Below are 57671 nucleotides of genomic sequence, written 5' to 3' on the forward strand. Positions count from 1 at the left end.
CTCCAGATCTCGTGCCCAGCGGATATTGGCCGCCTCGTCGAAACGCGCTTTGAGTTCCACCAGCGCGGTAACCGATTTACCGGCTTCCGCCGCCTCGATCAGCGCCTTCACGATGGGGCTGTCATCGCTGGTCCGGTACAATGTCTGCTTGATCGCCACCACATTGGGATCGCGTGCTGCCTGCAGGATGAACTGCACGACCACGTCGAAACTCTCATAGGGGTGATGAACGACGATGTCCTTGGTGCGAATGGCCGCGAAACAGTCGCCCCCCATCTCCCGGATGCGTTCGGGAAAGCGCGGGTTGAAGGGCTGGAATTTGAGATCAGGCCGGTCGCCGATGATCAGCTGCGATACCGCCGCCAGACCGATGAGGCCATCCAGCACGAACACATCCTCGCGGTCGACATCGAGTTCGTCGATGACGAAGGACAGCAGGTCCTCCGGCATTTCGGCATTGACCTTGAGGCGGATCACCAGGCCACGCCGCCGGCGTTTCAGCGCCGATTCATAGTGGCGGACAAGATCTTCCGCTTCTTCCAACACCTCGATTTCGCTGTCGCGGATGAGGCGGAAATAGCCCTTGCTGATGACTTCAAAGCCCGGGAACAGCCTGTCGAGATAGAGCCCAACGACTGATTCCAGCGTCAGGAAGCGGACATTGTAGGGGTCGCGACCCGGCAGGCGGACGAAGCGGGGCAGCAGATTGGGCAGCATGATCAGCGCCCGCATCGGCTTGCCGTCACTGATCTGGCGCAGTTCGAGCACAACGGAAAAGCCCAGATTGGGAATGAACGGAAATGGATGGGCCGGGTCGACCGCCATGGGCGTCAGCACCGGAAAAATCTGGTCCATGAAATGGTTGTCCAACCACTCCATTTCAGCGCCCGTCACCTCCGACGGCTCGACGACGGCAATGCCGTTCTCGCGGAGTTCTTCGCGCAGTTTGCGCCAATGCAGCTGCTGGGTCCGCATCAATTCGCCAGAGCGCTGGTTAATCGCTGCCAGCTGCTGGATCGGGGTCAGTCCGTCGGCGGAAATGACATTGACATGCGCCCGCTCCTGCCCGCGCAAGCCGGCAACGCGCACCATGTAGAATTCGTCGAGGTTGTTGGCCGAAATGGAAACGAAACGAACGCGCTCGAGCAGCGGGTGGGCCTTGTTGCCCGCCTCCTGCAGCACGCGCTCATTGAAGGCCAGCCAGGAGAGTTCTCGGTTGATGAAGCGATTCAACGCATCCGGTTGATATTTCGGCTCGACCAATTGTGCATCGTCCACGGGAGGGCTTCCTGTACTTGTCCGGTCCTGTTCCATACCGCCACCCGCCCCAACGGCCCTGAAAAACCGCCGCTGGCGTCGGATGGCCACCTCGCCTACAGTATAGAACACTCGTTTGGTGGTTGGTATTCCTTATAAATCAATTACTTCAATTTGATGACAGAATGAAGACATTGATCCTCATGCGGCACGCAAAATCCGCCTGGGACGCCGGTGACATCGCCGATCATGACCGCCCCTTGTCGGATCGCGGCCGTGCGACAGCACCCCTCATGGGCCGGTGGCTGCACGAGCAGAAGATCGCCCCCGATCTGGTCATGAGCTCCACCGCCTTGCGCGCCACGGAGACGCTGGACCTGCTGCGCCCCTATCTTCCGGCCACGGTGCCGATCGAGAAGGCTGATTGCCTCTATATGGCCCTGCCGCGAGAGATGCTCGCCGCCCTGGCGAAAGTCAACGATGCAAAGGTTTCAACTATCCTGCTCATTGGCCACAATCCTGGAATCGGCAGTCTTGCACACTGGCTGTCCACGCGAGGTGAGCTGAAATACCTCGACCGCATGCAAGACAAGTTTCCGACCGGCGCCGTTGCCGTGATCGATTTTGACATCAGCAGCTGGCGTGAGCTGGATGACCAGCAAGGGCGCCTTCGCACCTTCAAAACCCCGAAAGACCTGGCGAAGGATTAGTCCCCGCGCCAGAACTTCTTCTGGGCGCGGAAGGTCTCCCAGGTCTCCTGAAAGCCGCCGAGATCTTGTGCGATCCTGTGCGAATGCCAGCCAAGCACGATGCCCTCCAATTGCCCCGTCTCCTGCAATGACAGGGCCCGCTGCTGACCCAGCTTGCCAATCAAATCGACCAGCAGATGCCGCCCGACAACGGCATCATTGAGCGAACCCAGGTGATCCTGGATGGCACCCAGATGCAGCAGATATTTCTCGGTTCGCTTGCTCCGATAGAGCGAGGCAAAGACCTGCGCGCCATAGCGCATTTTCTTGCCCAGCAGGCGCAGGCGATGCAGATCGACTTCCGATAGCGTCGCATGCGCCGCGCCGAGACGAACCAGGCGCTTATGCGCGCGGCCAAGCCAGGCATCGGCGAAATCACGCACCGGAATATCGAGGCCTGACGCGCCTTCGGCATTCTGCGTCCGCCAGCCGCCGGTCAGTAGCTGCCGATAGATCTGCAGCAGCATCACCGCATAACGCGGATTTTCCAGTGCCAGATGAGCCTGATGCCGCGCCTCTGCCCGCGCCGCCTCCGCCGTCTCGAGCAAGGCACCGATCAGGCCATGGCCGCGCAGGCGCTGCTGCATCGGCACAAGCGTGTCGGCGATCAGAACGTCGAGATCGCGCGCCGGACCGAACTGCCGCTGCAACCAACGCAGATCGATCGACATCGTGGCATGGGCGCCATCGTCAATCAGCTCGCGGAAAGCGCCGATGCCGGCACGGAAACGGCGAATGGCGACGCGAAACTGGTGGATCGCCTCATCGTCCTCGGATTGGTCGATGGCGGCTTCATTGGCGCGCAGCTGCTCCAGGCAATTGCGGGCCAGTGCGGCAAAGGCATCGGCCGCCGTGGCCTTGTGCGGCAGCGCCATCGGCGCCCCACGGACGGGCACGGCTTGCGTTCCCGCGACAAGCGCATAACCGCGTGCTGCCTTGGTGCTGAGGCCGAGGCGCGCCGGCAGATCCTCGACCAGCCTCTCGGCACAGGTGAACAGCTCGGCCGGATCACCCGCCTTCAGTTCAAGCTCGATCTCACCGATCGGCACGCGCGCGGCGCGGGCGTTGATCGACCCCCGGTCGAAGGCCACTTCGATCTCGCTGTCGCCCCGCTTGATCAGCCAGGCCGACCGTTCGAAGCGCGTCGTGAACAGGGGCCGGATATTGTCGAAGATCCGTTCCTTCTCGAAGCGGCGGCGCAGTTTCTGATCAGCGATCGCCTCGATCTGCGGTCGCGCTGCCTTTATCTCGGCATCGAACTCGATATAGGATTGGAGACCATCGACGGTGTCGCCCGGGACTTTCAAAGTCTGGATGCGTCGCTTGCCGATCCGCCGGATGCGCAATGCCATGCCGTGGCGCTTCAGCCAGCCGTCCGGCGTGTCAAAATAAGTCGTCTCAAGTTCCTGCGACTGCGCGGCCTTTGCGGCACCGATCAGGCGCCGCAGGGCGGTAGGCCGCAGCCCATCACCACCGTCCGGCAAAGACAGCTTCAGTTCTAGTTCCCGGTTCTTCATGGTCCCCAACCGTGTCCGGCGCGATCCTAATCAGGGTCTAAGCGGATAAAAAATGACGGTTTGATGACAATTTACCCATTTCAAGTCAAAAAAGACCCATGCCTTCACAACTTCGTGAGAAGCGGGCATTCCCCTTCTGGCCGTGCTGCAATCGGCCTAGGTTTTGTCTTCCACACAGCCATCACTCTGGAATCGGAGGGAAAAGCCACATGATGCGTAAGAAGCTGATGATCGGGGCCGCGGCAGTCGCCGTCGTCTTGGGAGGGATCGTCGCCCAAGTCGCCGCTGAATCGCCCCGTGAGGACGCGATGAAGGCATTGGGCAAGAACATGAAGGTGATCAAGGAGCTGATCAGCGCCAACGGCAATGCGGCCGACGCGGCCGCTCCAGCTCAGAAGATCGCCGAGATCGCCGCAAAAATCCCCGACCTGTTCCCGCAGGGTTCCGACACGCCCGATGACGCTGCCAAGGCCGAGATCTGGCAGAACTGGGACGATTTCGTCGCCAAGGCAAAATCGCTGCAGGACGAAGCCACGATGCTGGCATCGGCTGCCGGCGGCGGCGACCTTGCAACCGTCGGGGCCCAGTTTGAAAAAGTAGGCGGCACCTGCGGCGCGTGCCACAAGCAATACCGCGAAAAGACCAACTGATTTCGATCGGCTTGGCCTGAACGAAAAACGGCGGCCCGCTCAGCGTGGCCGCCGTTCTCTATTTCAAACTGCCGAGATATTCGGCGATGGCGTGAATATCGGCATCCGGCAGCTTGGCGACATTCTGCTGGACCGCCCCCATGCCGCCTTTGGCGAGCCCCTCATAGAAGCCTTCTTCGCCTTCCTTGAGTGCGCTCGCCAGCTCATCCACGTCCTTGTATTTCTTGCGCCCCAGCAGATCGCGCAGATTGGGCACCTGTCCCTTTCCTTCCGGGTGCGGGCCGCCGGCGAAGGCATGGGTCTGGTCCATGACCATCATCGCGTTGCGCGGCGTATGGCATTCGGCACAATGGCCCGGCCCGTTGACCAGATAGGCACCGCGATTCCAGCTGGGCGATTGTGCGGCATCCGTTTCGATCGCCGGCAATACGGCAAGCTTCTTCCACAGGCCGATGCCGCGGCGCAGGAACCAGGGGAACGGGATGTCATCTTCCTTCCGCACCGCGCTGACGGGTGCCAGAGTCATCAGATAGGCCCGAATATCCAGCACATCCTCGGCCTTCATGCGGCCATAGGAAATATAGGGAAAGGCCGGAATGTAATGCGTGTTTGCAGGCGAGACACCGTGCTGAACGGCATCGATGAAGTTTGCCTCCGTCCAGTTGCCGATGCCCGTTTCCTTGTCCGGCGTGATGTTGGGCGGATAGAGCGTGCCGATCGGCGTCACCAGGGGCGCGCCGCCCGACGGCAGAGACATGTCGGCGCCACTGCCTTCCGCCGGCCGGTGGCAGGAAATGCAACCGCCGATATGATAGAGCAACTCGCCATTGGCGAGGTTGACGGTATGTGTCGGCAAGGTGGCGCCATCGACATGCTCCGTCGATGAAGCGAAAAACAGGCCGATGGCGACAATGGCGATGACCGGGAGGACGACGCCGGCAAGCAGCTTCTTCATCTGGTGCCTATGAAACCTGGGTGTTCAGCAAGACTTGCAGCTTTATTAGGACCCGTCCAGGACGGACCCGATGCCGACTTCCTAACAGTATCAGCTGTCAGCTTTCTGTCTTTCCAATATTCCTATCCGTCGACCTCTACCCAGGGCTGACGCTCGGCAAAATGCTCGGCCATCAGATCCACAAAGACGCGCACCTTGGGCGACAGATGCCGGTTCTGCGGATAGACCACGTGCAGCGACACCGCGTCGGTGGGATAGTCCTTCAGCAACCGCTTCACCCTGCCCTTGGCCAGCGGCTCGCCGATCGAAAAGATCGGCAGCAGGGCAATGCCGTGGCCGGCCAGCAACGGCTCCATCAGCATCATGCCATGATTGCTCTGGATTGACCCCGCGACACGGATCAGCTTGCGCCCCAGGGGTGTCTTGAAGGCCCAGTCATAGGGCGCCGGCGACTGGGTGTAGATCAGGCAATTGTGCTCCTTCAGATCTTCGGGCCGTTTCGGCTCGCCGAATTTCTTGATGTATTTGGGCGATGCACAGACATAGCGCGGGATCGTGCACAGGCGCCGGGCAATGAGGCTCGAATCCGGCAGTTCCGTGCGAATGCGGATCGCGGCGTCGAAGCCTTCTTCGATGAGGTCGACGAAGCGGTCACTCGCTTCGATCGAGAGCCGCAGCTTGGGGTAGCGTGCGGCCAAATCGTTGATGGTCGCCGCCAGCTGCGGCACGCTGATCGCATTGGGGACGCTGAGGCGCAAGGAGCCCGTGGGCTCCGCCTGCAGGTGCCTCACTTCCGCTTCGGCCGCCTCGAACTCGTCGAGCAGCCGTATGGCGCGCTCGAAATAGGCATGACCGACTTCCGTTACCGACAGGCGCCTTGTCGTGCGATGGATGAGTGTGGCACCGAGATGCGCCTCCAATTCACCGACCTGTTTGGAAACCGCCGCCTTGCTGAGATTGAGGCCGCGCGCCGCCGCCGTGAAGCTGCCCAATTCCACGACCCGGCGAAAGGTCCGCATCGCCGCCAATTGATCCATCGTCCCACCGATTGTCAGCTAAAAGTGAACGATCTTATCACAGGCGTGGGAATTGTCGCGGGCGTCTGACGCGCCCAACATGCCGACGTGCCGACTCTCCCGTGCTCAAATCCCCCTTTAATGTGAGGCTTTCATGACCAAGGTTCTCGTTCTCTATTATTCAACCTACGGCCATATCGAGAAGATGGCGGAAGCCGTCGCCGAAGGTGCCCGCAAGGGCGGCGCCGACGTTGCGGTGAAGCGTGTGCCGGAACTCGTGCCGGATGACGTTGCCAAGGCCAGCCACTTCAAGCTCGACCAGAAAGCGCCGATCGCCACGGTCGACGAACTGCCGGAATATGACGCGATCATCATCGGCGCCCCGACCCGCTTCGGCGCCGCGGCCTCGCAGATGCGCAACTTCCTCGACCAGACGGGCGGCCTCTGGGCCAAGGGTGCCCTGATTGGCAAGGTCGGCAGCGTCTTCACCTCGTCGGCCACACAGCATGGCGGCCAGGAATCGACCATTCTTTCGGTTCACACCACACTGCTCCACCACGGCCTGGTCGTGGTCGGCCTGCCCTATTCCTGCGCTGCGCAGATGGGCCTCGATGAAATCAAAGGCGGCTCGCCCTATGGCGCCAGCACGATCGCTGGTGGCGATGGCAGCCGCCAGCCGTCCGAGCAGGAACTCGGCATGGCGCGCTTCCAGGGCGAACACGTCGCCAAGATCGCTGCTAAGCTGAAGTAAGACGCCACCAATACGGCTAAGAAACGGCGCCGGATAATCCGGCGCCGTTTTTGTTTCCGCTCAGTTGATTGCCGCGCGCCGACGGGCTTTCACCAGTTGCGCCAGCCGCTCGCGCGGGTATTGCGCGACCGTTTCCACCAGCTTCATCAGCGGCGCCGAAACGCGCATGCTGTGGTCGGCCACTTGCTGCTTCATCACGATGCGCGCGGCGATCGCCGGGTCGAGCCCGCTCGGCAGGCCCATCACCCAGGCCAGCAGCTTCAGTTGTACAGGTTCGTGCGTCACCGCATCGAGCGCCAGCAACGACGCGTTGAGTTGGGTGTCATCAAAAGAAAAGTCGGTAGCGAGAGTCATCGACCACCTCTGCCAGGCCCGCCGCCCGGTCGCATGAGTTTCAACAGGTGATGGCAGGTCTCCTGGCTTGCGGTTCGCTGCTTCTCGGCCGGCCTTCCCGGAATGTCGAGGCATTCCAGTGGCATTGTTGGCAGGAAGCTCACCGCTCACAGTTGCGGGGGCAGCCGCGGTATCGCACCGCGTTCCCTATTAATCACCGGCTCGGCATCAAGGATGCTGAACACGATGAACCATCGCTGCCGAAGCTAGTGCAGGATGCCTTGAAAGGCAAAGGGCACGAAGGTCGCAGCGCCGGTTCCTATCCATTCGTTCAGGAAGCGACGCATTTTATCCTCTGCTTGACATGCCCTGGCATATCGGCGATATCGGCGGTGGGCCACGCTCCCCCAACGGAGTGCTTCGTTCTGGAAGGAACGCATGATGACAAGACCGCTCCAGCGGCCGATTCGGCCGCAATTCTCGTCCGGACCCTGCGCCAAGCGCCCCGGCTGGACCCCCGCTCTCCTCGACAATCAGAATATCAAGACGGCGACGCACGGTCGTTCGCATCGCTCGAAGGCCGGCAAGGACAAGCTCGTCGCCGTGATCGAGCAGTCAAAGCGCATCCTCGGCATTCCCGCAGACTATCGGCTCGGCATTGTGCCGGCCTCGGATACCGGCGCCGTCGAGATGGCGCTGTGGTCGCTTCTCGGTCCCAATCCCATCACGGTTCTCGCCTTCGAAAGCTTCAGCGAGGAATGGGCCGGCGACATCATCAACGAGCTTCATTTGCCGACCAAGCTCCGGCGCGCCGATTACGGCGCCCTGCCGGATCTTGCGGCGATTGACCCGGCCGATGACATCGTCTTTGCCTGGAACGGCACGACGTCCGGCGTGCGCATGCCGCATGCCGATTGGATCGCCGACAATCGGACCGGTCTTACCATCTGCGATGCGACATCGGCCGTCTTCGCCATGGACCTGCCCTGGCACAAGCTCGATGTCGTCACCTGGTCCTGGCAGAAAGTGCTGGGCGGTGAAGGCGGGCACGGCATGTTGGCCCTGTCACCCAGGGCCGTCGCACGCCTGCAATCGCACAAGCCCGCCTGGCCCCTGCCAAAGATCTTCCGCCTCACCAAGGGCGGCAAGCTGATCGAAGGCATCTTCAAAGGCGAGACCATCAATACGCCATCGATGCTATGCGTCGACGATCAATTGGATGCCCTGGCCTGGGCGGAGGATATCGGCGGATTGCCGGGCCTGATCGCGCGCAGCGAAGCCAATGCCAAGGCGATCGCGGACTGGGTCGCAAAGTCTGATTGGGCAGGCTTCCTGGCGCAGCATGCAGCGACGCGGTCCTGCACCAGCGTCTGCCTCAAGATCACAGACAGCTGGTTCACGGCCCATGACAAGGACGGCCAGCAGGCCATTGCCAAGGACGTTGTCGGCCTGCTGGAAAAGGAAGGAGTCGCCCTCGACATCGGCGCCTATCGCGACGCGCCGCCGGGCCTGCGCATCTGGTGCGGCGCCACCGTCGACCGCAGCGACGTCGAAGCCCTGCTGCCCTGGCTCGACTGGGCTTACGCGACCGTCAAACAGAATGCGACCCCGCTCGCCAAGGAAGCTTGATCATGCCCAAAGTTTTGATCTCCGATGAACTGTCACCCGCCGCCGTCCAGATCTTCAAGGAACGCGGCATCGAAGTGGTCGAAAAGACCGGCATGAAGCCGAAGGAACTGGCCGAGATGATCGGCGCGTTCGACGGCTTGGCTCTGCGGTCAGCCAGCAAGGTGACGGCCGATGTGCTGGCCGCCGCCAAGAATCTCAAAGTCGTCGGGCGTGCCGGCATCGGTGTCGACAATATCGACGTCAAGGCGGCGACCGCGCGCGGCATCTGTGTCATGAACACGCCGTTCGGCAATAACATCACCACCGCCGAGCACTCGGTGGCAATGATGATGGCGCTCGCCCGCCACATCCCGGAAGCTAATAGCTCGACCCATGCCGGGAAATGGGAAAAGTCCCGTTTCGTCGGCGTCGAGCTTTACGCCAAGACACTGGGGCTCGTCGGCTGCGGCAATATCGGCTCCATCGTCGCCGACCGGGCGCAGGGGTTGAAGATGAAGGTGATCGCCTATGATCCCTTCCTGTCGCCCGAGCGCGCCATCGATCTCGGTGTCGAGAAGGTCGATCTCGACACGTTGCTGGCGCGCGCCGATTTCATCTCGCTGCATACGCCCTTGACCGATCAGACCCGTAATCTGATCGACAAGGCAGCGCTCGCGAAGTGCAAGGCGGGTGTCCGTATCGTCAATTGCGCGCGTGGCGGGCTGGTGGTCGAGGAGGATCTGAAAGCCGCCCTCGACAGCGGTCATGTCGCTGGTGCGGCCCTTGACGTGTTCCCGACGGAACCCGCCACGCAGAACATTCTCTTTGGCCATCCCAATGTGGTTTGCACGCCGCATCTTGGGGCGTCCTCGACCGAGGCACAGCTCAATGTCGCCATCCAGGTGGCCGAGCAGATGTCCGACTTCCTGCTGCATGGCGCCGTCACCAACGCCCTCAACATGCCCTCGGTGACGGTCGAGGAAGCGCCCAAGCTCAGGCCCTATATGAAGCTCGCCGACCAGCTGGGTGCCTTTGCCGGCCAGGCGACGGAAACCGGCATCTTGAAAGTGATCGTCGAATATGAGGGCCAGGTTGCGGCGCTCAATACGCGTCCCCTCACAGCGCTGATGTTGCAAGGGCTGCTGAAGCCGCAGCTTTCCGACAGCGTCAACATGGTCAACGCGCCCCTTGTCGCCAAGGAGCGCAACATTGACCTTACCGAGGTCAAGCATGATCGCGAAGGCGATTACCACACCCTCATCCGCCTCACGGTTCAATCCGAGCGCTGGTCGCGCTCGATCGCTGGCACGCTCTTTGCCGATCAACGCCCCCGTGTGGTCGAGATCAAGGGCATCAAGATCGATGCCGAGCTTGGGCCCCACATGCTTTATGTCACCAATGACGACAAACCGGGCTTCATCGGCAAGCTTGGGACGCTCCTCGGTGACAACGGCATCAACATCGCGACCTTTGCTCTGGGCCGCTCCGCCCCCGGCAAGGACGCGATCGCTTTGGTTGAAATCGATGGCCCCATTCCCGGCCCGTTGCTGAAGCAGGTCCAGGATCTGGCGCAGGTGCAGCAGGCCAAACACCTCGTCTTCTGAGACGAAAGCCGTTTTTTAACAAGTGGTTGGCAGGACCGATCGCAGCTCGGTCCTGTCACCTCCACTCTTGCGGTTAACCTATTATTATGATTTGATCCGCGATTGAGAGGTTCTGCCGGAATCGGGGGCTTGCGCCGTGGCGCGCGGGTTGTTGTCCGGCCACAAGCGTCACTTAAAAGGGGTAGTCTTATGAAGATCATTATGTTGCCCGTCGTCCTCGGCGCGCTCGCTCTGACGGCCTGCGCTGTGAAGCCGCAATACGAGCTTAACCAGCAGGTTTCCGGCCTTTGCGGCCATGCCGAAACCGCGATGGGCACGCTGGCTTCCGCCGAATCGTCGATCGCCGGCGAAGCCTACAAGAACAGTGAGACTGTGGCCGTTGATCCGGCCGTCGCCGATCTGCTCGGCGGCGACTATCCGGAAATCGCCGAAGCTGGTGGCAGCGCCCCGACCAGGGATTACTGGCGCCATGTCGAACTGCGCTGGAACGATTATGACGCCGCCTGCATTGGCGCCCGCGCACCGAAGCCGTAATCGACGTCATCCTTCCGAGAAAGCCGCCGCCGGCCTAGCCGCGGCGGCTTTTTTATTGGTCGTCTAACACCACTGATTTATGTCAAATTTTTCCAGTATCCCATTGATATAGCTGTTATATTTCTGTTCGACCCTTCATCTGGACGGGCACTGGTGTTATCTTTATGGGATCGAATCCGTCGCTCCCGACCGACCCCAAGGAGCTGCAGATGCAGGACCGGAAACTTGTTCTGATCGCCGGGCGCAACGCCGTCCTGGCACAGGAACTTCACGAGATGATCTGGCCTGCGGGGTTCGAAACCCGCATGCTGACCGGGCATGAGCTCGGCATTCTGGATATCGAACGGCTGCGCCGGAACCTCGAAAACCTGTCGCCGGTGCTGATCATCAACACGATCGGCTATGCCTCGCCCGATGGCGCCGAGCAGCACCGCACCCTGATCCAGGCCCGCAGCCATTGGTCGGTCGGCGACCTTGCTGAAGTCGCCGGCGCCCTCGACATTCCCCTCCTGCATCTCTCGTCGGATCAGGTCTTCGCCGGCGACAAGTTCGCCGCCTATCTGGAAACCGACACCCCCGACGCGATCAGCGTCTTCGGCCAGGCACAGGCGGCCGGCGAGGCCGAGGTGGCTGCCCATTGCCGCCATTTTGCTATTCTGCGGACCGGCTGGCTGTTCGGTGCCAAGGGGCACAACATGCTGAAGACCATGCTGTCGCTGGGGCGACGCGGCGGTCGGGTCCATGTGCCCAATGACCACATCGCCGGTCCGACCCCCGTGCGCGAGCTGTGCGGCGCGATGCGTCGCATTGGGATCGCCCTCATCAACCGCGAGTTCGAGAACGGCACGACGCTGCATTTCACCGGAGCCCCGGTCGCCACCTGGTTTGAGTTCGCAGCCCACGCGCTGCGCCGGGCGGCACCTTACCAGGCCGCACCCGAATTGATCCCGATAACGCCCAACCGTTTCGGCGTGACCGGGGCTGCTGCCCGCCGCACCGAGTTGGATTGCAGCCGCACCCGGCACCTCCTGCAGTTGGAACAGCCGGACTGGCACAGGGCCCTCGACGATTGCGTCGAGGAAATCTGCCTCGCCGAGCAGCGCAATGTCGATGTTTCCGCGCAGTATCAGCTCGACCCGCTGCCTTACCGGCCCATGGCGCCGGAAGACCGGCGGCGCGGGACGCTGCCCTATGGTGTTCGGATGGACCGCCGCCAGGCCGGCCGCTGAACCAGCAGCCGGCCCGTTGGTAGATCCTACTCCGCGGCCTTCGGGAAGGCCGGCAGCTTCTTGATGTCGCCAGCGTCATGCTGCACGACAAGCGTCGCCTTCAGCGATTTTGCCATGCGCGCCAAGCGATCCATCGACGCCAGGGACTGGGCGCGATCCGTGTTGAAGGGCGGCACGCCCTCATTCTTTAACTGCTCCTCGAAATGAACGATATCGCCGCTCAGCAGCACCGGACCTGTCTTGGCGAGCTTCACCAGCAGGGCATAGCTGCCCGGCGTATGACCGGGCATCGTCAGCATCGTGACCGAACCGTCGCCGAAGACATCCTTGTCGCCGCTGACCGGTTCGACGGCCCCACCATCCTTCAACCAGGGCTTCAGCAGATCCGGCACGGCACCGAAGGGCAGCGGCTCGCTCTTCATCGCCTCAAGATCGAGCTTGCCCATCAGCAGCTTCGCCTTCGGAAAATCGGCTGCCTGTCCGATATGGTCGAAATGGTAGTGGCTGATCCCCACCACCGAGATCGCTTCCAGCTTCACGCCGATCTTCTCCAGTTGCTGCGGCACCGTGGCGGCCAGCGTCGGCTGCATGGGTGCCGCCGCATCGAGCGGCGCATTGAGCAGACCGGCCGGGAGGCCCGTGTCCCAGATCATGTAATCCTTGTCATGCTGGATCACATAACAGCTGTCGGTCAGCGTCCGCTGCTTCCCCGCATATTGATAGGTGTCCGAGAAGGAACTGAGGTCCTTCACCTTGATGGTGCCGCAATCCAGACGCCACAGCTTGACCTCGGCGGCACTGGCGGCTTGCGCCGCCGCCAAGGTACCGGCGAGGGCCAATAGGAACGATATCAGTTTCATAAGTCTCTCCATCTGCTCTGAAGTGACCGTATCTTGACCTGGCCGTTCCCCGCTCATGCGCCGGAACCGCCCTCAACTGCGCCCGAAACGCTCACTTCACATTTGCAGTGGGAACGGTCCCGACCCTAGGATGGCGCCATGAACATCCAGACTCCACAAGACACCTTGCGCCGATCGCTGCTGGACCGGTTGCGCCCGCTCGCCGACGCGCCGGGTCGCGAACGCAAGATTCACGGTCAGACCTTCATCAGCAGCCAGCTCTTCACTTATTGCGCCTTCGCCACCGAGCGCGTGGCGAAATTCAGGGTCGAGCACGCCATCATCGGCATCGTGCTCAGCGGGACCAAGGAATTCTGGATCGGCAATACCGGCCAGCGTTTCACGACCGGCCAGGTCTTCGTCCTGCCCACCGGCGCCGAGTTGGACGTGGTCAACATCCCCGACGATCGGCGCGGCCTCTATGAAGCGCTGGTGGTCGAGGTCAGGCATGTGCCGCCTGCCCTCGCGCTGCCGCCGGAAAGGCCGCGCGGCCCTGCCGCCCATATGGGTCAGGCAGTGACACTGACGGCGGAACTGGTCGATGCCCTGGTGCATGCCGCCGTCACGCTGTCGACGTCCGATCATGCCAAGGCACTCGCCGACCATCGCATGGCCGAAGTGCTGATGCTGCTCCGCAATGATCCGGCCGCCAAGTGCCTGTTCGATCTGCCACTGCGGGACCGGATTGCCTGGTTGGTGGCGACCGAGCCGGCGCATCCCTGGACCGCCGAGGCGCTTGGAACCCGGCTCGGCATGGGTGCCTCGACCCTGCGCCGCCGCCTCACGCATGACGGCACCTCCTTGCGCGCCGTCCTGGCCGAGGCGCGGATGCAGGTTGCCCGCAATCTGCTGGCACGCGGCGAAGCCAATGTGACTGCGGCGGCCGAGGCTGCCGGCTACACGTCGCGCTCACATTTCATCCGGCGCTATCGCAGCGTCTACGGGACAATGCCCAGCGATCACCTGGCACGACGCGCCTGAAAAAAAGGCCGGCTCTTCCGAGCCGGCCTTCTCTCAGACACATCGACCCGTCGCTTAGAAAAGGCCTTCCACTTCCAGCTTGTCGTTGAGGCGGATGTGGTTTGCCGACGGGACGCGCGGCAGGCCCGGCATGGTCATGATCTCGCCGCAGACGACGACGATGAACTCGGCACCGGCCGACAGACGGATCTCGCGCACGGGCACAACGTGGTTCGACGGCGCACCCTTGAGGTTCGGGTCGGTCGAGAAGCTGTACTGGGTCTTGGCCATGCACACCGGATAGTGACCAAAGCCCATCTTCTCGAACTCGGCGAAGCGATCGCGCACGGCCTTGTCGGCGATGATGCCCTGGGCGCCATAAAGCGTCTGGGCGATCGTGCGGGTCTTGTCCCACAGGGACATGTCGTCCGGGTAGAGCGGCTTGAAATTGCTGCCGCCATCGGCAAGCTTCACCACGGCGTGGGCCAGCTTCTCGGTGCCTTCCGAACCAAGCGCCCAGTGGTTGCACTCGATCGCTTCCGAGCCCAGCTCGGCGCAGAGCTGGCGCACGGCGTCGAGCTCGGCATCGGTGTCGGCGATGAAGCGGTTGATCGCCACCACGGCCGGCACGCCGAACTTCTTCACGTTCTCGATGTGACGGGCAAGGTTCTCGCCACCCTTCTTCACGGCAGCGACGTTCTCCTTGCCGAGGTCTTCTTTCGCCACACCGCCATGCATCTTCAAGGCACGAACGGTGGCAACGATGACCGCCGCGGCCGGCTTCAGCCCGGCCTTGCGGCATTTGATGTCGAAGAACTTCTCGGCACCGAGATCGGCACCGAAGCCGGCTTCCGTCACCACATAGTCGGCAAGCTTCAGCGCGGTCGTCGTGGCGATGACCGAGTTGCAGCCATGGGCGATGTTGGCGAACGGGCCGCCATGGATAAAGGCCGGGTTGTTTTCCAGCGTCTGCACCAGGTTCGGCGCAATCGCGTCCTTGAGGAGCACGGTCATGGCGCCATCGGCCTTGAGGTCGCGTGCATAGATCGGCTTCTTGTCGCGGGTATAGCCGACGATGATGTTGCCAAGGCGCTTGGTGAGGTCCGTGAGGTCGGTCGACAGGCAGAAGATCGCCATGACTTCCGAAGCAACCGTGATGTCGAAGCCGTCTTCACGCGGGAAGCCGTTGGAAACGCCACCCAGCGAATTGGTGATCTGGCGCAGGGCGCGGTCGTTCATGTCCATGACGCGGCGCCACGTGACACGGCGCGTGTCGAAGCCCAGCTCGTTGCCCCAGTAAATGTGGTTGTCGATGAGGGCCGAGAGCAGGTTGTGCGCCGAACCGATGGCGTGGAAGTCACCGGTGAAATGCAGGTTGATGTCTTCCATCGGCACGACCTGGGCATAACCGCCACCAGCCGCGCCACCCTTCACGCCGAAGCACGGGCCAAGCGACGGTTCGCGCAGGCAGATGATCGCCTTCTTGCCGATGCGGTTGAGGCCGTCACCGAGGCCCACCGTCGTCGTGGTCTTGCCTTCGCCGGCCGGGGTCGGGTTGATCGCGGTGACCAGGATCAGCTTGCCGTCCTTTTGGCCCTTCAGCGACTTGATGTAATCCATCGAGATCTTGGCCTTGGTATGGCCGAAGGGCAGCAGATGCTCTTCCTTGATCCCCAGCTTGCCCGCGACTTCGCGGATCGGCTTCATTTTAGCTTCGCGGGCGATTTCGATATCGCTGCCGACCTTTTTCGACATGCAGATTCCCCTATGGATCAAGACGTTTACTCGGCGACCACCCGCCCCACCTTGGGCCATCGGCAGTCGTGATGGGCGCCAGACTAGGGCCGATTCCGGGACCCCATCTGCCTAACGGCGACCGATTTTTGTCGATTTCGCGCCGCCGTCAATGTCGCGATGGCGTCATTTTCTCATTCATCCGGGCCCGAATTCTCATTCCGGCCCGGTATTTAGGTCAATGCCGCTCCAGCGGGCGGGTGAGGCAGGTTGGCCCACCCTCGCCCGGGACCGAAATGGCGTCGGCGTCGATGACATGGACCTTGCAGCCCGCCGCCTCCATGCGCGCCTTGGTCTCCGGATTGCCCTTCACCATCACCACCTCGCGCGGGGCGATGGCCAGCACGTTGCAGCCCATCGAGGCGAACTCGCTGTCCGGCACCTCGACCAGCTTCTGCCCGCGCGCCAGCAGCCATTCGCGGAACGGGATCGGCATCAAGGGCGAATAGACCAGTTGCAGATCCTTGTCCAAGGGCGAGATCACCGACATCAAATGGAAGACGTCGCTCTGCCCCTTGTAATGCGGCATGATCGCCACTTCCACATGCACATCCGGCCCCACCAGCGCCTTGAACTGGCGGATGCCTTCGTCATTGGTGCGATAGGTGCGGCCGATGGCGACGGTCTTTTCGTCAAGCCAGATGAGATCGCCGCCTTCCAGCCTTCCCTCACCCTGGATGGCGCCGATCACCGGGATCTGCGTCTCGGCAAAGAACGTGCCATGGATCGCCGGCTCCCCCATGCGCTGCTTCTTGCCCATATTGGCGAGGATGACACCCTTGGGGCACACCGCTGCCGCATCGCGCACATAAAGCGCGTCCATGGTCAGCTCCTTGGCGGGCGGCAGATAGAGGATATCGGCGCCGACGCTTCTGATGATGTCGGCAAAATGCTGATGCTCCGCCACCGCCTTCGCCATCTCCGGACGCGTGTGGTAGTTGAGATCCTTCCACTCCGCATCGATCTTCGCGTCACCCACAAAGGCCTCGGCCGGCCGCCGCATGGCGACCCGCTTCAAGCGCCCAAATTCATTGATACCCGTCAGCATGGCTGCTCATCCTATCGGCAAAAACTGGCAATTGGCAGAACTGGCCGCATAGGACGCAAGCCACGGCGGAACGTCAAGCCCTGAGGGCTCAGACCCGGTCCGTCACCCACAGGCTCCAGATTGCCAACAGCGGCCGGTCATGAGAGCGCATGGCATGCATGATGTCGGACCTGTTGTAGACATAGCCGCCGATGCCGGGCGTCACCCAGTTGTCATCGTCGCCCTGCATCCAATCGCCCGCCGACAAGGCCACATAGATTTCCTGCGGCGGATGATGATGATCGGGATAGCGGATATGCGGCGCCATCAAACTGACCCCGATCCAGATATCGTCCCGCTTCTCCAGCCCATCCGGCCCGATGATCGTTGCATTGGCGTGGCCGTCATAGAACGGCGCGTCGCCCGGCTTCGCCGTCCAGCGGCGTTCCCAGTTCAATTGCGGCTCGATGGCGGCAAAAGCGTCGGCAAGGGCAGCAACGGCGCCACCCTTCGCGCGGGCCGTCTGCACGGCACCGGCGATGTGATCGCAGACCGGCAATCGGTTGGGCTTTCGCGGCGCTTGCTGGGCATCGATCCGCAAGCCTTCGCCGATCTGCCGCGCCACGCGCATGGGCTCGCCCTCCAGCGGCAGGCTGGCCATGATCGCCGCCTGGGACCGGTCAAGAAATACCTGAAGGTCGCCAGGGCGTTGCGCCATATGCACTCTTCCTATCGCTGCAGCAGAACGACGTCGCTTCTGGCTGCATACAACGCGACATCGCGGCCCGGCGTCAAGCAGGCCGAAACGGGCGCGCGCAGGATGAGATCGACGCTGCCGATGCGGCAATGGCACCGGCAATGCGTGCCCTGGAACGACAGCTCTTCAATTCGGCCATGGCCCAGGCTAATGCTGTCCGGCGTCGGTGCCAGCACCAATTGCTCGGGTCGAAGCGCCACATGAACGGCGGCGCCAGTAGCGGCATCCCCTGGAACGACCAGAGCACCCAAGGCCGTCTCGATCTTCAGGTCGCGACCGACGGCCTCGACCACCCGGCCACCCAGCACATTGCTTTCGCCCATGAACTTGGCGGCAAACAGGCTGGCAGGTTTCAGATACACCCGGTCCGGCGGCCCCATATCCTCGATGCGGCCCTTGTTCACCACCACAATCCGGTCGGCGATCGACATCGCCTCCTCCTGGTCGTGCGTCACATGGACGAACGTGGCGCCGGAGCGGCGCTGCAGGCGCACCAGTTCCTCCTGCATCTGCCGCCGAAGCGCGAGATCGAGGGCGCCGAGCGGCTCGTCGAGCAGCAGTACTTTGGGCTCAACGGCCATCGCTCGGGCCAAGGCCACACGCTGCCGCTGACCGCCGGACAATTGATGCACACCGCGATTGCCGAAGCCCTCCAGCCCTACCAGCTTCAGCATCTCGGCCGCTTTCGTCAGCCGCTCGGCCTTCGCCACCTGGCGCATGCGCAGGCCAAAGGCGACATTGTTGGCAAGGCTCATATGCGGAAACAAGGCGTAGTCCTGAAAGACCGTCGCCGTCGGTCGCTTGGCCGGCGGCAGGTCGGTCACTTCCTCGCCATCGATGAAGACATGGCCGGCACTCGGATTGGCAAAACCGCCGATCATGTTGAGCAAGGTTGTCTTGCCACTGCCGGACGGGCCCAGCAGCACCACGAATTCGCCGGCCTTCATGGCCAGATCCAGCGTCTCCACCACGGTGACACCTTCATAGACCTTGCTCACCTGGCGCAGTTCAACGCGGTCAGACATTGGTTCTCCTCGAACGCCACAGCAGGAATTCGACCACGCCGACGGCAAGAATGGAAATGACGAAGACCAGCGTGCCGGTGGCATTGAGCTCCGGCGACAGCCCCGATTTCAGCATGCTCCAGATCACGACCGGCAGGGTCACGTCGAAGCGGCTGAGCAAAAAGGCGATGACAAACTCGTCCCAGGACAGGGTCGCGGCGATGAAAAACGCCGCCAGCAAACCGGGCCACATCATCGGCACCGTGACCAGCAGGATGACCTGCCAATCCTTGGCACCGAGATCATAGGCCGCACGTTCGATATTGGCCTGATGCTCTCCCAGTTGAGCGTAAAGAATGGCGAAGGTCAGCGGCAGGTTGATCACCACATGCCCGATCCCGATCGCCCACAGCGACTTCGCGATACCCAGATAGTTGAAGGTGATCTGCAGCCCCATGCCGATGATGAGGTATGAGACCGTGATCGGCGCCATGAGCAGGAACTGATAAAAGCCGGACAGTTGCCGTTTCTGTCGCGCCAAGGCATAGGCCGCGAGGAAGCCGAGGATCGTTGCCAGCAAGGCCGAGCCGAGGCCGACCAGCAGCGAGTTTGTGAGGCCATCCGTGATCTTGCGGTTGGCCAGCACCTTCGCCCACCATTTGAGGCTGGGGCCGTCGAAGGGCGGCACTGGCGCGAGGCCGCCTTGGAACGAGAACTGGATCAGCACCAGCACCGGCAGAAAGATGAACAGCAGCATCAGGGCGAAATAGGCCCAAGGTGCGATCCGTCCGAGCGCTCTCATCTCAGACCCGCTCCATCTTCAGGCGCTTGGCAAAGAGCAGGAAGGCCGCGGTGATGACCAGCATCAGGATCATGGAGAGGGCCGAGGCGAGCGGGAAATCCGCCTGCCTGCCGATCTGCAGCATCACTGCCTGCGGCAGCAGCATTTCCTTCGAGCCGCCCAGTATCTGCGGGGTGATGTAATCGCCGATGGCGAGGACGAAGGTGAGAAAGGCGCCGACCGAGACGCCGGGCAGGCTCAGCGGCAGCGTGACGTGCCAGAAAACCTGCCATCCATTGGCACCGAGATCGGCTGCGGCCTTCCGGTAGCTGTCCTTGATCTGCACCAGATTGGCGTAGATCGTCAGGGTCAACAGCATGGCGAAGAAATGGACGAAACCCAGCACGGTCGCAAAGCGGCTATTGCCCATGCCGACCGGCGTATCGAGAATACCAGACCACAATAGAAACTGATTGATGATGCCGTTCTCCGACAGCACCAGCAGCCAGCTATAGGACCGCACGACATAGGACGTCCAGAACGGCAGCACCGTCAGCACCAGCGCAAAGCGCTGCCACTGCGTCGGCACCTTGTAGGCAAGGATATAGGCCAGCGGATAGGCCACGATCACCGAGACGAGCGTGGTGATCACTGTCACCTCGATCGAATTCCACAACGCACCGACGAATGTACCGTCCGCCCGCGTCAGGAACGCACGGTAATTGTCGAGCGTCCAGGTCAGTTCGATCTTGCCGTCGATACGCGCCGAAAAGCTCATCACCAGCATGGCGATGAGTGGCAGCACGAAGAACAGAATTGTCCAGGCGAGAGCCGGGGCATGGCCCCAGCTCTTCAGGCCCGGCAGTTTGGTCTTAGGCACCGAGCACTTCCGTCCAGACTTCCTGCATCGCTGCATCCAGTTCGGCGTCGCCGAAGAAATACGGATAGGATTTGGCGATGAATTCCGGCTGCTGGTCCCAGCGCAGGCGCTTCTTCTGCGCGTCGTCCAAATTGGCCTTGGAATTCGACGGCATGGCCCAATAGCAGTCGGCGGTTGCCAGGCGTCCCTGACCTTCCGGCGAGACGATGTATTTGACGAATTCGACCGCGAGATCCTTTTTGGTCGACTCCTTGAAGATGCCGATCGACTGCGACCAGCGCACGCCACCTTCATTGGGCAGCACCCAGTCAAGCTCCGGCTTGTCGGCCATCAACCCAGCCACGGCAAACTCGCCGCCACCGACGATGATGTCGGCCGAACCCGTCACCAAGGCGTTCTGCGTCGTCGGAACATCGCCCACCAGCGAGGACAGCTTCTTCATCTCAACGAGCTTTTCCTTGATGGCCGGCAGATGCATCTTGGTGATTTCCTGCGGCTTGATGCCAAGGGCAATCGCCACCATTTCCATCGTCGGGATGTAGTAATCATAGATGGCGATGCGGCCGGCATATTTCGGGTCCCACATCACCTTGGCCTGGCGGGCCTCTTCCTGGCTGACCTTCGTGTTGTTGAAGGCGATGGTGTTGTAGCCGAACTTCTCCGGCACGGCATAGAGTTTGCCGTCCTTGTAGTGGGAATCCGGCTGTTTCAACTCGGGGAAGATATCGGCCCAGGGCATTTCCGCGTCCGGCAGCTCACCGAGATATCCCTTCGCCACCGCGCTCATGATATCGCCGGTATCGGCAACGAAGACGTCCCAGTCGCCCGGCTGCGATTGCTCAAGGATGCTATAGGCGACACCCGGCAGGTCATATTCCTTGGTGTTGATCTTGATGCCGTGCTTCTCCGCAAAGGGATCGAGCAGGGCCGCACTCGTATGGTCGCACCAGACCAGCAGGTTGAGTTCATCCGCCGCGCGTGCGCCTTTCGGCATGAATGAGAGCGATGCGAGTGCGCCGGCACCGGCCTGCAAGGCGCGGCGCCGCGAAATCATGTGTCGACCCATGGAACTGATCATCATCCGTCTCCCTCAAAAGAACAAAGCCTGCCGTTTTTCTTATTGCGAAAAAAGTGAATGAACTTCAAAATAAAGTCAATTCAGATTCTGGACGGCATGATGACGGGTCTACGCGAAAGACAAAAAGCCGGCCGCCGCCGCGATATCCTCGCCGCCGCCAGCCAGTTGTTCCGCAAGGACGGCTTTGCCGACACCTCGGTCGAAGCCATCGCGGCCCTTGCCGAGGTCGGTACCGGCACGGTCTACAACTACTTCTCGTCGAAGGGCGATCTCCTTATGGCGCTCGTCGCCCTCGATGGCGAACAGGCGCGCGCCAAGGGCCAGCGTTACATCGCCCGCAACCATGACGACACCCTGGAAGCGATCTTCGGCCTCCTGTCGATGTATGTCGACCATGCTCTCATCCACCTCACCCGCGAGCTTTGGCGCAATGCCATGGCGACGGCCCTCACCCAGGCGGATTCCCCCTTCGGCATCAGCTATGCCGAAAACGACCGGTTGATGGCGGCACAAGTCGGCGAACTGGTCACGGCCCTGAAGCAATCCGGCAAGGTGCGTGGCGACATCAATGCCGAGGCTGCAGGCGCCGCCCTCTTCATCATCGTCAACGGCCTCTTCATGCAATTCGTGGCGCAGGATAAGATGGCGAAATCGACCCTGAGCGCTCGCTTGCGCGACCAGGTGACCGTTTTTGTCGGCGGGCTGGCCGCTAGCACGCTGCAGCAAAGAAAGCGGGCCTGACGTGAAGATCGCAACGCCTGAAACCTGGTACCAGACCCAGCACCTCGGCAACGGGATCACCTGGATCTACGAGCCCTTCATCAAGGAATACTACCGCTGCAATATCTGGCATGTCCGCGGCCGCGACCGGGATCTGCTGATCGATTCCGGCATGGGTGTGGTGTCCTTGCGCGAACAAATCGCGCAGCTTGCGGAACGCCCTATTCTTGCGGTGGCTTCGCACACGCATTTCGACCATATCGGCACGCATCACGAATTCGCCGACCGCGCCGTCCATCCGGCCGAAGCCGATATCCTGGCGCAGCCCACGCGCGCGAATACCGCCGCCGACTATTACGTCGCTGACGATTCCATTTTCACCGCTTTGCCACCCGGCGATTGGCACGCATTGAAATATGAAGTCAAAGCCGCACCCGCCCAGACATTGCTGGAGGAAGGCAGCATCGTCGATACCGGCGACCGGTCATTCGAGGTGTTTCACCTGCCCGGCCATTCCGACGGTTCGATTGCGCTTTATGAGCGGGCGACTGAGACGCTCTTCTCAGGCGATGTCATCTATGACGGCGAACTCGCTTATGACGCCGACAACGCGGCCGAGATGCGCCAATACGTGGCCAGCATGAAGCGTCTCCTCGATCTCCCGGTCCGCGTTGTCCATGGCGGCCATTATCCGAGCTTCGGCCAGGAGCGCATGCGGTCTATCGCACAAGACTTTCTGGCGACGTTCGACAGATAGCCCCCTCTCCCCATCCCTCCCCCATGGCCGACGCATGTCGGCATCCGCCGACTGTGGGGGGAGGGAGTTCGAGCGAGCATGCTTCAATGACTGCGTTCAGCCTGGCTGGAGTTCCCTCTCCCCTACGTGGGAGAGGGTTAGGGAGAGGGGGTGGTTCGGTCGGGTGCGGTTTAAGCCACCTTCTCCATCAGCTTGCGCGTGAAGCCGGCGATGCGGTTGCAGGCTTCGGTGAGGCTGATTTCGTCGATGGCGAAGGAAATGCGGACGTGACCTTCAGCACTCGGGCCAAAAGCTGTGGCGTCCAGCGTCGCAACGCCGGTTGCCTTGAACAGCGCCCAGGAAAATTCATGTCCGCTCATGCCGGTTCCGCGCACGTCGGCCATCATGAACATGCCGGCGGCCGGGCTGCGGCAGACGATGCCGGGCAGCTGGCTCAACGCCTTGACCGCCAAGTCGCGGCGATGGCGATAGATCTCGCGCATCTCGGCCACTTCCGGCACGTCCTGCTCCAATGCCATAGCCGACGCGTTCTGAATGAAAGGCGGCAGGCCATAGAGATTGGCAAGGCCCAGATTGCCGCAATGATCGATCAGCGCCTTGGGGCCGACGACCCAGCCGAAACGCCAGCCGGTCATGGCATGGGATTTCGACAGGCTGCTCACCGTGGCCGTCCGCTCCGCCATGCCAGGCAAGCCGCAGATGCTGACATGCTCGCCGTCGAAGATCAGCGTCGAATAGACCTCATCGGCCACGACCCACAGATCGTGTTTCTGCGCCAGCGCCGCAATGCCATCGAGTTCGCCGCGGTTGAGCGTGACACCGGTCGGGTTGCTGGGGCTGGCGAAAAAGATTGCCCGGGTCCGGGGCGTGATCGCCTTGGCAAGATCGTTGATATCGAGGCGGAAATTGTTGGCGGCCTTCAGCGGCACGCGCACCAGCTTGGCGCCACTCGCCTGGATGGTCGCCTCATAGGTGACATACATCGGCTCCAGCACAATGGCCTCGTCGCCCGGATCGAGGATCGTCATGGCGACAGCAAAGAGGCCGCTTTGGCAGCCCGACATGATGGCGACATTGTCGATCGTGACCGGCTGGCCGGTCGTGCGGCTGTGCTGATTGGCGACGGCGGTGCGCGCCCGCGGCAGGCCCAGGATGTCGGCGTAATGCGTATCGCCGGCGCGCAGCAGGCGAATGGCTTCTTCCGTGATCGCCTTGGGCGTATCCAGATCCGGATCGCCGATCGAGAGGATGATCACATCCTTCCCCGCACGCTTCTGGGTCAATGCCTCGACATGAAGGTCCCAGGCGGCAGCACCTTCGCCGGCAACGCGATCGGTCAGTTGGGAATAGCGCATGATCAAACCCCGACAGTGGCGGCACGTTGTGTTTTTTGTGCCCGTTGCTTTCGCACAAGGAGTAGAGTCCGCGCCAAACACGGTCAAGTCGTGTGTTTTCAAGCAGTTGAAAGGCAATCTCGCCGCATGAAAGCGCATGCTAGAGTGAGTTCAACGACGGCGTTTCGCCATGCTCTTCGGCGTTTCGCCATTTGCTACGACAAATGAGGTCAGGGTCATGAACAAGGTTCCGCAGGAGAAAGTCTTCCACCAGCCGCTCGGCGGCAATCAGATGCCGCGCTTCGGCGGCCATGCCAGCATGATGCGCCTGCCGACCAGGACGAGTGCGGCCGGCCTCGACGCGGCCTTTGTCGGCGTGCCGTTCGACATCGGCACATCCAACCGCTCCGGCACGCGTTTTGGGCCGCGCCAGATCCGCGCCGAATCCTGCCTCATTCGCCCCTACAACATGGCGACGCGCGCGGCACCGTTCGATTCACTCAGCGTTGCCGATATCGGCGATGTCGCCATCAACACCTTCAATCTCGAAAAGAGCGTCGCCATCGTCGAGGCGGCCTATGACGAGATCCTCAGCCATAACTGCATCCCGCTCACGATGGGCGGCGACCACACCATCGCCCTCCCCATCCTGCGCGCGTTGAAGAAGAAATATGGACCCGTCGGCATGGTTCATGTCGATGCCCATGCCGACGTCAACGACACCATGTTCGGCGAGAAGATCGCCCATGGCACGCCCTTCCGCCGCGCGGTCGAGGAAGGCTTGCTCGACGGCAAGCGCGTGGCGCAGATCGGCCTCCGCGCCACTGGCTATTCGGCCGAGGATTTCGACTGGCCCCGTTCCCAGGGCTTCCGCGTCGTCCAGGCCGAGGAATGCTGGTACAAGTCGCTGGCGCCCCTGATGGCGGAAATCCGCGAACAGCTGGGCAAGGGCCCGGTCTATTTGAGCTTCGATATCGACGGCCTCGACCCCTCCTCGGCACCCGGCACAGGCACGCCGGAAGTGGGTGGCCTCACCACCATCCAGGGGCTGGAGATCATCCGCGGCTGCCGCGGCCTCGATCTGGTGGGCTGCGACCTCGTCGAAGTTTCGCCGCCATATGATCCCAGCGGTAACACCTCGCTGCTCGCCGCGAACCTGCTCTATGAAATGCTCTGCGTCCTGCCCGGCGTCAAATACCGGGCGTGATCGAAAAAAGGCCGGGCACCAGCCCGGCCTTTTCCCGTTCACGGCATCTTCACCGTCATATAGGGCGCGGTTGCTTTTTCCTGGGCGCCGAAAGGCCCAGGCACCTGATGCTCGACCGGCTTCAGGCTGCGCAGATAGGCGACCAGCGACGCGGCATCCTCCTTGGTGATGTGCCCATAGGACATCCACGGCATGGCCGGCGCCAATTGCCGGCCATCGGGACGCAGGCCGGTGGTGAAGGCAGCGATGATTTCCGCATCGCTCCAGGCACCGAGGCCCGTCTTCTTGTCCGGCGTCAAATTGGCCGGATAGAACACGCCGAGCCCCGGCACTTCAAAGCCGATATCCGAACCCGCGAGCGGCGTCTCCACATTCGGCTTTGGCGTGAAGGCGCCGGTGTTATGGCAGCCGCCGCAATCCATGATGCTGGCGAGATAGGCACCGCGTGCCACTTGGTCATCGGCTGTGGCAGTGTTTGTGAAGGCGGCCAGGATCGACACGGCCGCGACGGCAAAACCGACTTTCATAACGTTCTCCTGAATGACGATGCAGCGGGGGCGCGCGGCCCGGCGCTGAATGGCGCCTTCCTTAGGTCATCGTCCTTCCCCAACATACTTAAGAGTTTGCTAACAAGGCGCCCGCTGCTCTTAGGCTTCTTTAGCATCGGCGGCTGAACATCCGTAAAATTCCCAGCGATTATGGAGCCTTAACCTCCCCTTCATCATTTATATGACTAATGAGCGGCAATGACAGAGGAGGAAAATTCTTCATGCTCGGCCGCTTTCTCGCCAGCTTCAGCATTGCCAGCCGCATCGGTGCCGGCTTCGGAATTCTGCTCCTGCTTCTGGGCGGCATATCGGCCTACAGCGTCATTGCCGCCGATGGCACCGAGGACAGCGTCAACCGCTATGCCGAGATTTCCAATGCCACCTTGGGTGCACAGCAGATCGCGCGCGATGTGGCCCTGCTGCGCAATGCCGTCATGACCTATGCCAGGGATGGATCGACGGCGGCCGCCGACGACACCCACGCCATTCTGACGCGCTTGACCGATGGCCTCACCCAACAGGCCATGACGGCGACTGACGCCAGGAAGGAGCCCCTCGCCCGTATGCAGGAAGTTGTCAGCGCCTATGGCGCCGATTTCGAAAAATCGATCGCTTTGCGAAGCATCCGGGACAAGCTCATTGCCGAGCAACTGACTCCCGTGGGCACCGCTGCTGCCAAGGCCATGACCGATCTGGTTGGCAGCGCCATGGGCGAAAGCAATTTCGAAGGTGCGGCCCTGGCCGGCATCGCCCAGGATGCGCTGATGTCGGCGCGCCTTGCGGCCACACGTTATCTCGCCGAACTCGATCCGAAGCTCATCGCCACGGCCAAGCAATACGTCACTAAATTCACCACCAGCATCGCCAAGATGCAGAAGAAACTGACGACGCCACAGCAGCGCATGGCCGCCCAGGACATCACCATGACGATGTTCAAATACGGCCAGGCATTGCAGTCACTGGTGAAGACGGCAGGTGACACCCATCAACTCATCGACGTTGATATGCCAAAGAAGGATGCCGAGATCGCTGCCCTCGCCGACCAGATCCGCGATGCACAGACAGCCGAACTCCAGGCGATCAAGACGGCGACGGAGCGCACCATGGCCAGGACGCGCAACATCACCATCGCGATCGCCATCGCCGGCCTCGCCTTGGGCGGGATCGGTGCCTGGCTGATCGGCCGCTCGATTTCGACGCCCATCCGCCTCATGACGGCGACGATGAATGAGCTGGCGAGCGGCCGGCTGGAGACGGAGATACCAGCGCAGACCAACCGCGACGAGATCGGCGATATGGCCCGCACCGTGCTTGTCTTCAAAGATGCCCTGCAGGCACAACGCGACGCCGATGCAGCCGCCAGAATCGATGCCGACACCAAGCTGAAACGCGCCCAGGCGCTGGAAAGCCTGATCGCCGGCTTCGAGGGCAAGGTCGGCGAGCTCGCCGACTCATTGTCGACCGCCTCCGGCGCCCTGCAGAGCTCAGCACAATCCATGACCGAAACAGCCGATCGCACCAACCGCCAATCGACCGTGGTGGCGACCGCCGCCGATCAGGCAACGGCCAATGTGCAAACCGTCGCCGCCGCCACGGAAGAACTCAGCGCCTCCATTTCCGAGATTGGCCGCCAGGTCGCGCAATCGACCGGCATCGCTGAAAAGGCGGTTGGCCAAGCACAGCACACCAATCAGCAGGTCCGCAATCTTGCCACCGCGGCCCAGGCGATCGGCGACGTGGTGGGTCTTATCAGCGAGATTGCGGCGCAGACCAATCTGCTGGCACTCAATGCCACCATCGAGGCGGCGCGCGCCGGTGAAGCCGGCCGCGGCTTCGCCGTCGTCGCTTCCGAGGTGAAGAACCTTGCCGGTCAGACAGCCAAGGCGACCGAGGATATCGGCGCCAAGATCACCGAGATCCAGCAGGCCACGGAGAATTCGGTTGGCGCCATCGCTGGTATCGCGTCAGTGATCGAGGAAATGAGCCGCATCGCCACCGCCATCGCCAGCGCGGTCGAGGAGCAGACCGCCGCCACGGCCGAGATCGCCCGCAATGTCCAGCAGGCGAGCCAGGGTACCACCGAAGTCTCGGTCAACATCACCGAGGTCACGGCAGCGGCCGGCGATACCGGTCGCGCCGCTGGCGAAGTGCTGGGAGCGGCCGTCGAACTCGGCGGCAAGTCCAATGTGCTCAATGAAGAAGTGCGCCGCTTCATCGGAGATGTCCGCACGCTCTGAACGCGCACGAAAAAGGGCCGCGATCGCTCGCGGCCCTTCCCCGATCAATTCGTCAAGGACGCCTTAGACGCCCGGGCGCAGCGAGATCTGAGCGACACCGGCGGCAACATTGACGCCGACGCTGCCCGTGACACTCACCGGCTGCAGGGCGATCTGGCTATTGCCGCCACCCACCAGGACATTGGCACCAAGGCCGAGGCCAGCCGCCACATCGGCCGTGGCGCCGCCGTATTCACCGGCCAGCGCACCCGGCGCGACATTGCCCGGGGCAAAGACGACCCAGATCATATGCGCTTCCTTGGTGAAGCCGATATCGACACCATACTTGTTGATCTCGCCATTATAGACTTCGGCCGAACCGTCGGCGCGGGTGAAGACGCAGGACATCGTCTTCGACGAACCGAAGATGAAACCCATCCCGCCTGCCACGTTGCAGCTCAGCGAACCGACATTCACGCCACCGGCGGAAAAGGCCGGGACAGCGGACATCATCAGCGCCGCGGCCGCGGCGATCAGGCTACCAAATTTCATTTTGAAGCTCCCATCTTTTGGAAATGTGCTCCGTCGCCCGTCCGCGGCGGTGGAGGGAATGTAGCACCGCCGGCCGCAAACGCCAGAAGCGATACGCGCATAGGCTGTGATGCCCCTCACAAAGCCCTTATTTCAGCGACTTTATGCCGGCCTGGACAGAAAAGCCTATTCTGTGAACACTTCCACGACCATTCCTTAACGGCCGCCAAGATCTTGCAGAAACGCCACCTTCCACCGCTCAATGCCCTCCGCACGTTCGAGGCGGCAGCGCGCCATCTGCATATGGGCCGCGCCGCGGACGAACTCGGCGTGACCCATGGCGCGGTTTCAAAGCAGATCGTCAATCTCGAAGATCAGCTGGGCTTTGCGCTGTTCCAACGGCAGGGCAATCGCCTGGCCTTGACCGATCAGGGAACGCGGCTTTTGAAGGCGTCGACCACCGCCTTCGATCAACTCGGCTATGCCATTGCCCGGCTGGAAGGCGAAATGATCGCCGGCGAGCTTCGCGTCTCGGTCCCGTCGGCCTTTGCCGAGAAGTGGCTGATCCCGCGCCTCGCCAAATTCACCGAGACGGCGCCCGGCCTCAAGCTCTCTCTCCTGGCCGCCAATGCCAGTTACGACCCGGCCAGCGAAGGACGCCTGGGCGATACCGTCGATCTAGCTGTCCGCTTCGGCGAGCCGGTGTGGCAGGACGGCACCGCCAGCCTCCTCTCCCATGTCGGCTCTTTCCCCGTCTGCGCGCCGCGCCTCCTGGCCGATGGTCCGGGGCTTGGCGCGCCGGCGGACATCCTGCGGCACACGCTGCTGCTGGACGACCCACAGGGCGCCAATTGGCGCCGCTGGCTGGCCCGTGCCGGCCTGCCCCAAGCCGAGCCTGCCCGGACGATCTATTTCCAGGATTTCAACCTGCTATTGGCCGCCGCCAAACAGGGGCTGGGGCTGTGTCTCGCCGACCAGATCACGGCTGGCGAGGATCTGGCCCGCGGCCAGTTGCTGCGGCCTTTCCGCCAGTCCATAGAACATCTCGGCGCCTATTTCATCGTGCTGCCGGCATTGGTCACGCCGGCCGCCCGTGCCTTTGCCGATTGGCTCGAAGCCGAAATGCAGATGGGGCAGGAATGGCCCGCCCAGCAGCCTGACCCAGACTCCTAATTGTCATATAAATAGCTGTTCCTTAACCGAATCCTTACCTGCACCTGTTATGGCCTTTCTCAGTCAGGGGAAACCCCAGGGAGCAGGACAATGAACCTGAAGAACATCACCATCTCGGCCAAAGTGATCATGCTCGTGGTCCTTCTGGCATCGCTTTCTGCCGTCATTGCCTTCACCGGCTGGTACGGCATGACCCGCATGGGCAAGACCCTCCAGGATGTCGGCACCGTCGAATCTGCAGCCCGCGAGGCGATGGATCTTCGCCTCGACATCATCGCCATCAGCCGCATGACCTATCAGCTGGCGCAGGCGCCGGAAAAGGCCGCCGATTTCGCCAAGGAAACGGATCGCCGCACGACGGAGATGCTGGCGCGTTTCGACGTCTTGGCCGCCGCGGCTGACGACCAACAGAAGAGCCAACTCGATGCCATCAAAGGCGTCCTCGCCCCTTATTTCGACAAGATCCGCAATCTGGTCGACGTGGCGTCAAAGGGTGGCGACAAGGCTGCCATTGATGCTGCCTTGGCCGATGGCTTGAAGGCCCAGAAGACCGTTACCGACACGGTCAAGGTCTACAGCACCTATTCTGCCGAACGCATGAAGACCATGCGCGACGGCGCCCTCGCCCTTTCAAGCAATGCGCAGTGGGTGCAGATCGCGGTCGCCTTGGGCGGCATCGTCCTCGGCCTCCTCATCGGCTATGTCGTTGCCAATCGCGGCATCGTCCGCCCGATCCGCAGTGTCACCGATGCGCTTCAGCGCCTCGCCAATGGTGATCTCAACATCCACGTGGTCGGCACCGATCGCCGCGACGAAGTGGGCGACATCGCCCGCACCATGGCGACCTTCAAGGAAAATGCCGAGGCCCGCGCAAGACTGGCGGTCGAGGAAGAGCGTCAGCAGCGCGAGAAAATCGCCCAAGGCGAGCGGGTCGCCCGCCTGATCCAAACGTTCGAGCAACAGGCGACGCAGGTTCTGGGGGTCATCAACGGCTCGGCCTCGACCCTTAACCAGACGGCCGACACGCTCTCGCGCGCTTCGGATGAAACATCGCACCAGACCTCGGCCGTCGCCGCGGCATCCGAAGAGGCGACGCGCAATGTCCAGCTGGTCGCAGCGGCGACCGAGGAAATGACGGCCTCCATCCGCGAAATCGCCCAGCAGATGACCAATGCCCGGTCGGTCGCCAACGACGCCGCGACACGCGCTCAGGAAGCGCGCAACATGGTCCGCCAGCTGGAAGAATCCGGTACCAAGATCGGTGACGTCATCGGCCTCATCAACGATATCGCCAGCCAGACCAACCTCCTGGCGCTCAACGCCACGATCGAGGCGGCGCGGGCCGGCGAAGCCGGCCGCGGTTTTGCTGTCGTGGCGACCGAGGTTAAATCCCTCGCCACCCAGACCGGGACCGCGACCGACGATATCCGCGCCCAGGTTGAAGGCATGCGCGGCAGCATTGCCACGGCGACCGATGTGATCACCGAGATTGCGACGGTCATCGACCGCCTTAATGAAATGGCAACGGCCGTCGCCGGCACCATCGAGCAGCAAACCGCCGCCACGCAGGAAATCGGGCGGAACGCCACGGAAGCAGCCATGGGCACCCAGGAAGTGGCCAAGTCGATCGGCCATGTGTCGGTCGCGGCCGCCACGACGGCCGACGGCGCCGGCAAGGTCCTTGGCGCCGCCAATGGTCTCACCCAGCAGACCGACACCCTCCAACGCAGCATCGTCGACTTCATCAACGGGGTTCGCGCTGCCTAAGGCCCAGCTGATTGTCACACTGTGAGAAATAGTGGACCATGCCCGGAACAGAAGTCCCTGGGGTTCCGGGCATGGCGCTGCTACCCTGCTCCATCTTCTTTCGAAAATGGGGAACATCATGGCCGACCGTCAGACTTCACCGCAGAATTCACCGCTCCGGGGCCGCGTCATCGGTGGCGGCACGCCGCTGATGAAGAAGTGGAACCTCGCCTCCGAATCCGGCGCCCTCAAAGACGTGCTGCTCGGGCCGGCCGAGGGCTTCCGCTGGATGGGGCTGGAGAACGCGGCCTGGTCGTCGCTCGTCCGCGATACGATGCGCAAGGGCTACAAGTTCGACAAGCAGCTCGCCATGCGCCAGCACCGCGAGATGGTCAACGCCTATGAGGATGCCGGGGTCAATTGCCATTTCCTGCCCCTCGACGAGCATAACCCCTACCAGGTCTATGCCCGCGACTCCTCCTTCATGACACCCTATGGCGCGGTCATCTGCCAGATGGCCAATCCGCGCCGCCGCGGCGAATACGCCTCCTGCCTGCGCTTCTACCTCGAAAACGATATCCCGGTTTACGACATGGTGAGCTCGGGCAATTTCGAAGGCGGCGACTTCAACATCATCGCCGACAAGACCGCACTCATCGGCTACACCGATCATCGTTCGGAAGAGATTTCGGCGCGCCAGATTTCGGAATGGATGCGCGATGAAGGCTGGGAAATCAAATTTGCGCCGATCGACCAGTTCTATGTCCATATCGATCTGATGGTCTGCATGCTGAACGAGCATGTGGCCGCGGTCTGCCTCGAAACGACCGAGGACGATATCATCGACTTCCTGAAACAGAAGAAGATCGAGATCATCCCCGCGACCTTCAAAGAAACCATGGCCCTGGGCTGCAATGTCGTGGCGCTGGGCAAGGATCGGATCCTTTCCACGCTAGGCGCCAAAGACCTCAACGCCAAGCTGCGCGCCAATGGCTTCACCGTCTACGACCCGGACATGACCATGTTCACCTGGGCCGGCGGCGGCGTCCATTGCATGTGCCAGCCCTTGAACCGCGAAGCCGCGTAACGATTAGCGCGCCGTTGCGACGATCAGCGCATCGACCGCAACGGCGCCCGTTTCATTGACGATCAACGGATTGACGTCCATCTCGCCGACCAGGCCCTCGAGGTCTGCCACCATCACCGCGAATGCCGCAAAGGCGCGCGCGAGCTTTTCGACATCCGCCGGCTTGGCGCCGCGCTTGCCATCCAGCAGTGGTCGTAAGGCCAACCCTTCAATGTGTCGCGCCGCCTCGATTGGACCGAAAGGCGGCAGCACAAAACGGCGGTCGGACATCATTTCGATCAGCACGCCGCCGGCCCCCACCATCACCACCGGGCCGAATTGCGGGTCCATTGTCATGCCAAAGGAGATCTCGACACCCTTCCCCGCCATCGGCATCAGCAGGACGCGGGGGCCCAGCCGCGCCTTGAGATCGGCATAGGCTGTTTCCAATTCCGCTGCGTTCTTGACGCCCAGCTTCACGCCGCCCACGTCTGATTTATGGAGGATGCCTGGCATTGCCGTCTTCAGCACGATGGGGTAGCCGATGCGATCGGCCGCCTCCTTTGCCGCATCAAGCGTCTCGGCGTGGACGTGGGCCACAACCGGCACGCCGTAATCGGCCAACAGGTCCAGCGCCTCAGCCTCCAAGAGGTCGCCTTGCGCCAGCCGCGGTGCCCATTTCTCCCGCAAGCCGGACGGCGCCACCGCCGCCACGTCCGGCGCCAACAACGCCCGGTCCCGCGCCGCCATCGCCTTCTTTACGACGCCGAGCATAGGTGCCACGCCGGAAAGAACCGGCACACCGTCATGGGCCAGCCGGGTAACGACATCCAGATTGGCATTGCTGCCGACATTGGTCGTGTAGAAGACCGGCTTTGTCGTGCGCGCCGCAACGCGGCGCAGGATATCGGCATAGCCGGCACTCAGATAATATTCATCGCGCGCCTCGACGCAGAGCGAGGCGAGCGCCGTATCCGGATCATCGACCAGCGCCTGCAGGCAATCCTCGAAGATCGCCGCCCAATCATTGCCGGTGCCCCAGGCATCCAGCGGATTAATGGGCTCCAGGCCATAATCCAGCCGGGCCGCCAGTTTGGCTCGCGTCTCGTCGCTGATCTGGGCGAAGGGCACGCCGGCCTCGATGCCGAGATCCAGCACCAATTCGCGAAACCCGCCGGAATCATGCATCGTCGCCAGCCCGCCTGGCGCCAGCCGCCGCTCGCTGGAAAAGAGATGCAGCGCGTTCACCAGTTCATCCATGTTGGCGACCTCGATCACGCCATAGCGATCGAACAGCGCCTGATAGGCCGCATGATTGCCGGCAACCGCCCCGGAATGCGAGACGGCAAGGGCCGCACTCTCGGCCGTGCGCCCGACCTTCAGCGCCACAACCGGGATCTCCATCCGCTGCGCCTTTAAGAGCGCCGCCTTGAACCCCGCCGGGTCACGCACGGTTTCGAGGAACAGCCCCACCACCTTGGTTGCCGGAATGTCGAGCGCGAAGTCGAGATAATCGGCCACATTGGTGGCCAGTTCCTGCCCTGCCGACACGGCTAGGCTGAAGCCGAAGCGCCGGTCGGTGTGGCAGAGCGCCGAGAAGGCCGAGCCCGAATGCGTGATGAAGGCGACATTGCCCTTGCGTATCCAGGCGGGCGGCGGGAAGCCGCAGACGCGCAGGCCGAAATCGAGATGGTAGAAACCCATGCAATTGCCGCCGCAAATGGCAACACCCGCCGCCCGTGCCTTCGCCGCGATGCGCTCGGTCAGCTTCGGCTCGGTATCGTTTTCGAGATACCCGCTGGCAAAGATCGTGACACCGCCGATGCCGCAGCCAATAGCCTCATCGAGTGCCGCTTCGAGCCGCACATTGGCGATGCCGAGCACGGCCATGTCGACCGTCTCCGGCAAGGCGCTCAGCGACGGATAGCAGCGCTGCCCGTCGATCTCCTGATAGGCTGGATTGACGAAATAGATCTTCGGCAGCGTCCCCGCCATGCCGGTCGAAGTGATCATGCCGCGCCCGACCGACCCCTCCTTCGGGCTGGCACCCACAAGGGCCACACTCCGGGGCCGCAGCAAACGGTCTAGTTTATGAGCCATCCCCTGCCCCAACTTGCTTCGTCATCCCCGGGCTTGACCCGGGGATCCACCGGTGCCGCCTGTCGGCGTGGATGCCCGGATCAAGCCCGGGCATGACGTTCAGATTTTTTAGTCGGTCCCCTTTAGCGTCGCCAGCGCCGCCCTGTCGCGCATCGCCTGTTCCTGGGCACTGGCGAGGCGCGCCTCGAACAGGCGCTGCGCCTCGTCATGGATGGGGCCATAGATCTCCATCCACAGCTGCGCGTCGGTGGCGACGATGAGGCGCCCGATCTGCCACGAGCTCGGCTCGGCGCGGCCGTCGAGCCAGCTCTCCAGGATCTTCACCGAAATGCCGGCGGCAGCGGCCAGCACCTCGCGCCGCATGGGACCCACCGGTTCCAGGCGCTTGCGCAAGGCCGCGGCAAGGCGCGCGCGGTGCGCGTTGCGTCCCTGCACTTCCTGGTCGATGGCGAGCACCACGGTATTGTCGTTGTCGCTCTTCCCCTTCTTCACACCGCCCGAGAAATGCGCCGGGAAGACGGAGGCGAGGTATTGCCGGCAGATGCGCTTGGCCTCCGCCCGGTTGAAGGCCTTGGGCTCCATCAGGCAGTCGAACCACATGCCGTCGATCATCGCGTTCAAGCCCGTGGCGACATCACCGGCCGATGCGCCTTCATAGCCGCCCTCCTGGATGATGCGCTGGCACAGGGTCTCGGTCTGGGCGAGGTAATCCTGTTCCAGCCGCGACACCACGTCATGATAGGCGGCATTGCCCCGCGCTTCCGCCCAGAAGGCGTACCAGATCGAGACCTTTTCCACGTTGCAGACGGTGGGATGGAAGTCGGCCTCGATCATCGCTTCGAGCCCGGCGGCCGGTGCCACCTTGCCCTTGTTGATCGCCGCCTGCCAGAAGGCCGAGTATTCCTCGGCGATCTGTTCCAGTGTCGCGATCAGCAGTTGTTCCTTGGACTTGAAATAGAAATTGACGATGCCGGGCGACAAGCCGGCTTCGGAGGCCACATGGGTCAAGGTGGCATTGGCATAGCCGACCCGCCCGATTGCGCGAATTGTCGCGTCTATCAATTGCTTACGGCGAACTTCCTTGACCGCTTCAGCTTTGGCCATGGGGCCCTTTAACCTTTCCGAGATCGGATGGGGGAATCGCGATAACTACATGATATCTTTAACTTTGCTGCACTCGCAACATTAAATAAGCATTCAATGAACTTGCCTCTCACTGAATCGCATGATAGATTTTTTATACAAACATTCAATGACTGGACGGTGACGAGCCGCTGATTCTGGCGTCGTTCGGCACCCAACCGGAGCGCGGGGCAACACCCGCATCACTTTGAGACTACGGAGATTTTCACATGACGACGATAAAAACCGAGCGTCGCAAAATGGATAAGAGCCGGGCCCATTTCCGCGAGGCCATCAAGCATATGCCGCTCGGCGTCAGCTCGAACTTCCGCTATTGGGGCGATGACAACACGGTCTTCGTGAAGAACGGCAAGGGTGCGCGTCTCTGGGATATCGACGGCAACGAATACATCGATTACCGCCTCGGCTACGGCCCCGCCATCCTGGGCCATTGCAATGACATCGTCGACGCTGCCGCGCGTGAGGCGCAGTCGGTCGGCACGGTCTATGCGCTGGGCACCGAAAAGGAAGTGACTGTCGCCAAGCTCATCAAGGAGATGATGCCGGCGGCCGAACTGGTTCGCTTCTCGAACTCCGGCACCGAAGCCGTGATGGCCGCCTTGCGCCTGGCGCGCGGCTATACCGGCAAGGACAATTACGTGACGTTCGAAGGCTCGTATCACGGCCTCTTCGACGCCAGCATGTGGACGGCCGATCCCGAAGACATGAAGGATCAGACCAAGCAGCCCAAGGTCATCCCTTATGGCGAGGGCATTCCGCAGCTGGTCCGCCAGCTCTTCTGGCAGGTGCCGTATAACGACGCGCAGCGCCTGGAAGAGGTGCTGAAGAAGAACCACGACACCATCGCCGCCGTGCTGATCGAGCCGATCCTCGGCAATTGCTGCGGCATCCCCTCGAAGCCGGAATTCATCAAGGCCGTCCGCGAGCTGTGCACCAAATACGGCGTGCTGATGATCGTCGACGAAGTGAAGACCGGTTTCCGCGTCGCCAAGGGCGGTGCCCAGGAACTCTATGGCATCGAGGCCGACATCTTCACGGTGGCCAAGGCCGTGGCGAACGGCTACCCGATCTCGGCGATCGGCGGCAAGGAGGAGATCCTGCGCAAATACGGCAAGGGTGTGGCCCATGGCGGCACCTACACCGCCCAGGCGATGAGCCTGGCCGCTGCCGAGGCGACCTTGACCATCCTCAAGGACACCGACGCCCTGAAGAACATCGCCTCTTATGGCCAGGCGATGCAGGACGGCATGGGGAAGGTCCTGACCAAGCGCGGCATCCCGCACAGCTTCACCGGCCACCAGTCGATGTCGGGCCTCTTCTTCAGCGCCGAGGCACCGACCACCTACCGCAACTGGAAGCTCTCCGACTACACCTTCTACGACACCATGGCCGGTATCCTCATCGACATGGGCATCATGTGCGAGCCGGACAGCCGCGAACCCTGGTTCATCTCCTCGGCGCATGACCAGAAATGCCTGGAAGAAACCCTGGGCAAGTTCGAGGAAGCGGTCGATCTGACCCTCAATGAACTCGCCAAGGGCCGGGAGACGGAAAACAAGCTGATGCCCGGCATCAGCGGCTAGAGATTGACGACCTGAATGCGTGAACGGCGCCGTGGCAACACGGCGCCGTTTTCGTTTGTCACAGTGCCCGCACTTTCTGCCCATACCCACCCGCTACCGCAGCACGGCATGAGGCGCATCAAGGGTTTCGAGACGACTGGCTTTTCAAGTTCCTCGCGCCATCACATCTGCGGTGACACCACGCCCCGACCGCAGCAATTTTCCACAAACACCTGAAATTGACCGCCGCAACCGCGCCCTGAAACGCTGCACCCCGTCACTCATCTGGGGAGGGCATGATGCCGCAATATCAGAACGGAACGCCGCGCGCCGACATCCTGGTGGGCACCTGGTGGAACGACATCATCTATGGCGATGGCGGCCATGACGTCATCTATGGCGACCGTGGCAACGACATCCTGTCCGGCGATACCGGCAACGACATCCTCTGGGGCGGTGTCGGCGCCGACCAGCTCTTCGGCGATAACGGCTTCGACCATGGCTTCGATATCGCGGTCTACAAGACTTCCGCCGAGGCCGTGACCGTCAACCTCTCACAGATCACCCAATCCGGCGCTGGTGGCGAAGCCGAAGGCGATCAGTTGTTCGGCATTGAGGGCCTGGTCGGTTCAGCCCACCATGACAGACTTTTCGGCAATGCCCAGAACAACACCTTCCGTGGCGGTGCCGGCGGCGACTACATCGATGGCAGCGATGGCATCGACAAGGCGAGCTACGCCTATTCCAGCGCGGCCGTTCATGTCGACCTCACCCGCGGCGGCATCCAATTCGGCGGCGACGCCCAGGGCGATATCCTGCGCAACATCGAAAACCTGCAAGGCAGCGATTTCGATGACCGCCTCATCGGCAACGACGCCCGCAATACCATCGCCGGCGGCAAGGGCGCCGATTACATCGATGGCGGCGGCGGCTATGACTTTGTCGATTACCGCGGCTCCAGTGCCGTTAACATCGACCTCAACCGCGCGACGCAGATCGGCGCCCACGCCCAGGGCGACCAGCTCGTCAATATCGAGAACATCCGCGGCACCAGCTTCAACGACGTCCTGGTCGGCACCACTGGCCATAACGAGTTGCTGGGTGACGAAGGCAATGACGTCATCGATGGCGGCGGCGGCAACGACATACTCAAAGGCATGAATGGCGATGACGTGGTCACGACCCGCAGCCAAGGCTTCGCCGATGGCGGCAATGGCGTCGACACACTCATTGTGCATTTTGATGAACGCGACCCCTATGACGGGGTCGAGGTCTATATCAACAGCAACAACTATCTCTCCAGCCGATACATGAGCGATTACGACCCACCCGCCGGCTACAATCTCAGCGCGATGAATTTCGAGCGCGTCGAGCTCACCGGCACGCAATGGTCCGATTTCCTGATGGGGACCAGCGGCAACGATGTCTTGCGCGGCGGCGCCGGCGACGACTACATCCGCGGCGAAATGGGCGACTATCTCGACGGCGGCGGTGGCCGCGATGCAGTCGAGATCCACTACGATCCCACCAACATCATGACGGTGAACGTCGACTTCCAGGCGGGCTTTGCCACCGGCATGGCCGGCCTTGTCGGTTTCGAGGACCTCACCGTCTATACCGGCTGGGGCAACGACACCATCATCGGCGGGACGGAGTTCAACTACGTCAACACCCAGGCTGGCGGCGATTTCGTCCAGCTCTTCGGCCACCACAATTACGCCGACCTCAACCCCGGTGATTTCGACGACTTCGACACCTATATCGGCAGCGACGGCGTCGACCAGGTCTGGGTCGGCAAGCGCGGCGATGTCGATGGCGGCGGTGGCTCGGAAGACGTCCTGGGCATGCGCTTCTATGGTCCCGACGCCGTCACGATGGATGTGCTGACCGGTACCTCATCGAGCGGCCTCACCTTCCGCAATTTCGAGCAATTCAACCTCTACCGCGAGGACAGCACGGCCGGAGACAACATCCGCCTCGGGCTGAGTCACGATTTCTACTCGGGCGCCGCCGGCGACGATTTCGTCGATGGTCGCGCCGGCAATGACATTCTGCGGGGCGGCGCCGGCCAGGATTCGCTCTCCGGTGGCGACGGCTCCGACCAGCTCTATGGCGATCTCGGCCATGACGACCTAACCGGTGGCGGCGGTGACGACCGCTTCTATTTCAGCCAGGGCCACGATTACATCACCGACTTCAATGCCGCCGAAGGCGATCTCCTCATTATTCCGACTGATATGCAGGACGAGGCCCACGACAGCTTCGCCGAACTGATGGCATCCGCCGAGGAAACGGCAGCCGGCCTCCGCCTTTACAGCAGCGATACCGGCTCCACCTTGCTGCTGGGTGGTATCACCAAGGCAACCTTCAGCGAGAATTCGGTGGAGTTTTTGATCTAGTCAGCCTCACCGCCCACCAAATCTTAGTCGCCCAAGGTCCCCGGAAACAGCTTCCAGGCACCCACGGCATCGAGATAAGGCAGCGACGGATAGTCCGTGATGGTGAGCCCGCCATCGACGGTCAGCACCGTGCCGGTGACGAAACTCGCCTCGTCGGAGGCCAGGAACAGCACGGCCCGGGCGATCTCGTCCGGTGTGCCCATGCGCGCCAGCAACGACGCACCCTTCTCCCAATCCTCGGCGGCACCGCTGCCGCCCGTCGTCTCCGTCTTGATCCAGCCCGGCGAGACGGCGTTGGCTCGGATGCCATGTGGCGCACCTTCCGTCGCGAGTGCCCGGGTCAGGGATTCGAGGGCGGCTTTCGCCATGCCGTAGGAACCCCAATTGCCATGCAACGTCGCGGTCGAGGAGATGTTGACGATAACGCCCTTGCCAGCGGATTTGAGTGCCGGCAAGGCATAGGCCGAAACGAAATAGGCCGAATTGAGATTGGCCGACATGATCTTGGCCAGCCGCTCGCCCGGCGTGTCGCTGTTCTCCACGCCAGAGCGTCGCGCCCCGGCGCCGGCATTGTTGACGACCACATCCAACCGCCCGAAATGCCATCACATCCGCAATCAGCTTCTGTGCATTTGCCTCGACACCGATATCGGTGACAAATGAGGCAGCATCGGCCCCATCGCGCTGCAGCTTCTCCACCGCCATACCGGCTTTCGCCGCATCCCGCCCGACGATCGCCACCTGCGCGCCTTCATCCGCCGCCCGCTTGGCGATACCAAAGCCGATCCCGGTCGTGCCGCCGGTCACCAGAACAACCTTTCCCGCGAACCGCATCGGCATTCCCCCTGTCATCGGATCTCAGGCATCGGTCTTCTTCTTCTCGGCCGCCGCCAGCTTTTCGTTCTGATCGTAATAGAGATCGAGCAGCTTGACGAACGCCATGCAGGACCTGACCGCGTCCTTTGTCTTGAAGGTCTTGGGGTACAGCAGCGCCTGAAGCCAAAAGCCGTCGATCATCGCCGACAGGGCACCCGCCACACGCACGGCCACTTTCTTGGCCTGCGCCGCCGCGGCCGGGCGCGCGATGCAGATGTTGTAGATCTGGTGCTCCAGTTCCTTGACATAGCGGCGCTCGACCGCCGTCGCCGCTTCGCGGAACTTGTCCCGAAGCTGCGGGTCCGACCAAAAGGCGAACCAGACCGCGAGCTTGACGCCAGTAAAGACGTCGCGGTCGAAATAGGTCTGCACCATCGCCTCGAGCCGCGCCCAGGGTTCCGCCGAGGCTGCATTAACCCGCGTTGTCCAGACCTGCATGTATTCCGTGGCAAGGTATTTGAAAACTTCCTCGAACAGCTTGTCCTTGCTCTCGAAATGAAAGTTCATCAGGCCGACCGACACGTTGGCCGATTTCGCCACCCGGCTGACGGTCGTGCCGTGATAGCCGAAGGCCGCGATCACATGAATGGTCGCCTCGATGATCTCTTTCTTGCGATTGCTGCGGATGCCGGCGTTCCGGGCCATGATCGAGCCTCAAATACGCTTGTCATCCCCCGCGAAGGCGGGGGATCCACGAGTTTCTTTCTTCAGTTGCCGGCAAACTCGTGGATGGCCCGCCTGCGCGGGCCATGACAAATTCGGCTCGATCATAGGTCTCACACAATCTCCTTCTTCCTGGGCGGGTCGAAGAACATGCGGTTCCGGGTCCAGCATTTCACCATGCTGCGCTCGATCTTCTTTTCCTTCGGATACCATATCTCGATCCACATTTCCGTGCCGGGCTTCGTATAGGCCGGCGGAATCTGCGCGAAGGCGATGTTCTTTTTCAAGAGCGGCGACCACATGGCCGAGGTGGTAAGCCCCAATTCCTTGGTCCCCTTCTCGTCGGCATAAAGGAAGGCACCGGGCGCCGGCTTGCGGCCCTCGATCTCGATCCCGCTCAGGATGAAGCGCGACGACCCATCCGCCTTTTCCTTCTGCAAGGCGCGCTTGCCGACGAAATAGGCATCCTTCTTAAGGGCGACGGCCCAGCCGATCCCGGCCTCGATCGGCGAAATGCGCTGGGTCGGTCGAATAGCGTGATGCGAACCGATATAATCGACATCGACCAGAATGAAGCCCGCCTCGATCCGGGTCATTTCCAGGGCGTGACCGCCCATGGGCGCAATCTTAAATGGATCGCCGGTGCGGAACAGGTTCTCCCACAGCCACAAGGCGTCCTGGGGCTTCACCCAGATTTCATAGCCCAGATCGCCGGTGAACCCGGCCCGGTCGATCCGCAGCCAATGCCCATCGACGGTGGTCTCCATGATGCCGAAATGCGGCAGCCTGCCGATGCCTGGAACACCCAGAACTTCCAGGATTGTCCGCGCATTCGGCCCTTGCAGCGACAAGCCGGCCAGCGTGTCCGACACCTCTTCGATCTCGACCTGGAAGCCATAGGCACTTTCGTTCAGCCAATGCAGCTGATGCAGCGCCGCATTGAGCAGGAAGTCGTTCTCGCCCAAGCGGAAGATCGTCCCTTCCTCGATCATGCGCCCGTCATCGTCGCACCAGGCGGTATAGGCGGCATTCATCGGTTTGATCTTGGTGAGATCGCGCGTCACCAGATAGTTGGCGAACTTTGCCGCGTCCCTGCCCTTGATCGCATATTTGATCAGCGGCGAAACATCATAGACCGTGGCACCGTTGCGGCATGCCATGTATTCCGACTGCGTCGAATCATAGAAGGCCGGCGAGTAAAAGCCCTGCCACCGGATCCAGCCCGCCCCATGCATCATGGCCGACATCGGCTCATGGAACGGCGTCTTCTTCAGGAAGGGTTTGAGATGCTGAACGTGGGTCATGCAATGACTCCGGTATTGATCAATTGCTGGCAGTACCCCCCTCCCCGACCCTCCCCCTCAAGGGGGGACGGGGAAGTGAGGCGCGAGCTTGCAACGAGCTGGGTGCAGTCCTCTCCCCCCTTGAGGGGGAGAGCTAGAGAGGGGGGTAGCGACCGCGCCATTGCCTCACGCCGCATGGCCACGCCTCCCCTTCAAATCCTTCAAGATCTCACGTGCCGCATTGGCGCCGGCAGCTCCTGAGACATTGCCGCCAGGATGGGCACCGGCGCCGCACAACCACAGGCCCGGCAGCGGCATCTTGTATTGCTGGAACGAAGCCGCCGGTCGCAGGAAGAACACCTGATCGAGCGTCACTTCGCCCTGGTGCCACTGCCCGCCGGACAGGTTGAACTGGCTTTCCAGATCCTGCGGCGTCAGCACTTCCGACGCGGTCACTTGGTTCTTCACGCCGGGCGCGATCTGCTCCAGCACATTCAGCGTCCGCTCCAATACTTGCGTGCGGGCTTCATCCGCCGTGGTGGTACGCAGCTTGTAGGGCGCATACTGGCTCAGGATCGAGACGACATGCTTCCCGTTCGGCGCGAGGCTCGGATCAGTCAGCGTCGGCACCACGATCTCCAGCGCCGGATTGTCGGCGACGCGGCCATATTTGGCGCAATCGAAGGCGCGCTCGACATAGTTCGTCGAAGGGGCAAAGATCATGCGGCCCTGGGCGTTACGGAACGCATCCGGCAGGTTTTCTAGCGCCAGATGCACCTTGGCGACGCAGCCGTTCATCCTGAGATGGCGCATGCGCCGCAGGAACTCGGTATCGAGATTGCCGGGTTCCACCAGATGCAACAAGGTTCGCTGTGGATCGGCACTCGACGCCACGATGGGCGCGCGGATCTCCTCGCCGCTCGCCAGGACGACGCCGACGGCCTGCTCCTTTTCGATCAGGATGCGACCGACCGGCGCCTGCGTGCGGATCGTGACACCGGCGGCCTTCGCCGCCTTCACCAGCGACTCTATGACGGCGCCCATACCGCCCTGCGGCAGGAAATGGCCACCCTGCCCATGCTTGGTGTCCATCGACGCCAGCCGGTAAAGCAGGTTGAAAACAGTGTTGGGCGAGCGTGGCCCCAGATAGACACCAAGCGTTGCCTCGAGACCCAGCAGGCCTTTCAGGATATCGCTCTCGAAGAAATCATTGGCGAGATCGGCCACATTGATGGTGAGGATGCGGGACAGTTCCAGCATGTCCTTCTTGCCCATCATGCGCAGCTTCAGCGCGAACATGCCCAAGGCCAGCTTGGTCTGGAAGTCGTTCGAGCTAGGCGACGGGCTGGGCGGCGTGCGCAGCAGGAAGCTGCCCAAGGCACCGGCCAGACGCACCAGCCGCTCCATGCGCGGGTGATAGGCCAGCGAATCCGCGGAGGAGAACTTGGCAATGGCTGCCTGCGTCGCCGCCTTGTCTGCCGTGATATCCAGCCGCGCCCCACCCGGCAGCATCGCCGAGGTGCCGACGGCCTTCTCTGCGATCTGCAACCCATGCTGCGTCAGATTGAGATCGGCGATGATCTTCGGGTGCAGAGCGTGCAGCAGATGTGCCACTGCCGAAACACGGTATCCCTTGGCGAATTCGCGCGTCTGTGCGGCCCCGCCCGGCTGTTCACCGGCTTCCACCAGCAGCACCTTCTGCCCGGCTTTGGCGAGATAGGTGGATGTCACCAGGCCGTTATGGCCGGCGCCGATGACAATGACGTCATAAGTGTTGGCGGCCATGTCACACCACCCCGTGCTTGAAGTCTTTGAGCATTTCGCGTGCGGCATTGGCGCCAGGTGCCCCCATCACGCCGCCGCCGGGATGTGTACCCGATCCGCACATATAGAAATTGTCGAACGGCCCGCGATATTGCCCAAGGCCCGGGAACGGGCGGTTGAACAGCATCTGGTCCAGCGTCAACTCGCCCTGGAAGATGTTGCCTTCGGTGAGGCCCACTTCGTTCTCGATGTCCCAGGGCGTGCGCGTCTGGCAATGCAGGATCAGTTTCTTGAACCCCGGCGCGTTCATCTCGATCGTGTCGAGCACGTCCGCCTCGAACTTCGCCTTCATCTCCGGCGTCCAGGGCTGCTCGGCCAGCTTATAGGGCACGTATTGCACGAAGACCGACATGAAATGCTTGCCCGGCGGCGCCATGGTCGGATCGACCGTGGTTGGGATGACGATGTCGAGGAACGGCCGCTTCGACCAAGAACCGTATTTGTAATCGTCATAGGCGCGTTCGATGTAATCGAAATCGCCGCCGATATCGATCGTGCCCCAGGCCGATTCCTTCGGCAGGCCAGCAAATTGCGGCAACCCGTCGAGGGCGATGTTGAGCTTGCCCGACGACCCACGGATCTTGAAGTTCTTGGCGTAGGTATGAATGTCGGGATCGATCGCATCGAGATCCGATTTCTCGATCAGCTTCAGATAGGTGCGCTTCGGATCGGCGTTGCTGACGACGGTTCGCGCGTAGATTTCCTCACCATTGGCCAGTGTCACGCCGACCGCCTTGCCGCCCCGGATGATGAGCTTGGCCACCTCCGCATTGGTGCGGATCTCGACGCCGGCCTCGGTCGCTGCCGAGGCGATGGCCTTCGACACCGAGCCCATGCCGCCGCGCGCAAAGCCCCAGGCGCCGATCTGCCCGTCAACCTCGCCCATATAGTGGTGCAACAGCACATAAGCCGTGCCCGGTGAATACGGCCCCAAGGCCGTGCCGATGATCGACGATGCGGCTGAGAAGCCCTTCCACCGCGGCGTCTCGAAATATTCGTCGAGGAAATCGCCGATCGACATGGTCCAGAAGCGCAGGATCTCATACATCTGCTTCTCGCCCATGCGGCCGAACTCGCGCGCGATCTTCAGCAGGCCTTCCAGATCGGTACGCTTGCCCCAGGGATTGATCTTGTTCTGCGCAAACGGGTTGAGCTGAGTGGGGTCCGGCGGCGTGATCATCAGCAGCGGCTTGATGAAGCGGCACTGCCGGCTGATCTCGGCGGCATAGTGATCGTAAGCCTCGGCATCCTTGATCGAATGCCGACGCAGCGATTCACGCGTGCGGTCATGGTCCGAATAGGTGACGATCCCCTCGCCCTCATAATTGGGCGACGAGTTGATTTCATAGGGGATGACCTGCAATCCGTGACGCGGCAGGTCAAGGAAGCGGAAGATCTCGGGCCTCAGCAGCGAGCAGACATAGGAGCAGGTCGAATAGGTGAAGCCGGGGTAGATTTCCTCCGACATCGCCGCACCGCCCACCTTGTGGTAGCGCTCCAGCACCAGCACTTTCAGTTTGTTCTTGCCCTCCTTCTCGCCCCCCTTGGCGAGATAGGCTGCTGTGACCAACCCGTTATGTCCGCCGCCGATCACAATGGCATCGTATTTGGTCGCCATCGCCCCCCCCTTGAAGCTGAATGCTTGTTCAATTATTGAATGCTTATTCAGTTTCAAGCGTCCTGTCCAGAGCCCCATTGACGCTGCCTCCCCACCCCTTTACCAAGGCCCCCAGGGACGCTGAAAAAATCTAGGACTTTCAATGAAGATTAAGATCGGCCTGGCAGCCGCCCTCCTCACCGCAGCCTTCCTCATCCCGGCCGAGGCCAAGACCAAGAATCCGCTGCAGCCGCCGCCGCCCGCCGTTCCGGTCGGCAATGTCGAAGCTCAACCGCTCGATGCGCCGACGCCACCGACCTTGGAAGGCACCGGCCAGGCCATTGATGGCGATGAAATCGCCATTGGCGACGTGATCTTCAAGCTCGACGGCATCGCCGCACCCTTGATGACCGTGCCGATGGGCCCGGAAGCACGTGTCGCGCTGCAGGCCCTCATCGATGGCCAGCGCCTTACCTGCGACGTGCTCGATCGCGGTGAGGATGCGAGGCATCTCTCCGGCGTGTGCAGAATCGGCAAGGATGATGTCGCCGAAGCGATGCTGGCCGGCGGCATGGCGGCGGTCTATCGCCAGACCAACTCGCAGAATGCGGATCAGCGGGAACGTGCTGCGCGCTATGATGCGGCCGAAACCGAGGCCCGTGGCCGCAACAGCGGCATTTGGACCAAGCCCGCCGCCGAGGATGTCGAAATCGAGCAGGCGCCGGCGGCACCGGAGCCGGCGATGGACAAAGATCTCCTGCGCGGCTGGCTCATCCAGATTCCGATCATTGCCTTCCTGGCGCTGGCCGGGCTGACGGCCTTGGTCGTCAGCACGCAGCGCAACCGGGCGGAAAGGAAAGCGGCAGAGGCCGACATGCAGGCGCTGCTCGCCATTCTGCTGGGCGAAGTGCTGTCGGTCCGCGCGGCGGCCCAGGCGGCGTTCGACGGCACGGCGAGCCTCATTCAGGATCTGCCCATTCCGACGGCGCAACTGGCAAGCCTCGCCTTGCCGCCGATGACGGTCTTCGAGGCCAATGCCGACAAGCTGGCCTCGTTACCGCGCGAGGTTTCGGTCGACATGGTCCAATTCCATGCCCGCCACCAGATCGTCGGCAAGGTCCTGGCGCAGGCATCGACCCTGCGCTGCGAGCAGCTGCGTGCGGCGTTTGAAGCCCTGGTCCAGGCCGCCGATGAGCCGATGAACCGCGCGGAAAAGCTGCTCGACTAGGCGTGCTGCGGGAAGCGCCGCTCGAGATGGCGGGCGAGCCAAGTCAGGAGGATCAGGATCGCCATGTATTCGAGGGCGAGGAAGGTATAGATCTCCATCGGATGCAGGATCTGCGTCTGCGAGAGCATCGCCCGGCGTGTGATCTCCATGACGCCGATGGCGCCGCCCAGCGATGAATCCTTCACAATCGAGATGAACTGGCTGGTCATCGGCGGCAGCATGCGGCGGACGGCCTGGGGCAGGATGATCCGGCGCATGAGCAGCGCCCGCGACATGCCGAAGGCGAAGCCAGCATCGATCTGCTGCTTGGAGACGCTTTCAATGCCGGCCCGGAAGATCTCGACCAGGAAGGCGCCGGCATTCAGCGACAGGCCGATACAGGCGGCCGTAAAGGGCGTCATCTGGCTGAGCGCATCGAGCCCCGGCAGCGAGCGCAGGTTGTCCGGCAGCTCGCTGATGGCGATCGGCAGCGCGTAATACATCCACAGCAGCAGAACGAAGAGCGGCACCATGCGGAAGCCTTCCACATAGAGCCAGACCGCGCGACGCACGAGGCGATACTTGCTGCGCGACAGAATGGCACCGGCAAGCCCCAGGACCGAGCCGCAGACTATGGCATAGAGTGACAGCAACAGCGTGAACTGGAACCCAGAGATCAGGAACCAGAAATATTTGTCACCGGTCGGCGTTCCCGGCGTCAACGGCGTCCAATCGCCGCAACCACTCAGGACAAGCGGCACAAAGAGCGCAACAGTAGGTTTGGCAGCATACTTCACGGCCTCATGAGGCCAGGGCGGAACCAGCCGCCCAAGATTTGTCCACGATAAGCCCAATGAACGGTTCCCACGAAAAAAGCGCCAAGTATCAAAGCGGAAAGTGGTGTCATAGCAGTACAAGCCGGGAATTCAACCTACCCATGCGTGCCAATGATTAACTTCTTCCCGTTTTGCGGCTGTCACTTTTGGTGGTATGGTGTTCTATTACTCCACTTAAAACACTCGCTTCGGCGAAACATGGCAAGATGACGGGGGGAGCGTATGGCACCTTTGCCGGAGTTGTGTCGTGCTCGGCAGTTACTAATTTGCGCGTTGCTATCTGGCATCTTAGGCGGTTGCCTGCCGCTGTACTTGCATAAAGACTCTTACGAAAAGGAGACGGCGGATGTTCAGAAGGCCGTCAATGCTCTGGATGTGGAGGCCGGCTACAAAATCCTGATAGCGGATGCAAAAGAGATTGCCGACAAGGAAGACAGTGCGGCCGCAGATGCCGTGATCGCGACGCGCAACGCCGATCTGGTCGGCTTGATTGAGCCCTTTCCCGGCGAGCTGAGCGACGCACGCGTAAACGGCGCTGCCACCCGTTTCCACAGCATTATTCAGGCAGACATTTCGGCGCTCACCAACGGCAAGACGACGCTTTTGGCGGATGTCCCCGGCACCATCAGCGCCAAGCATTTGGAAAGCGTTTTCGCCAAAGCCAACGAACGGGAATCTGCCGTCGCCCAGTTTATTCAAGGTTTGCGCTCCATCTACGCGATCAAAACAGCGCATCAGGGCGACATTGAGATTCCAGCTTGGACCTGCGAGGACGCCAAGGTTGCCAAAGCAAATGCATCATCGATGGTTCTGCCATTGCAAATTCTTGCACCAGAATCCGCGACTGACCGAGACAACGAAACCGCAGCTGAATTTCAAGCACGCCTTGAGCGCAACAAGGCCAGCCTAAGCCTGCACTGCCAGGAACGCCGAGAAGCCTGGGGTGAGCGAGCTGAGTTTTTAAGGCGCCTTGGCGCTGAAGACAAACTGCCAGATTCAGCGGGCAGCATTCCCAGATCCGCCGCCGATCTCTATGCCAAGCTAGCTCAGAGGCAGACTTTCATTCGGGATGCCGAGAAAACTCGCGCCGATCTCGAGAAATTATTAAGCAGCGTTCTTAAGAAGAATGACAAGTCAGCCATTCAGAACGCGATAGAAAGGTTTAAAAAGACGGTACCAGAGGTAAATGCGCTGGCTCAAGCGGCTGGCTGGAAAACCCTGTTGACCTACACACAATGTGGTTTGGGAGCCGAGTTGCTCGCCTTCAGCGCAAGTGACGAGAAAGGCAGCGATGCGGCAGGCGACAGCTCCGCAAGGACGGATGCCGTAAACGCTGTCGCCAACACCGAGAAGCCCGTCGAGGGCGCAGATAAGAACAAGCTGACGACCATTGCCTGCGAGGCCGGAAAATCGGGCATCCAAGTGGGTAAGGATGGCGAAGCCAATCCCCTCATCCTGGACGTTGCGCGTGCGATCATTGGCGTTGAGCGCGACGCCAAGATCCTTGGTCTGCTGGAGAGATTAAATGCGGAAATCATGGCGATCGCTGAGCTGAGGCAGCGTGCCGACATTGCTGAGGCTCAGGCGCGCTTCGGTGGGATCAACATCCAACTGTTAAAGGCGAGGCTCCATGCATTGTTGGAACAGATCCGTTTGGACAAAGTCGCAGCGGAGGAATTGGGCAAGTTGGAGCCCATCGAGCATCCGGGCACACAGACAGATCGCACCTCGCTGACAGATTTCAAGGCCAGTTCTCAACACTATTACCGCGTCGTGGCGGCATTGACCGCTTATGCCCAATCCTGGGACAGCGGGCGAATTCCAGTCGTGCTGCTGAACTACCGAGTGATTCAAGCGCAGCGCAATCTCGACATCGATATCGCGACGCTCACGGCGAAGAACTACAAGGAGCTACTCAAACCAATCGTCGATGCCCTCGCTGCCTACGGTGCTGGTGGCATTCCCGCCGAGTTGTTGGGCCAAATCCTCGGCAATGCCGCAATCATCACTGGCATCGGCACATTTTGACGGGAGACAGATATGAACACGGCGACGCTGCATCTGTCGGCCACAATGCTGGCCATCATGCTGTGCGGATGCGTGGGGGAGGATGATGCCCAGCGCTTGGCAGCAAAGGCTTCGACCGGCGTCAATGACTTGAAGCTACACGTCGACCGAACTATCGGCGACTATCAGTTTGCAAGGGCCGAGGATTACGATCGGCTGTCGGCTCTCCAAGCAATGGCCGTCGATACGGAAAGCCAGACAAACGCCAGAATGGCGACTTGGGAAGTGACCGGCGACAAGAGCAAATCGGACCTTCTCAAAACCTATAAGGCTATGACGCCCAAGGCCGCCCTAAGTGCATCCGCTGCTGCTCTCCTGATTCAACCAGTGCCCCCGTTTCAGCCACCATCACTGGACGAGAAAGCCATGAACAGCTTAGTTGCCAAACTAGGTTCGTTGGCAAAGGACCCCACACTCGTCGACCGCTTGGTAGACGCGACCGATTACTTTCTGAAAGTGCAGGCCGCATACGGCAAGACTGTGGAAGCTGCGAAGAAGAAGCCGGGTGGATCGGCTGCGGTCGGAAAGGACAAAGCCGACACCAGCGATGCTCTTGTCGTCTCCATGTCGAAAGCAGTACCTGACAAAGTTCCAGACAATACGATCCTCACCAGCTACCTGGATGCTACCGCTGTACAAGATGTCGCCTTTCAAACACAGGATGAGGAAAGTCGGGCAGCCCTGAAAGGTGCCGCAATTGAATCGATATCGGTTGACGCCATGCAGTGGTCATTCATGGGACCCACAGCGCCAAAGCCAGCTTTGCCCAGCCAGGACTTCTCCGGACGGCGGAACAGCGCGCCAGTCACGGACCTGCTGATCCAGAATCTCTTCCAGACACCATGAAGATGTTCCGCGCGCTAGGGACCGACAGACGGCATTTCCTGGGTGGCGGTGCGTCGTTGCTGGCTGCATCGCTTGTGGGTGCATGCCAGCTGAGGTTGCCTCAGATACCAACGCAATTGGCGGAACTGATCGACGTTCATGCCCACGCATTCAACGCCAGCGATCTGCCGGTCGAACGCTTCATCCGTCTGGTCCTACTAAAGCTTGATCTACCCGCCGACAGCGACGACGCAAAGAAGTTGGGCAATGCTGACTATGTCGATGCGCTGATAGGGTTGCTAACCTGGCTGCTCGGTGTTGAGCGAGCACCCACGGCTGCTGCAGAAATTCGTGTGCTGCAGGGACGTGCCGCGCCAGCTCCCGGCAGCAGCGAAAGCGGTGTAGAAAGACTGTTCGTCCGTCGGTTGACGAGCTATTTGGAGCGCAACGCTGAGGTGCAAGAGCAAGGCGCATCAGCGCGCGACGGTGAGGCGGACCTGCGCGCCGATCTTTTTGAGGCAGGTGGCTCGCCCCCACCTTCAGATTTTGAATCCAACATGATGCGTTTGGCGCCACAAGCACGGCTGGGAGGCTTAGGTGCTATCGCGGCTAACGCCTTCCTATCTAATAGCTTGGTCGGACGAGTGTTGCGCTGGTTCGCGCTCTTTAAAATGTATCGTCATGCGCTGATTGATCGGTGGGTTAGGGATCAGCGCGCGTTGGGTGCAGAGCCACTGCTCATGGCGCCGGCTACAATCGACTTTTCTTGCTGGTTGCAGCAAACAGTGGAATCCAAGCTACCTGATCAGGCGCGCGTTATGGGTCTGATTGCAGCACAACGCCGGGACGTCGCAGTGCATGGGTACATCGCGTTCGACCCGCTGCGTGCTGCCTATTTTCGGCACGGCTTGCCCGAAGCCGAGTTCGATCCCCTCTCCGTCGTGAGAGAAGCACTGACTCAGCATGGATTCCTAGGCGTCAAGCTCTATCCGCCAATGGGCTTCAAACCGTGGGACAACAACAGCAGCACAAAGGAGGATTTCCCGCTGCATGTCCGCCGGAAACTGGGCAACGTCGGCGCCGAACTCGATCAATCACTGGAAGACTTGTATCGCTTGTGTGAGAGGTTCGATGCGCCGATCCTGGCTCACGCTACGGATTCGAACAGCTCGCACGTTGGGTATGAGTTGCGAGCCGACCCCTATTACTGGCGACCGGTCTTCGACAATCATCCCCATTTACGTGTTTGCCTGGCGCATTTCGGCCGCTTCAAGGCGAAGTCCGCCGGCACGACCGAGGTGAATATGCCGGCAGCGAGTTGGGAGTGGAATCTGGGGGCGTACGTGGCGGCCCATCGCGACTCATCGGTCTATGCCGACCTCAGCTTCTGGTCGGAAGCACTTGTTCGCGACAGGAACGCGCGCACGGCACTAGCCCAAAACATGAGGGATTTCATTCGCCAATTTGACCCCGAGCTGAAGAGACTGATGTTCGGGACTGATTGGATCATGACCGGTATCGTCAAGGACTACCGGCTGTATGCGCAATCGATCGTCCACTTCCTGCAAGAGGACTGCCAGTTGAGCGATACAGAGATACACGCGATCTTGGTTGATAATCCGCGGCGCTTCATGGGACTGAACGAAGGTTCGGTGGCCTTTACCCGCCTACAAGCCTTCTATGCCGCCAGTGACCGAGAAATGCCCGCATTCTAAAAGAAAATTGGTCCAGTTCATGTGAACTGGACCAATTTCGTCACGCGCGATCGAGGACAGCTCAGCTACCCGCGATCCATTTGGCAAAGAGGGCATCGAAAAAGCCGGACTGGGCCTTCATGCCGATCCAGGTATCGAGCCAGTTCTGCCAGATATAGTCACCGCGCACCGTCATCATGGCGTTGGGCTGGCCTTCGATGGCATGGGTCGGATCGACGGCGACGAGCTTGTCCGAATACTGCGCCAGCGCCTTTTTGATGAAGACGGTGTCGGTGATGGCGGCATCGACCTTGCCGGCCAGCAGTTCCTGATAGTCGAGCGCCGGGGCCACGATCGGGACGATCTCGGCCTTGGTGAAGTTCTTCTTGGCCGATTCCTCGGCCGAGGTGCCGGACTGCACGGCGATGCGGATGCCTTGTTTGTCGAGGTCGCGCCAGGCGGCGTATTTGGCGCCGTCCTCGACCTGGACCAGCGGCACCAGCGGTGAATCGAGATAGGGCGCCGAGAAGCCGATGCTCTTCAGCCGATCGAGGGTAAGCGTGATGCCGGAGGCAGCGACGTCATACTTGCCGGCCTGGATGCCGGCCGCCAGCGTTTCCCAGGTGGTCGGGACGAACTCGACCTTCACGCCGAGATCGGCGGCGAGCTGGGTGACGACGTCGATTTCGTAGCCCTTATAGGTGTTGTTCGAGGGGTCGAGCTCGGAATAAGGCGGATAGTCGCCGGTCGTGCCGACGCGCAGCGTGCCGCGGTCGAGAATCTGATCCAAAAGGGATTTCGCCTCGTCGGCCTTGGCCTGGAGCGGCAGGACCATGGCGAGGGCCATCAGCCCGGCTGCCAGCCCGGTCAGAATTTTGCGCATTTATGTCTCCCTGGAGAAAGTTTCGCCCATGGATAGCGCGCCGACGCGCCGCTGCCAAGGATAACGGCATGAGAATTTCACGCCTTTCCCGAGAAAATAAGTTCATTTTCATATCTCCTTAGGCGTTTTTACCGCTCCGCTTCATCCCTTGTTAACGATGAATCGCCGAATATCAGGCCCGAAAAGAAGGTTAAAAGCGGACACACTTTCATTCCATTCCAATCGGAGCAGGCTGGGGGCGATGGCCGTTCATTTGACAGATCGATTGCGTGAGGAACGGGACCGCTTTGTCGGCTTCGCCTTTTCCAATGCCGACGTGCTGCTGGAAATGGACGACACGACCAAGGTGCTGTGGGCTGGCGGGGCCGTAAAATCGATCCTCGGCGTGGATACCGCTCAATTAACCGGCCGGCCGCTCGCCAATCTGCTCACCACCGCTGACGCCATCTTGCTGAAGACGGCGCTGCGCAACCTTTTGCCCGGTCAACGGCGGCGCGATCTGAACTTGGTGCTGGCCGATGAGGGCGGCGCCCCCCGCACCGAAGGCGGTGTTGAAAAACGGCTGACCATTTCGACCTGCATTAACCGCTCCCTGAAGAAGGACGGTCCCCATTTCTTCCTGAGCATCAGCAGCGCGGCGCTCAATGCCATCCCGCATAGCGGCGCCCGCCGGCGCGACCGGGTCACCGGCCTCACTGAGGCGGTCGAATTCACCTATGCCGCATCGCGTACCGTGCGCGAGGCCCGCCAGTCGGGCAAGTCAGCCTGCCTGACGCTGCTGGAGATCTGCGAGATCGAGGAGCTCAACCGCGTCATGGGCGCGGCACGCGCTGAATCACTGATGGCCGAAATCGGCGCCCAGTTGAAGCTCCATGCGCTGGATCCCGATTCCGCCGCCAAGCTCGGCGACGGCAAGTTCGGCGTGACGCATCTGGAAAGTGCCGCCCCCGACCTGATCGTCGACGCCATCAACCGTGTCGGCGACAGTTATGACCTCGACCCGGAAACGATGCATGCCAGCAGCAAGACCATTTCTTTCCATGGCAGCTCCCTGGGCGACGATGATGTCGAGAGCATCCTTTCTTACGTCGTCAACAAGTTCTCAAGCGAAGGCGTCAACAATTTCGATGTGACCGCGGCTGACCAGTACTTCAAGCGCATGACGGCGGAAGTTCTCAGTCGCGTCGTTGCGATGCGCGACCTCATCCACCAGCACCGCATCAACCTGCATTTCCAGCCGATCGTGCACCTGGCCGACCGCAGCCCGCATCACTATGAAGTGTTGCTGCGCTTCGAGGACGGCCGTTCGCCCTTCGCCGACATCATGTTCGCCGAAGAGATCAACATCGTCCATGAGATCGACCTGGCGGTGGCGTTTGGCGCCATCAACCGGATCGCGCAGTCAGCGGCACAGAAACGCGATCTGCACCTTGCCATCAACATGTCGGCACGGTCGCTCCTCAACGACAATTTCATCAGCATGTTCGATGAACTGGCGGCGAAGCTGGGCAAGCAGCGCAGCAATCTCATTGTCGAGGTGACGGAATCGGCAAAGCTTGAAGACCTGCCGAAAGCGGCCCGCGCGGTTGACCATCTGCGGAGCGCCGGCCACCAGGTCTGCCTCGACGATTTCGGTGCCGGTGCCTCGTCCCTGCCCTATCTTCAGCAATTGCAGGTCGATTTTGTGAAGATCGATGGCGCCTATATCCGCAGCATCACGGAATCCCTGCGCGAACGAGCCATCGTTCAGGGCGTGCTGACGACCTGCCGCTGCCTCAACATCAAGACCGTGGCGGAGATGATCGAGAAGGAAGACCAGCACAAATGCCTGCTGGAGCTCGGCACCGACCTGGGCCAGGGTTGGCTCTACGGCCGGCCGTCGCCGAACATCCCGGTCCCCACCATCACGAACCCGGCGCGCCTGGGCAAGAGACAAGGCGCTAAGGATCAGTGGGGCTGACGCCCGCGCCTAGCGCACGCCTGGCATCAGGGCTTGCAGCGCGATAGCGTCGGCTTTTTCCACGAAGCTCGGCCCCGTCGCATAGAGGCCGTCCGGCACGACCGGCTGCAGCTTGTAGCGCTTAAGGAGATCGAACATGACGACGGGCACGTAGCCCATCAGATAGGGCTGCGCGTCGATGGTCCACGTCATGCGCCCATCGGCAATGGCGGCGAGAACCTTGGGCGAGATGTCGAAAGCGGCGATTTGCGGCCGGCGATCGGCCGGCAGGTTCTGCACCACATCGATGGCGGATTCAGCGACCACGGTGCCCAAACCCAGGACGAAATCCGTTTGCGGGTTCGCCGTGAGATAATCGGCAAGGTCACGCTGCACTGCGCCGGCCCGCAAGGTCGTCTCGAGGACCGGGACATTGGCACCAAGACCACTGCTGAAGCCGTGGCAACGTGCTTCAAGGCTGACATTGCCGACCTCGTGATCGATGCAGACCGCATGCTTGATATTGAGCTCCCGCGCGCGGTGCCCGGCTTCAATGCCGGCGCCGAATTCCGACTGGCCCATGAAGAACAACGCCCCCAGCTTCTTGGCCAGGGAGGGACTGCCGGAATCGATGATGATGACTGGAATCCCCGCGGTCGTCGCCGCTTTGACGGCTGGCTCCAGGGCCTTTTCATCGGGGATCGATACGACAAGGCCATCAGGGCGCGATGCAATCGCCTCGTTGATCAAGTCATTCATTTGCGCGATGTCGAACCCTGGCGGTGCATGGTACTCGACTGTCGCGCCGAGTTTTTCAGCGGCGTCGTTCATGCCGTTCTGGATGATCGTCCAATAGGGGTCACTGGGCTGGCCATGCGTGACGAAGACCACGTGCATTCCGGCATCGGCCTGAGCCAGCCCCGCTGTCGGCATCAACAGCAGAAATGCGAGCAATCGCTTTATCAACCATACGCGACTCATCAGTCGCCACCTCATATGCCTTGGACCGCCTGATCATACCGGCGGCTTCGTTAAGAACATCCTGGGATGTTATTAAGCCTTGGCGAAATTTCTCCGACAGCAGCGACATCTTTCGCCGTCAAATCTGTACCGTCGAGGACAATGATCCTTTGAGAGCGGCTGTCACGGGAGGTTGGACCGCATGACCGCGAGGCCAAGGAAGACCGCGCCAATCGAGAGCAACACGGATGCACAAACATAGAAGGCCACCTGGCCGATCGCCCCGCGTTCGTAGAGCATCGCCGTGTCGAGCGAGAACGCCGAGAAGGTGGTGAAGCCGCCAAGGATGCCGGTGGTGAGGAATAGCCGCCACGCCTGATCCGCTTCGCCCTTCAAGGCGAAGTACCCGGCGACGAGCCCCATCGCCAGCGACCCGATGATATTGATGATGAGCGTCCACCAGGGAAAGTCCGGGCCTAGGGCGCGCATGGTGAGCGTGTTGATACCATGGCGCATGGCGCCGCCAACGCCAGCGCCCACGAAGACGATGAGATAGTTCATGGTCGACCTCTGCCCTTTTCTGCTGGACGAATAGTGGTGGACGAACGGCCCCTTCCGCAAGGGCCCAGCCAACCGCCGGCATGCAACCAAGATCGATGGGGATGCCGTTGACGCAAGGCTCATCGCATTGACGGGCATCGCGGTGTGTCCCTAGCCTGGAGACGAGTGCAAACGGAGATCACCGATGGAACGCCCGGATTGGTACTATGTCGACATGCGCCAGGTTGGTCTTGATTTTGCCGACCCAGCCCAGGTGGCCAGCTATGATGAAAGGCAAGGCGGGGATCCCACTGCGGATCGCGAACTGCTCGAGCGGATGGGTGTCGGTCCGGGGCAGGTCATCGCCGATATCGGCTGCGGCACTGGCCTCATGGCATGCGAAGCGGCGCGGCTGGGTGCGACAGTGCACGTGGTCGACGTCTCGGCCGAGATGCTGGCAACAACCATGGCCCGGGCCAAGGCGCTGGGTACCGACCGTGTCATCCCGCATCACGCGGGATTCCTGAGCCATGCCATCGCCCCGGAATCGCTGGACGTCGCCCTGTCAAAATTTGCCCTGCACCACCTGCCC

Annotated in this window: 50 protein-coding genes, 1 pseudogene and 1 riboswitch (2 of these 52 only partly in view); of the genes and pseudogenes, 23 read left to right on the top strand and 28 right to left on the bottom strand. The window is 61.6% G+C overall.

What is annotated here, in order from left to right; all coding sequences use genetic code 11:
- On the bottom strand, positions 1–1278 hold the 5' portion of the coding sequence (locus tag SMD31_RS20400) for an RNA degradosome polyphosphate kinase (RefSeq protein ID WP_320502781.1). 885 nt of this gene lie to the left of the window's left edge; only the first 1278 of its 2163 coding nucleotides appear in the window; it begins with the start codon at positions 1276–1278; the stop codon falls past the left edge of the window.
- A gap of 164 nt (positions 1279–1442) precedes the next feature.
- Here SMD31_RS20400 and SMD31_RS20405 point away from each other — a divergent pair, with 164 nt between their 5' ends.
- Positions 1443–1967, top strand: a complete 525-nt coding sequence (locus SMD31_RS20405) for a SixA phosphatase family protein (RefSeq protein ID WP_320502782.1) — start codon at positions 1443–1445, stop codon at positions 1965–1967.
- Here the strand turns inward: SMD31_RS20405 and SMD31_RS20410 are convergent.
- Positions 1964–3523, bottom strand: coding sequence for a CYTH and CHAD domain-containing protein (locus tag SMD31_RS20410; RefSeq protein ID WP_320502783.1), 1560 nt, complete (start codon positions 3521–3523; stop codon positions 1964–1966). The genes SMD31_RS20405 and SMD31_RS20410 overlap by 4 nt on opposite strands.
- Positions 3524–3732: 209 nt before the next feature.
- Between SMD31_RS20410 and SMD31_RS20415 the strand changes: the two genes are divergently transcribed.
- The gene (locus SMD31_RS20415; RefSeq protein ID WP_320502784.1) at positions 3733–4173 is read left to right on the top strand and encodes a c-type cytochrome; all 441 of its coding nucleotides are present in this window, start codon (positions 3733–3735) and stop codon (positions 4171–4173) included.
- Between the two features lie 58 nt (positions 4174–4231).
- On the opposite strand, the gene SMD31_RS20420 is transcribed toward SMD31_RS20415, so the two are convergent.
- Together SMD31_RS20420 and SMD31_RS20425 are read right to left on the bottom strand one after the other, a co-directional pair.
- Positions 4232–5128 (bottom strand): c-type cytochrome, encoded by an 897-nt coding sequence (locus SMD31_RS20420; RefSeq protein ID WP_320502785.1) that lies wholly within the window; start codon positions 5126–5128, stop codon positions 4232–4234.
- 122 nt (positions 5129–5250) lie between these two features.
- Complete coding sequence (locus SMD31_RS20425) at positions 5251–6165, bottom strand: LysR family transcriptional regulator (protein WP_320502786.1); 915 nt, start codon at positions 6163–6165, stop codon at positions 5251–5253.
- A 133-nt stretch (positions 6166–6298) separates the two neighbouring features.
- On the opposite strand from SMD31_RS20425, the gene wrbA reads away from it, so the two are divergent.
- Positions 6299–6895 (top strand): NAD(P)H:quinone oxidoreductase, encoded by a 597-nt coding sequence (gene wrbA / locus SMD31_RS20430; protein ID WP_320502787.1) that lies wholly within the window; start codon positions 6299–6301, stop codon positions 6893–6895.
- Positions 6896–6955: 60 nt separating this feature from the next.
- On the opposite strand, the gene SMD31_RS20435 is transcribed toward wrbA, so the two are convergent.
- On the bottom strand, positions 6956–7249 hold the full coding sequence (locus tag SMD31_RS20435) for a hypothetical protein (protein WP_320502788.1): 294 nt from the start codon (positions 7247–7249) through the stop codon (positions 6956–6958).
- Positions 7250–7284: 35 nt separating this feature from the next.
- A riboswitch (cobalamin riboswitch) is annotated at positions 7285–7499 on the bottom strand.
- Between the two features lie 170 nt (positions 7500–7669).
- Here SMD31_RS20435 and SMD31_RS20440 point away from each other — a divergent pair.
- From SMD31_RS20440 to SMD31_RS20455, 4 genes are all read left to right on the top strand, one after another.
- Positions 7670–8857, top strand: coding sequence for a phosphoserine transaminase (locus SMD31_RS20440; RefSeq protein ID WP_320502884.1), 1188 nt, complete (start codon positions 7670–7672; stop codon positions 8855–8857).
- 2 nt (positions 8858–8859) lie between these two features.
- Positions 8860–10440, top strand: coding sequence for a phosphoglycerate dehydrogenase (serA, locus tag SMD31_RS20445; protein WP_320502789.1), 1581 nt, complete (start codon positions 8860–8862; stop codon positions 10438–10440).
- A gap of 189 nt (positions 10441–10629) precedes the next feature.
- Positions 10630–10974, top strand: a complete 345-nt coding sequence (locus SMD31_RS20450) for a hypothetical protein (protein WP_320502790.1) — start codon at positions 10630–10632, stop codon at positions 10972–10974.
- A gap of 209 nt (positions 10975–11183) precedes the next feature.
- Positions 11184–12203: an SDR family oxidoreductase gene (locus SMD31_RS20455; RefSeq protein WP_320502791.1), complete on the top strand. Its 1020-nt coding sequence runs from the start codon at positions 11184–11186 to the stop codon at positions 12201–12203.
- 26 nt (positions 12204–12229) lie between these two features.
- Here the strand turns inward: SMD31_RS20455 and SMD31_RS20460 are convergent, their stop codons facing one another.
- Positions 12230–13063, bottom strand: a complete 834-nt coding sequence (locus tag SMD31_RS20460) for an N-acyl homoserine lactonase family protein (RefSeq protein ID WP_320502792.1) — start codon at positions 13061–13063, stop codon at positions 12230–12232.
- Between the two features lie 138 nt (positions 13064–13201).
- Here SMD31_RS20460 and SMD31_RS20465 point away from each other — a divergent pair, with 138 nt between their 5' ends.
- The gene (locus tag SMD31_RS20465) at positions 13202–14083 is read left to right on the top strand and encodes a helix-turn-helix transcriptional regulator (protein ID WP_320502793.1); all 882 of its coding nucleotides are present in this window, start codon (positions 13202–13204) and stop codon (positions 14081–14083) included.
- A gap of 54 nt (positions 14084–14137) precedes the next feature.
- Here SMD31_RS20465 and SMD31_RS20470 read toward each other — a convergent pair whose 3' ends face one another.
- From SMD31_RS20470 to SMD31_RS20500, 7 genes are all read right to left on the bottom strand, one after another.
- Complete coding sequence (locus tag SMD31_RS20470) at positions 14138–15817, bottom strand: formate--tetrahydrofolate ligase (protein ID WP_320502794.1); 1680 nt, start codon at positions 15815–15817, stop codon at positions 14138–14140.
- A gap of 217 nt (positions 15818–16034) precedes the next feature.
- Positions 16035–16904 carry a dimethylarginine dimethylaminohydrolase family protein gene (locus tag SMD31_RS20475; RefSeq protein WP_320502795.1) on the bottom strand — a complete coding sequence of 290 codons (870 nt, stop codon included), beginning with the start codon at positions 16902–16904 and terminating at the stop codon, positions 16035–16037.
- Positions 16905–16992: 88 nt separating this feature from the next.
- Complete coding sequence (locus SMD31_RS20480) at positions 16993–17601, bottom strand: dimethylsulfonioproprionate lyase family protein (RefSeq protein ID WP_320502796.1); 609 nt, start codon at positions 17599–17601, stop codon at positions 16993–16995.
- 11 nt (positions 17602–17612) lie between these two features.
- Positions 17613–18665: an ABC transporter ATP-binding protein gene (locus tag SMD31_RS20485; RefSeq protein WP_320502797.1), complete on the bottom strand. Its 1053-nt coding sequence runs from the start codon at positions 18663–18665 to the stop codon at positions 17613–17615.
- The gene (locus SMD31_RS20490; RefSeq protein ID WP_320502798.1) at positions 18658–19446 is read right to left on the bottom strand and encodes an ABC transporter permease; all 789 of its coding nucleotides are present in this window, start codon (positions 19444–19446) and stop codon (positions 18658–18660) included. Before SMD31_RS20490 ends, SMD31_RS20485 begins: the two co-directional genes overlap by 8 nt.
- Before the next feature lies 1 nt (position 19447).
- Positions 19448–20305, bottom strand: coding sequence for an ABC transporter permease (locus SMD31_RS20495; RefSeq protein ID WP_320502799.1), 858 nt, complete (start codon positions 20303–20305; stop codon positions 19448–19450).
- On the bottom strand, positions 20298–21386 hold the full coding sequence (locus SMD31_RS20500) for an ABC transporter substrate-binding protein (protein WP_320502800.1): 1089 nt from the start codon (positions 21384–21386) through the stop codon (positions 20298–20300). The genes SMD31_RS20495 and SMD31_RS20500 overlap by 8 nt, the downstream gene beginning before the upstream one ends.
- A gap of 93 nt (positions 21387–21479) precedes the next feature.
- Between SMD31_RS20500 and SMD31_RS20505 the strand changes: the two genes are divergently transcribed.
- The gene (locus SMD31_RS20505) at positions 21480–22124 is read left to right on the top strand and encodes a TetR/AcrR family transcriptional regulator (RefSeq protein ID WP_320502801.1); all 645 of its coding nucleotides are present in this window, start codon (positions 21480–21482) and stop codon (positions 22122–22124) included.
- Position 22125: 1 nt separating this feature from the next.
- Positions 22126–22860 carry an MBL fold metallo-hydrolase gene (locus SMD31_RS20510; RefSeq protein ID WP_320502802.1) on the top strand — a complete coding sequence of 245 codons (735 nt, stop codon included), beginning with the start codon at positions 22126–22128 and terminating at the stop codon, positions 22858–22860.
- A gap of 170 nt (positions 22861–23030) precedes the next feature.
- Here SMD31_RS20510 and SMD31_RS20515 read toward each other — a convergent pair whose 3' ends face one another.
- Entirely contained in the window at positions 23031–24215 is a 1185-nt protein-coding gene (locus SMD31_RS20515) for a pyridoxal phosphate-dependent aminotransferase (protein ID WP_320502803.1), read from the bottom strand.
- Positions 24216–24432: 217 nt separating this feature from the next.
- Here SMD31_RS20515 and speB point away from each other — a divergent pair, with 217 nt between their 5' ends.
- Positions 24433–25401 (top strand): agmatinase, encoded by a 969-nt coding sequence (gene speB / locus SMD31_RS20520; protein WP_320502804.1) that lies wholly within the window; start codon positions 24433–24435, stop codon positions 25399–25401.
- A 38-nt stretch (positions 25402–25439) separates the two neighbouring features.
- On the opposite strand, the gene SMD31_RS20525 is transcribed toward speB, so the two are convergent.
- The gene (locus SMD31_RS20525) at positions 25440–25928 is read right to left on the bottom strand and encodes a c-type cytochrome (RefSeq protein ID WP_320502805.1); all 489 of its coding nucleotides are present in this window, start codon (positions 25926–25928) and stop codon (positions 25440–25442) included.
- 242 nt (positions 25929–26170) lie between these two features.
- Between SMD31_RS20525 and SMD31_RS20530 the strand changes: the two genes are divergently transcribed.
- Positions 26171–28186: a methyl-accepting chemotaxis protein gene (locus SMD31_RS20530; RefSeq protein ID WP_320502806.1), complete on the top strand. Its 2016-nt coding sequence runs from the start codon at positions 26171–26173 to the stop codon at positions 28184–28186.
- Positions 28187–28249: 63 nt separating this feature from the next.
- Here the strand turns inward: SMD31_RS20530 and SMD31_RS20535 are convergent, their stop codons facing one another.
- On the bottom strand, positions 28250–28717 hold the full coding sequence (locus SMD31_RS20535; RefSeq protein WP_320502807.1) for a DUF992 domain-containing protein: 468 nt from the start codon (positions 28715–28717) through the stop codon (positions 28250–28252).
- Between the two features lie 213 nt (positions 28718–28930).
- Between SMD31_RS20535 and SMD31_RS20540 the strand changes: the two genes are divergently transcribed.
- The 3 genes from SMD31_RS20540 to SMD31_RS20550 all read left to right on the top strand — a co-directional run bounded on the left by SMD31_RS20540 (position 28931) and on the right by SMD31_RS20550 (position 32702).
- Positions 28931–29869: a LysR substrate-binding domain-containing protein gene (locus tag SMD31_RS20540; protein WP_320502808.1), complete on the top strand. Its 939-nt coding sequence runs from the start codon at positions 28931–28933 to the stop codon at positions 29867–29869.
- A gap of 90 nt (positions 29870–29959) precedes the next feature.
- Positions 29960–31636 carry a methyl-accepting chemotaxis protein gene (locus SMD31_RS20545; RefSeq protein WP_320502809.1) on the top strand — a complete coding sequence of 559 codons (1677 nt, stop codon included), beginning with the start codon at positions 29960–29962 and terminating at the stop codon, positions 31634–31636.
- 118 nt (positions 31637–31754) lie between these two features.
- Positions 31755–32702 (top strand): dimethylarginine dimethylaminohydrolase family protein, encoded by a 948-nt coding sequence (locus SMD31_RS20550; RefSeq protein WP_320502810.1) that lies wholly within the window; start codon positions 31755–31757, stop codon positions 32700–32702.
- Positions 32703–32705: 3 nt separating this feature from the next.
- Here SMD31_RS20550 and SMD31_RS20555 read toward each other — a convergent pair whose 3' ends face one another.
- Positions 32706–34781 carry an acetate--CoA ligase family protein gene (locus tag SMD31_RS20555; RefSeq protein WP_320502811.1) on the bottom strand — a complete coding sequence of 692 codons (2076 nt, stop codon included), beginning with the start codon at positions 34779–34781 and terminating at the stop codon, positions 32706–32708.
- Positions 34782–34889: 108 nt separating this feature from the next.
- Entirely contained in the window at positions 34890–35885 is a 996-nt protein-coding gene (betI, locus tag SMD31_RS20560) for a transcriptional regulator BetI (protein ID WP_320502812.1), read from the bottom strand.
- Between the two features lie 248 nt (positions 35886–36133).
- On the opposite strand from betI (SMD31_RS20560), the gene SMD31_RS20565 reads away from it, so the two are divergent.
- Both SMD31_RS20565 and SMD31_RS20570 read left to right on the top strand, forming a co-directional pair.
- The gene (locus SMD31_RS20565; protein WP_320502813.1) at positions 36134–37507 is read left to right on the top strand and encodes an aspartate aminotransferase family protein; all 1374 of its coding nucleotides are present in this window, start codon (positions 36134–36136) and stop codon (positions 37505–37507) included.
- A 275-nt stretch (positions 37508–37782) separates the two neighbouring features.
- Positions 37783–39885 (top strand): calcium-binding protein, encoded by a 2103-nt coding sequence (locus tag SMD31_RS20570; RefSeq protein WP_320502814.1) that lies wholly within the window; start codon positions 37783–37785, stop codon positions 39883–39885.
- 23 nt (positions 39886–39908) lie between these two features.
- Here SMD31_RS20570 and SMD31_RS20575 read toward each other — a convergent pair whose 3' ends face one another.
- The 6 genes and pseudogenes from SMD31_RS20575 to SMD31_RS20595 form a co-directional block, all read right to left on the bottom strand.
- Positions 39909–40475, bottom strand: coding sequence for an SDR family NAD(P)-dependent oxidoreductase (locus tag SMD31_RS20575; protein ID WP_320502815.1), 567 nt, complete (start codon positions 40473–40475; stop codon positions 39909–39911).
- Between the two features lie 25 nt (positions 40476–40500).
- A pseudogene (locus SMD31_RS21580) lies at positions 40501–40737 on the bottom strand (SDR family NAD(P)-dependent oxidoreductase); the annotation flags it as partial.
- A 6-nt stretch (positions 40738–40743) separates the two neighbouring features.
- Positions 40744–41406, bottom strand: coding sequence for a transcriptional regulator BetI (betI, locus tag SMD31_RS20580; RefSeq protein WP_320502816.1), 663 nt, complete (start codon positions 41404–41406; stop codon positions 40744–40746).
- A 131-nt stretch (positions 41407–41537) separates the two neighbouring features.
- A complete protein-coding gene (locus tag SMD31_RS20585; protein ID WP_320502817.1) occupies positions 41538–42728 on the bottom strand; it encodes an aminomethyltransferase family protein in 1191 nt (396 codons plus the stop codon).
- Positions 42729–42893: 165 nt separating this feature from the next.
- Positions 42894–44492, bottom strand: a complete 1599-nt coding sequence (locus SMD31_RS20590) for a phytoene desaturase family protein (protein WP_320502818.1) — start codon at positions 44490–44492, stop codon at positions 42894–42896.
- A gap of 1 nt (position 44493) precedes the next feature.
- A complete protein-coding gene (locus SMD31_RS20595) occupies positions 44494–46149 on the bottom strand; it encodes a phytoene desaturase family protein (RefSeq protein ID WP_320502819.1) in 1656 nt (551 codons plus the stop codon).
- A 142-nt stretch (positions 46150–46291) separates the two neighbouring features.
- Here SMD31_RS20595 and SMD31_RS20600 point away from each other — a divergent pair, with 142 nt between their 5' ends.
- Complete coding sequence (locus tag SMD31_RS20600; protein WP_320502820.1) at positions 46292–47356, top strand: thermonuclease family protein; 1065 nt, start codon at positions 46292–46294, stop codon at positions 47354–47356.
- Here SMD31_RS20600 and SMD31_RS20605 read toward each other — a convergent pair.
- Complete coding sequence (locus SMD31_RS20605; RefSeq protein ID WP_320502821.1) at positions 47353–48132, bottom strand: amino acid ABC transporter permease; 780 nt, start codon at positions 48130–48132, stop codon at positions 47353–47355. The two genes, SMD31_RS20600 and SMD31_RS20605, sit on opposite strands and share 4 nt — an antisense overlap.
- A 261-nt stretch (positions 48133–48393) precedes the next feature.
- Here SMD31_RS20605 and SMD31_RS20610 point away from each other — a divergent pair, with 261 nt between their 5' ends.
- Genes SMD31_RS20610 through SMD31_RS20620 form a run of 3 tightly spaced genes read left to right on the top strand, consistent with a single transcriptional unit; the run spans position 48394 to position 52778 of the window.
- Positions 48394–50199: a hypothetical protein gene (locus tag SMD31_RS20610; RefSeq protein ID WP_320502822.1), complete on the top strand. Its 1806-nt coding sequence runs from the start codon at positions 48394–48396 to the stop codon at positions 50197–50199.
- Between the two features lie 12 nt (positions 50200–50211).
- Entirely contained in the window at positions 50212–51084 is an 873-nt protein-coding gene (locus SMD31_RS20615; protein WP_320502823.1) for a hypothetical protein, read from the top strand.
- A complete protein-coding gene (locus SMD31_RS20620; RefSeq protein WP_320502824.1) occupies positions 51081–52778 on the top strand; it encodes an amidohydrolase family protein in 1698 nt (565 codons plus the stop codon). Before SMD31_RS20615 ends, SMD31_RS20620 begins: the two co-directional genes overlap by 4 nt.
- Before the next feature lie 61 nt (positions 52779–52839).
- On the opposite strand, the gene SMD31_RS20625 is transcribed toward SMD31_RS20620, so the two are convergent.
- A complete protein-coding gene (locus SMD31_RS20625) occupies positions 52840–53640 on the bottom strand; it encodes a transporter substrate-binding domain-containing protein (RefSeq protein WP_320502825.1) in 801 nt (266 codons plus the stop codon).
- Positions 53641–53881: 241 nt separating this feature from the next.
- Between SMD31_RS20625 and SMD31_RS20630 the strand changes: the two genes are divergently transcribed.
- Positions 53882–55600, top strand: a complete 1719-nt coding sequence (locus SMD31_RS20630; protein ID WP_320502826.1) for an EAL domain-containing protein — start codon at positions 53882–53884, stop codon at positions 55598–55600.
- 9 nt (positions 55601–55609) lie between these two features.
- On the opposite strand, the gene SMD31_RS20635 is transcribed toward SMD31_RS20630, so the two are convergent.
- Both SMD31_RS20635 and crcB read right to left on the bottom strand, forming a co-directional pair.
- Positions 55610–56560, bottom strand: a complete 951-nt coding sequence (locus tag SMD31_RS20635) for a sugar ABC transporter substrate-binding protein (RefSeq protein ID WP_320502827.1) — start codon at positions 56558–56560, stop codon at positions 55610–55612.
- A 162-nt stretch (positions 56561–56722) separates the two neighbouring features.
- Positions 56723–57100: a fluoride efflux transporter CrcB gene (crcB, locus tag SMD31_RS20640; protein ID WP_320502828.1), complete on the bottom strand. Its 378-nt coding sequence runs from the start codon at positions 57098–57100 to the stop codon at positions 56723–56725.
- Between the two features lie 184 nt (positions 57101–57284).
- Between crcB and SMD31_RS20645 the strand changes: the two genes are divergently transcribed.
- Positions 57285–57671, top strand: partial view of a class I SAM-dependent methyltransferase gene (locus SMD31_RS20645; RefSeq protein WP_320502829.1) — the 5' portion only. Its footprint extends 306 nt past the window's final position; 387 of the gene's 693 nt are visible here — the first part of the coding sequence; the start codon lies at positions 57285–57287; its stop codon lies beyond the right edge, outside the window.

Origin of the sequence: Dongia rigui, from assembly GCF_034044635.1 — a bacterium.
Lineage (GTDB): Bacteria > Pseudomonadota > Alphaproteobacteria > Dongiales > Dongiaceae > Dongia > Dongia rigui.

Excerpts from the sequence above, each read along its gene's own strand:
- SMD31_RS20450 (WP_320502790.1), top strand. The coding sequence starts at position 10,630 with ATGAAGATCATTATGTTGCCCGTCGTCCTCGGCGCGCTCGCTCTGACG.
- SMD31_RS20565 (WP_320502813.1), top strand. The coding sequence starts at position 36,134 with ATGACGACGATAAAAACCGAGCGTCGCAAAATGGATAAGAGCCGGGCC.
- SMD31_RS20475 (WP_320502795.1), bottom strand. The coding sequence starts at position 16,904 with ATGCTGACGGGTATCAATGAATTTGGGCGCTTGAAGCGGGTCGCCATG.
- SMD31_RS20515 (WP_320502803.1), bottom strand. The coding sequence starts at position 24,215 with ATGCGCTATTCCCAACTGACCGATCGCGTTGCCGGCGAAGGTGCTGCC.
- SMD31_RS20615 (WP_320502823.1), top strand. The coding sequence starts at position 50,212 with ATGAACACGGCGACGCTGCATCTGTCGGCCACAATGCTGGCCATCATG.
- serA (WP_320502789.1), top strand. The coding sequence starts at position 8,860 with ATGCCCAAAGTTTTGATCTCCGATGAACTGTCACCCGCCGCCGTCCAG.
- betI (WP_320502816.1), bottom strand. The coding sequence starts at position 41,406 with ATGGCCCGGAACGCCGGCATCCGCAGCAATCGCAAGAAAGAGATCATC.
- SMD31_RS20570 (WP_320502814.1), top strand. The coding sequence starts at position 37,783 with ATGATGCCGCAATATCAGAACGGAACGCCGCGCGCCGACATCCTGGTG.
- SMD31_RS20620 (WP_320502824.1), top strand. The coding sequence starts at position 51,081 with ATGAAGATGTTCCGCGCGCTAGGGACCGACAGACGGCATTTCCTGGGT.
- SMD31_RS20535 (WP_320502807.1), bottom strand. The coding sequence starts at position 28,717 with ATGAAATTTGGTAGCCTGATCGCCGCGGCCGCGGCGCTGATGATGTCC.
- SMD31_RS20485 (WP_320502797.1), bottom strand. The coding sequence starts at position 18,665 with ATGTCTGACCGCGTTGAACTGCGCCAGGTGAGCAAGGTCTATGAAGGT.
- SMD31_RS20480 (WP_320502796.1), bottom strand. The coding sequence starts at position 17,601 with ATGGCGCAACGCCCTGGCGACCTTCAGGTATTTCTTGACCGGTCCCAG.
- SMD31_RS20435 (WP_320502788.1), bottom strand. The coding sequence starts at position 7,249 with ATGACTCTCGCTACCGACTTTTCTTTTGATGACACCCAACTCAACGCG.
- crcB (WP_320502828.1), bottom strand. The coding sequence starts at position 57,100 with ATGAACTATCTCATCGTCTTCGTGGGCGCTGGCGTTGGCGGCGCCATG.
- SMD31_RS20635 (WP_320502827.1), bottom strand. The coding sequence starts at position 56,560 with ATGAGTCGCGTATGGTTGATAAAGCGATTGCTCGCATTTCTGCTGTTG.
- SMD31_RS20590 (WP_320502818.1), bottom strand. The coding sequence starts at position 44,492 with ATGGCCGCCAACACTTATGACGTCATTGTCATCGGCGCCGGCCATAAC.
- SMD31_RS20610 (WP_320502822.1), top strand. The coding sequence starts at position 48,394 with ATGGCACCTTTGCCGGAGTTGTGTCGTGCTCGGCAGTTACTAATTTGC.
- SMD31_RS20585 (WP_320502817.1), bottom strand. The coding sequence starts at position 42,728 with ATGACCCACGTTCAGCATCTCAAACCCTTCCTGAAGAAGACGCCGTTC.
- SMD31_RS20410 (WP_320502783.1), bottom strand. The coding sequence starts at position 3,523 with ATGAAGAACCGGGAACTAGAACTGAAGCTGTCTTTGCCGGACGGTGGT.
- SMD31_RS20420 (WP_320502785.1), bottom strand. The coding sequence starts at position 5,128 with ATGAAGAAGCTGCTTGCCGGCGTCGTCCTCCCGGTCATCGCCATTGTC.
- SMD31_RS20525 (WP_320502805.1), bottom strand. The coding sequence starts at position 25,928 with ATGAAAGTCGGTTTTGCCGTCGCGGCCGTGTCGATCCTGGCCGCCTTC.
- SMD31_RS20550 (WP_320502810.1), top strand. The coding sequence starts at position 31,755 with ATGGCCGACCGTCAGACTTCACCGCAGAATTCACCGCTCCGGGGCCGC.
- SMD31_RS20595 (WP_320502819.1), bottom strand. The coding sequence starts at position 46,149 with ATGGCGACCAAATACGATGCCATTGTGATCGGCGGCGGACATAACGGG.
- SMD31_RS20505 (WP_320502801.1), top strand. The coding sequence starts at position 21,480 with ATGATGACGGGTCTACGCGAAAGACAAAAAGCCGGCCGCCGCCGCGAT.
- SMD31_RS20465 (WP_320502793.1), top strand. The coding sequence starts at position 13,202 with ATGAACATCCAGACTCCACAAGACACCTTGCGCCGATCGCTGCTGGAC.
- SMD31_RS20555 (WP_320502811.1), bottom strand. The coding sequence starts at position 34,781 with ATGGCTCATAAACTAGACCGTTTGCTGCGGCCCCGGAGTGTGGCCCTT.
- SMD31_RS20530 (WP_320502806.1), top strand. The coding sequence starts at position 26,171 with ATGCTCGGCCGCTTTCTCGCCAGCTTCAGCATTGCCAGCCGCATCGGT.
- SMD31_RS20500 (WP_320502800.1), bottom strand. The coding sequence starts at position 21,386 with ATGATGATCAGTTCCATGGGTCGACACATGATTTCGCGGCGCCGCGCC.
- SMD31_RS20630 (WP_320502826.1), top strand. The coding sequence starts at position 53,882 with ATGGCCGTTCATTTGACAGATCGATTGCGTGAGGAACGGGACCGCTTT.
- SMD31_RS20490 (WP_320502798.1), bottom strand. The coding sequence starts at position 19,446 with ATGAGAGCGCTCGGACGGATCGCACCTTGGGCCTATTTCGCCCTGATG.
- betI (WP_320502812.1), bottom strand. The coding sequence starts at position 35,885 with ATGGCCAAAGCTGAAGCGGTCAAGGAAGTTCGCCGTAAGCAATTGATA.
- SMD31_RS20455 (WP_320502791.1), top strand. The coding sequence starts at position 11,184 with ATGCAGGACCGGAAACTTGTTCTGATCGCCGGGCGCAACGCCGTCCTG.
- SMD31_RS20600 (WP_320502820.1), top strand. The coding sequence starts at position 46,292 with ATGAAGATTAAGATCGGCCTGGCAGCCGCCCTCCTCACCGCAGCCTTC.
- SMD31_RS20405 (WP_320502782.1), top strand. The coding sequence starts at position 1,443 with ATGAAGACATTGATCCTCATGCGGCACGCAAAATCCGCCTGGGACGCC.
- wrbA (WP_320502787.1), top strand. The coding sequence starts at position 6,299 with ATGACCAAGGTTCTCGTTCTCTATTATTCAACCTACGGCCATATCGAG.
- SMD31_RS20425 (WP_320502786.1), bottom strand. The coding sequence starts at position 6,165 with ATGGATCAATTGGCGGCGATGCGGACCTTTCGCCGGGTCGTGGAATTG.
- speB (WP_320502804.1), top strand. The coding sequence starts at position 24,433 with ATGAACAAGGTTCCGCAGGAGAAAGTCTTCCACCAGCCGCTCGGCGGC.
- SMD31_RS20470 (WP_320502794.1), bottom strand. The coding sequence starts at position 15,817 with ATGTCGAAAAAGGTCGGCAGCGATATCGAAATCGCCCGCGAAGCTAAA.
- SMD31_RS20415 (WP_320502784.1), top strand. The coding sequence starts at position 3,733 with ATGATGCGTAAGAAGCTGATGATCGGGGCCGCGGCAGTCGCCGTCGTC.
- SMD31_RS20545 (WP_320502809.1), top strand. The coding sequence starts at position 29,960 with ATGAACCTGAAGAACATCACCATCTCGGCCAAAGTGATCATGCTCGTG.
- SMD31_RS20625 (WP_320502825.1), bottom strand. The coding sequence starts at position 53,640 with ATGCGCAAAATTCTGACCGGGCTGGCAGCCGGGCTGATGGCCCTCGCC.
- SMD31_RS20460 (WP_320502792.1), bottom strand. The coding sequence starts at position 13,063 with ATGAAACTGATATCGTTCCTATTGGCCCTCGCCGGTACCTTGGCGGCG.
- SMD31_RS20440 (WP_320502884.1), top strand. The coding sequence starts at position 7,670 with ATGACAAGACCGCTCCAGCGGCCGATTCGGCCGCAATTCTCGTCCGGA.